General features: G+C 39.0%; 46 protein-coding genes and 1 other annotated feature. Of the genes, 32 read left to right on the top strand and 14 right to left on the bottom strand.

Annotation, left to right across the window (positions count from 1 at the left end; all coding sequences use genetic code 11):
* Positions 1 to 116: 116 nt before the first annotated feature.
* Entirely contained in the window at positions 117 to 1,358 is a 1,242-nt protein-coding gene (locus D3H64_RS06300; RefSeq protein WP_121565429.1) for a pyridoxal phosphate-dependent aminotransferase, read from the bottom strand.
* 233 nt (positions 1,359 to 1,591) lie between these two features.
* On the opposite strand from D3H64_RS06300, the gene D3H64_RS06305 reads away from it, so the two are divergent.
* The 13 genes from D3H64_RS06305 to fabZ all read left to right on the top strand — a co-directional run bounded on the left by D3H64_RS06305 (position 1,592) and on the right by fabZ (position 13,203).
* Positions 1,592 to 1,759, top strand: coding sequence for a 2-hydroxymuconate tautomerase (locus tag D3H64_RS06305; RefSeq protein ID WP_121565430.1), 168 nt, complete (start codon positions 1,592 to 1,594; stop codon positions 1,757 to 1,759).
* A gap of 518 nt (positions 1,760 to 2,277) precedes the next feature.
* Complete coding sequence (locus D3H64_RS06310) at positions 2,278 to 3,690, top strand: alanine/glycine:cation symporter family protein (RefSeq protein WP_121565431.1); 1,413 nt, start codon at positions 2,278 to 2,280, stop codon at positions 3,688 to 3,690.
* 986 nt (positions 3,691 to 4,676) lie between these two features.
* Positions 4,677 to 5,192 (top strand): DUF1836 domain-containing protein, encoded by a 516-nt coding sequence (locus D3H64_RS06315; RefSeq protein ID WP_121565432.1) that lies wholly within the window; start codon positions 4,677 to 4,679, stop codon positions 5,190 to 5,192.
* 18 nt (positions 5,193 to 5,210) lie between these two features.
* Positions 5,211 to 5,438: an acyl carrier protein gene (gene acpP, locus D3H64_RS06320; protein ID WP_121565433.1), complete on the top strand. Its 228-nt coding sequence runs from the start codon at positions 5,211 to 5,213 to the stop codon at positions 5,436 to 5,438.
* Complete coding sequence (locus D3H64_RS06325) at positions 5,428 to 5,883, top strand: biotin/lipoyl-containing protein (protein WP_121565434.1); 456 nt, start codon at positions 5,428 to 5,430, stop codon at positions 5,881 to 5,883. Before acpP ends, D3H64_RS06325 begins: the two co-directional genes overlap by 11 nt.
* Positions 5,876 to 7,249, top strand: coding sequence for an acetyl-CoA carboxylase biotin carboxylase subunit (accC, locus tag D3H64_RS06330; protein WP_121565435.1), 1,374 nt, complete (start codon positions 5,876 to 5,878; stop codon positions 7,247 to 7,249). Before D3H64_RS06325 ends, accC begins: the two co-directional genes overlap by 8 nt.
* On the top strand, positions 7,246 to 8,097 hold the full coding sequence (locus tag D3H64_RS06335; RefSeq protein ID WP_121565436.1) for an acetyl-CoA carboxylase carboxyltransferase subunit beta: 852 nt from the start codon (positions 7,246 to 7,248) through the stop codon (positions 8,095 to 8,097). The genes accC and D3H64_RS06335 overlap by 4 nt, the downstream gene beginning before the upstream one ends.
* 3 nt (positions 8,098 to 8,100) lie before the next feature.
* Entirely contained in the window at positions 8,101 to 8,946 is an 846-nt protein-coding gene (accA, locus tag D3H64_RS06340; RefSeq protein WP_121565437.1) for a carboxyltransferase subunit alpha, read from the top strand.
* A complete protein-coding gene (locus D3H64_RS06345; RefSeq protein ID WP_121565438.1) occupies positions 8,937 to 9,875 on the top strand; it encodes a nitronate monooxygenase in 939 nt (312 codons plus the stop codon). Before accA ends, D3H64_RS06345 begins: the two co-directional genes overlap by 10 nt.
* Positions 9,872 to 10,795 (top strand): ACP S-malonyltransferase, encoded by a 924-nt coding sequence (locus tag D3H64_RS06350; protein WP_121565439.1) that lies wholly within the window; start codon positions 9,872 to 9,874, stop codon positions 10,793 to 10,795. The genes D3H64_RS06345 and D3H64_RS06350 overlap by 4 nt, the downstream gene beginning before the upstream one ends.
* Positions 10,785 to 11,537, top strand: a complete 753-nt coding sequence (gene fabG / locus D3H64_RS06355) for a 3-oxoacyl-[acyl-carrier-protein] reductase (RefSeq protein WP_121565440.1) — start codon at positions 10,785 to 10,787, stop codon at positions 11,535 to 11,537. The genes D3H64_RS06350 and fabG overlap by 11 nt, the downstream gene beginning before the upstream one ends.
* Positions 11,534 to 12,769 carry a beta-ketoacyl-ACP synthase II gene (gene fabF / locus D3H64_RS06360; RefSeq protein ID WP_121565441.1) on the top strand — a complete coding sequence of 412 codons (1,236 nt, stop codon included), beginning with the start codon at positions 11,534 to 11,536 and terminating at the stop codon, positions 12,767 to 12,769. Before fabG ends, fabF begins: the two co-directional genes overlap by 4 nt.
* The gene (fabZ, locus tag D3H64_RS06365) at positions 12,769 to 13,203 is read left to right on the top strand and encodes a 3-hydroxyacyl-ACP dehydratase FabZ (RefSeq protein WP_121565442.1); all 435 of its coding nucleotides are present in this window, start codon (positions 12,769 to 12,771) and stop codon (positions 13,201 to 13,203) included. The genes fabF and fabZ overlap by 1 nt, the downstream gene beginning before the upstream one ends.
* 115 nt (positions 13,204 to 13,318) lie before the next feature.
* Here fabZ and D3H64_RS06370 read toward each other — a convergent pair whose 3' ends face one another.
* Positions 13,319 to 14,764 (bottom strand): carbon starvation protein A, encoded by a 1,446-nt coding sequence (locus D3H64_RS06370; RefSeq protein WP_121565443.1) that lies wholly within the window; start codon positions 14,762 to 14,764, stop codon positions 13,319 to 13,321.
* Between the two features lie 605 nt (positions 14,765 to 15,369).
* On the opposite strand from D3H64_RS06370, the gene D3H64_RS06375 reads away from it, so the two are divergent.
* The 3 genes from D3H64_RS06375 to D3H64_RS06385 all read left to right on the top strand — a co-directional run bounded on the left by D3H64_RS06375 (position 15,370) and on the right by D3H64_RS06385 (position 18,728).
* On the top strand, positions 15,370 to 16,689 hold the full coding sequence (locus D3H64_RS06375) for a M18 family aminopeptidase (RefSeq protein WP_121565473.1): 1,320 nt from the start codon (positions 15,370 to 15,372) through the stop codon (positions 16,687 to 16,689).
* A 299-nt stretch (positions 16,690 to 16,988) separates the two neighbouring features.
* Positions 16,989 to 17,279 (top strand): hypothetical protein, encoded by a 291-nt coding sequence (locus D3H64_RS06380; protein WP_121565444.1) that lies wholly within the window; start codon positions 16,989 to 16,991, stop codon positions 17,277 to 17,279.
* A 288-nt stretch (positions 17,280 to 17,567) separates the two neighbouring features.
* Positions 17,568 to 18,728: a hypothetical protein gene (locus D3H64_RS06385; RefSeq protein WP_121565445.1), complete on the top strand. Its 1,161-nt coding sequence runs from the start codon at positions 17,568 to 17,570 to the stop codon at positions 18,726 to 18,728.
* A 463-nt stretch (positions 18,729 to 19,191) separates the two neighbouring features.
* On the opposite strand, the gene D3H64_RS06390 is transcribed toward D3H64_RS06385, so the two are convergent.
* The 4 genes from D3H64_RS06390 to brnQ (D3H64_RS06405) form a co-directional block, all read right to left on the bottom strand.
* Positions 19,192 to 19,707: a hypothetical protein gene (locus D3H64_RS06390; protein ID WP_121565446.1), complete on the bottom strand. Its 516-nt coding sequence runs from the start codon at positions 19,705 to 19,707 to the stop codon at positions 19,192 to 19,194.
* Positions 19,708 to 19,744: 37 nt separating this feature from the next.
* Complete coding sequence (locus D3H64_RS06395) at positions 19,745 to 20,674, bottom strand: hypothetical protein (protein ID WP_121565447.1); 930 nt, start codon at positions 20,672 to 20,674, stop codon at positions 19,745 to 19,747.
* 751 nt (positions 20,675 to 21,425) lie between these two features.
* Positions 21,426 to 22,733: a branched-chain amino acid transport system II carrier protein gene (brnQ, locus tag D3H64_RS06400; RefSeq protein WP_121565448.1), complete on the bottom strand. Its 1,308-nt coding sequence runs from the start codon at positions 22,731 to 22,733 to the stop codon at positions 21,426 to 21,428.
* A gap of 113 nt (positions 22,734 to 22,846) precedes the next feature.
* Positions 22,847 to 24,193: a branched-chain amino acid transport system II carrier protein gene (brnQ, locus tag D3H64_RS06405; protein ID WP_121565449.1), complete on the bottom strand. Its 1,347-nt coding sequence runs from the start codon at positions 24,191 to 24,193 to the stop codon at positions 22,847 to 22,849.
* A 67-nt stretch (positions 24,194 to 24,260) separates the two neighbouring features.
* Positions 24,261 to 24,487 (bottom strand) — a binding site (T-box leader).
* Positions 24,488 to 24,850: 363 nt separating this feature from the next.
* Here brnQ (D3H64_RS06405) and D3H64_RS06410 point away from each other — a divergent pair.
* The 3 genes from D3H64_RS06410 to D3H64_RS06425 all read left to right on the top strand — a co-directional run bounded on the left by D3H64_RS06410 (position 24,851) and on the right by D3H64_RS06425 (position 28,052).
* Positions 24,851 to 25,408 (top strand): TetR/AcrR family transcriptional regulator, encoded by a 558-nt coding sequence (locus tag D3H64_RS06410; protein ID WP_121565450.1) that lies wholly within the window; start codon positions 24,851 to 24,853, stop codon positions 25,406 to 25,408.
* A 15-nt stretch (positions 25,409 to 25,423) separates the two neighbouring features.
* Positions 25,424 to 26,296 (top strand): DUF2871 family protein, encoded by an 873-nt coding sequence (locus D3H64_RS10245; protein WP_158589246.1) that lies wholly within the window; start codon positions 25,424 to 25,426, stop codon positions 26,294 to 26,296.
* Positions 26,297 to 26,909: 613 nt separating this feature from the next.
* Positions 26,910 to 28,052, top strand: coding sequence for an MFS transporter (locus D3H64_RS06425; protein ID WP_121565452.1), 1,143 nt, complete (start codon positions 26,910 to 26,912; stop codon positions 28,050 to 28,052).
* 158 nt (positions 28,053 to 28,210) lie between these two features.
* On the opposite strand, the gene D3H64_RS06430 is transcribed toward D3H64_RS06425, so the two are convergent.
* The 4 genes from D3H64_RS06430 to D3H64_RS06445 form a co-directional block, all read right to left on the bottom strand.
* Complete coding sequence (locus tag D3H64_RS06430) at positions 28,211 to 30,115, bottom strand: ABC transporter ATP-binding protein (RefSeq protein WP_121565453.1); 1,905 nt, start codon at positions 30,113 to 30,115, stop codon at positions 28,211 to 28,213.
* Entirely contained in the window at positions 30,096 to 30,857 is a 762-nt protein-coding gene (locus tag D3H64_RS06435; RefSeq protein WP_158589247.1) for an energy-coupling factor transporter transmembrane protein EcfT, read from the bottom strand. Before D3H64_RS06435 ends, D3H64_RS06430 begins: the two co-directional genes overlap by 20 nt.
* A 16-nt stretch (positions 30,858 to 30,873) precedes the next feature.
* Positions 30,874 to 31,509 (bottom strand): ECF transporter S component, encoded by a 636-nt coding sequence (locus D3H64_RS06440; RefSeq protein WP_121565455.1) that lies wholly within the window; start codon positions 31,507 to 31,509, stop codon positions 30,874 to 30,876.
* A gap of 930 nt (positions 31,510 to 32,439) precedes the next feature.
* Positions 32,440 to 34,179, bottom strand: coding sequence for an Mbeg1-like protein (locus D3H64_RS06445; RefSeq protein WP_121565456.1), 1,740 nt, complete (start codon positions 34,177 to 34,179; stop codon positions 32,440 to 32,442).
* Positions 34,180 to 34,442: 263 nt separating this feature from the next.
* Here D3H64_RS06445 and D3H64_RS06450 point away from each other — a divergent pair, with 263 nt between their 5' ends.
* The 8 genes from D3H64_RS06450 to D3H64_RS06485 all read left to right on the top strand — a co-directional run bounded on the left by D3H64_RS06450 (position 34,443) and on the right by D3H64_RS06485 (position 43,569).
* Positions 34,443 to 35,153, top strand: a complete 711-nt coding sequence (locus D3H64_RS06450) for a response regulator transcription factor (protein WP_121565457.1) — start codon at positions 34,443 to 34,445, stop codon at positions 35,151 to 35,153.
* On the top strand, positions 35,146 to 36,882 hold the full coding sequence (gene pnpS, locus D3H64_RS06455; RefSeq protein ID WP_121565458.1) for a two-component system histidine kinase PnpS: 1,737 nt from the start codon (positions 35,146 to 35,148) through the stop codon (positions 36,880 to 36,882). Before D3H64_RS06450 ends, pnpS begins: the two co-directional genes overlap by 8 nt.
* Positions 36,883 to 37,305: 423 nt before the next feature.
* Positions 37,306 to 38,193, top strand: coding sequence for a substrate-binding domain-containing protein (locus D3H64_RS06460; RefSeq protein WP_121565459.1), 888 nt, complete (start codon positions 37,306 to 37,308; stop codon positions 38,191 to 38,193).
* A 154-nt stretch (positions 38,194 to 38,347) separates the two neighbouring features.
* Positions 38,348 to 39,175, top strand: a complete 828-nt coding sequence (pstC, locus tag D3H64_RS06465; protein ID WP_233554909.1) for a phosphate ABC transporter permease subunit PstC — start codon at positions 38,348 to 38,350, stop codon at positions 39,173 to 39,175.
* A gap of 44 nt (positions 39,176 to 39,219) precedes the next feature.
* A complete protein-coding gene (gene pstA, locus D3H64_RS06470; protein WP_121565461.1) occupies positions 39,220 to 40,035 on the top strand; it encodes a phosphate ABC transporter permease PstA in 816 nt (271 codons plus the stop codon).
* Positions 40,036 to 40,071: 36 nt separating this feature from the next.
* The gene (pstB, locus tag D3H64_RS06475; protein WP_121565462.1) at positions 40,072 to 40,824 is read left to right on the top strand and encodes a phosphate ABC transporter ATP-binding protein PstB; all 753 of its coding nucleotides are present in this window, start codon (positions 40,072 to 40,074) and stop codon (positions 40,822 to 40,824) included.
* A 194-nt stretch (positions 40,825 to 41,018) separates the two neighbouring features.
* Positions 41,019 to 41,675, top strand: coding sequence for a phosphate signaling complex protein PhoU (gene phoU, locus D3H64_RS06480; RefSeq protein WP_121565463.1), 657 nt, complete (start codon positions 41,019 to 41,021; stop codon positions 41,673 to 41,675).
* Positions 41,676 to 42,315: 640 nt separating this feature from the next.
* Positions 42,316 to 43,569: an RNA-binding domain-containing protein gene (locus D3H64_RS06485; RefSeq protein ID WP_121565464.1), complete on the top strand. Its 1,254-nt coding sequence runs from the start codon at positions 42,316 to 42,318 to the stop codon at positions 43,567 to 43,569.
* Positions 43,570 to 44,462: 893 nt separating this feature from the next.
* Here D3H64_RS06485 and D3H64_RS06490 read toward each other — a convergent pair.
* The 3 genes from D3H64_RS06490 to pdxS form a co-directional block, all read right to left on the bottom strand.
* Positions 44,463 to 45,710 (bottom strand): dicarboxylate/amino acid:cation symporter, encoded by a 1,248-nt coding sequence (locus D3H64_RS06490; RefSeq protein ID WP_121565465.1) that lies wholly within the window; start codon positions 45,708 to 45,710, stop codon positions 44,463 to 44,465.
* 429 nt (positions 45,711 to 46,139) lie between these two features.
* Positions 46,140 to 46,715, bottom strand: a complete 576-nt coding sequence (pdxT, locus tag D3H64_RS06495) for a pyridoxal 5'-phosphate synthase glutaminase subunit PdxT (protein ID WP_121565466.1) — start codon at positions 46,713 to 46,715, stop codon at positions 46,140 to 46,142.
* 2 nt (positions 46,716 to 46,717) lie between these two features.
* Complete coding sequence (pdxS, locus tag D3H64_RS06500; protein WP_121565467.1) at positions 46,718 to 47,608, bottom strand: pyridoxal 5'-phosphate synthase lyase subunit PdxS; 891 nt, start codon at positions 47,606 to 47,608, stop codon at positions 46,718 to 46,720.
* Between the two features lie 110 nt (positions 47,609 to 47,718).
* On the opposite strand from pdxS, the gene D3H64_RS06505 reads away from it, so the two are divergent.
* Positions 47,719 to 49,230, top strand: a complete 1,512-nt coding sequence (locus D3H64_RS06505; RefSeq protein ID WP_121565468.1) for a PLP-dependent aminotransferase family protein — start codon at positions 47,719 to 47,721, stop codon at positions 49,228 to 49,230.
* Between the two features lie 347 nt (positions 49,231 to 49,577).
* Here D3H64_RS06505 and brnQ (D3H64_RS06510) read toward each other — a convergent pair whose 3' ends face one another.
* On the bottom strand, positions 49,578 to 50,993 hold the full coding sequence (gene brnQ / locus D3H64_RS06510; RefSeq protein WP_233554908.1) for a branched-chain amino acid transport system II carrier protein: 1,416 nt from the start codon (positions 50,991 to 50,993) through the stop codon (positions 49,578 to 49,580).
* A 435-nt stretch (positions 50,994 to 51,428) separates the two neighbouring features.
* Between brnQ (D3H64_RS06510) and D3H64_RS06515 the strand changes: the two genes are divergently transcribed.
* The 4 genes from D3H64_RS06515 (at position 51,429) to D3H64_RS06530 (ending at position 56,808) form a co-directional block, all read left to right on the top strand.
* Positions 51,429 to 51,728: a DUF6110 family protein gene (locus D3H64_RS06515; RefSeq protein WP_147429898.1), complete on the top strand. Its 300-nt coding sequence runs from the start codon at positions 51,429 to 51,431 to the stop codon at positions 51,726 to 51,728.
* The gene (locus D3H64_RS06520; protein ID WP_121565470.1) at positions 51,715 to 53,859 is read left to right on the top strand and encodes a heavy metal translocating P-type ATPase; all 2,145 of its coding nucleotides are present in this window, start codon (positions 51,715 to 51,717) and stop codon (positions 53,857 to 53,859) included. Before D3H64_RS06515 ends, D3H64_RS06520 begins: the two co-directional genes overlap by 14 nt.
* A 174-nt stretch (positions 53,860 to 54,033) precedes the next feature.
* Positions 54,034 to 55,323, top strand: a complete 1,290-nt coding sequence (locus D3H64_RS06525) for an O-acetylhomoserine aminocarboxypropyltransferase/cysteine synthase family protein (RefSeq protein ID WP_121565471.1) — start codon at positions 54,034 to 54,036, stop codon at positions 55,321 to 55,323.
* A 444-nt stretch (positions 55,324 to 55,767) separates the two neighbouring features.
* Complete coding sequence (locus D3H64_RS06530) at positions 55,768 to 56,808, top strand: P1 family peptidase (protein ID WP_121565472.1); 1,041 nt, start codon at positions 55,768 to 55,770, stop codon at positions 56,806 to 56,808.
* Positions 56,809 to 56,937 lie beyond the last annotated feature (129 nt).

The raw sequence follows: 56,937 nt of genomic DNA on the forward strand, positions 1-56,937 counted from the left end.
GCTTTATATGTCATAGACAGACTTCAGTCTGTCTTTTTCACCAACAACAAAAAGTATAGAGCCTTTTTCTCTTGGACTAGTTTTTTGCCTAGCTATTTTTTATAGATGAATGAGGATTATTTATGACGGTCAAGAGCTGCTTTAATGAGTTTAGGAGCTAGACGACATTTTTTTTCATTGACGGCACAAACTGCGAAACGGAGACCTTTTTTAAGGCCAACCATATAAAGGTCATCTTGCATCAAGTCTTCAACAATTTGAGCGGAATTTTCACAAGGAATACTGATGAAGAAACCGCCAAAGTAAGGTAAGATATCCAAGCCTACTTCTTCTGCACTGGCTACAAAAACTTGAGCACGTTGATGAAGAAGTTGCTTGCTAGCGTCTAGCTCTTTTTGATAAGCTTTTGATTTTTCAGGGTCATCAAATAAGTCGACTAAGACTTTCATGGCGGAATGGTTGATATTGGACCAGTTAGATCGAGCAGAATGACTAGCAGCATAGTAGAAATCTTCGATGATTTCAGGACTAGATGAAAGGCCAATCAAGGCACCTGCACGTAAACCGTATGCTGTGTAGGATTTTGACATAGAGAAAGCTACAGCGATAAAAACATTTTCTGGGAGATTTTCAAATTTGCTGAAAAATGCTTTTTGTTCATCATTGAAACCAGCAAATTCAATATAGGCCACATCTAAAAGTAGTGTGATGGCAGTATTTTCATCCTGAGCAGCTTTTTTAACGAGACTTAGTATACGATCCCAATCCTCATCGCTGATAGAGAAACCAGTTGGATTATTGCCAGGAGAGTTGAAGATGACTAAGATTCTGTCTTTTTCTTCCACACAGTTAAGGAATTTATCTTTAAAATCCTCAAAATTAAAATTATAGTTGTCATCAAAAAGTTTATAGGTGACTAGGTTGCGACCAAATTCATCACACATCGTTTGATAGGGATTCCAGAACCAGTCGTGACAGAGGACGGTATCATTAGGATTTGTAAAGTTCCAAATAGCATTTCTGACGGCACCAGTCCCACCAGGGCTAGCAACAGCTTTAATATAAGCTTTGGGTTTATAAGGACCAAAACAAAGGTCAATGACGCGATCTAGATAGTCAACTCGTCCGGAAATAGGTGCATAAGAAGCGATGAATTGTTGATCTAAAGATTTTAAACTATCGATAACAGTATCAAAAACAAGCAGCTTACCCGAGTCATCCATTAAACTCCCTAGAGTGGAGTTGATGACTTTTTCTGCTCCTTTTTCTTGTATTGCCTTTTTAGCTAGGCCAGAAATGTTAAAAATGGGGTCGTTCACATGAGGCCATCTCGCATGTTTGGGGATAATGTTCTTCATTTTATTCCACCTTTCTCTTGTTGGCTAATATTTTACCATTTCATCTTTCAAAATTAAATTATTTTTAAACTTTTTCTGAAATTACTCTCATAGGAATAGAGCAAGAAAGCTTTCCTTAAAGGGGATAAGGAAGGGAAAAGAAGAATAGGAAGAGAAGAGTGCCTATTTCGATGAAAGATAGATCTTAGAAGGAATATTCGATATAATAGAAAGAAAATAAAGGAGGGAAGATCATGCCATTTGTTCACGTTGAATTGGTGGAAGGTCGGACAAACGAAGCTAAAGAAAAAATGGCTAAGGAAATCACCGAAACTATCCACAAATATGCGAATGCGCCAAAAGAGCATATCCATGTTATTTTCCAAGATATGAAGAAGACAGATTATTTTAACGACAAGTAGATGACTAGTGCAGTGTCAAGGCAAAGCACTAGACATTTAACCGTCTATTTTGAGATAGGCTACTATCAGGAAGCTTATCTGATAGGGCTAATCAGAGGAAGTTTTTACCGCTGACTAGCCTTTTTTTGCGTTTACAAAGGATGACTTAAAGAAGCTAGGGGAGATCTTTCTTTTGTGCTGGGATTAATCCAACTGAAAGAAAGCTTGCTTTTTGAAAGAAAGTTGGATGGATGAAGAAAAGTTTGGTGGATGAAATGCCTGCTGTTTGAAATATTGTGATTAAAGCCACAAGATAAGTGTATAAAAGACTTCTTTTGGATAAATCATCTTATCTATTTATATAGAAAAAAAAGAGCGCTCAGATGTAGATTGGGACAGTATGTTAAAAGAAGTAACACGTCCAAAAAACATATAGCTTGATCCAAGCGCTGTTAAAAAGACAATAGAAAATGATTGCATAAAAAGGCGTTTTGCTTTATCCTAGTAAAGTATAATTATTAGAAAAGGGGAAAAACTTGATGGACTATCTCATTAAATTCTTAAATGAATTGAGCGATTGGATCTACTCGCCACTTCTGATTATTCTTCTTTTGGGGGTTGGCTTGTATTTTACTTTTCGAACAAAAGCGATCCAGTTAAAAAATCTGAAGGAATCTTTCCGAGTGATTGCAGAAAAGCCGGTAGATGAAGGGGATGTTTCTTCATTTCAGGCATTAATGGTGTCCACAGCATCTCGGGTTGGGACAGGGAATATTGTTGGTGTTTCAACAGCTATTTGCTTGGGAGGGCCAGGTGCCGTATTTTGGATGTGGGTTGTTGCCCTAATCGGGGGAGCTTCAGCTTTCGTGGAGTCAACTTTAGCCCAAATTTATAAAAAAAGAGGTTGGACGAATCATAGCTATGGGGGACCATCCTATTATATTGAAGCTGCTTTAAAAAATAGGAGATTAGGGGTTATTTTTTCTATCTGCCTTATTCTGACTTATGCGGTAGGCTTTAATATGTTAGCTGCTTTTAACTTAGCTGATTCTTTCAAAATGTATGACTTTTACCACCCAACATGGACACCAACTCTCGTAGGTCTAGTGCTTGCCTTTTTAACTGGCTATTGTGTACTAGGTGGAGGTGGACGGATTATCCGATTTACTTCTTTATTGGTTCCAGTGATGGGTTTTGTATACGTGGCGGTGTCTCTTGTCATGGTTTTGGTGAATTTACCATATATCCCTACTATGATGCGGATGATTTTCAAAGATGCATTTGATTTCCAAGCGATCACTTCTGGCCTTGCAGGATCTTCTTTAGTGTATGGGATTAAGAGAGGTTTGTTTTCTAATGAAGCTGGGATTGGTTCTGCACCTAATGCAGCTGCAGCGGCTAATGTCTCCCATCCAGTTAAGCAAGGCTTGGTTCAAATGGTATCTGTATTTATCGATACCATCTTGATTTGTAGTGCAACAGCCTTTATGTGTTTGAGTTCTCAAGTCATACCAAGTGAAAAAATTTCTGGTGCACCATATGTTCAAATGGCCTTGTCTAGTTTGTTGGGACACTACGGTTATTATTTTATTACTTTTGCCTTGATGCTATTTGGTTTTACAACTTTGATAGGAAATCTCTACTATGTGGATAACAATTTGACCTATATCTTTGGGAAACAACCTAGCGGACGTTTTATGATAGGTTTCCGAATTTTAGCCGCTTTGGTCATTTTTGTTGGAGCCACTCAAAAAGCTGATCTTGTATGGACTTTAGCTGATCTCATGATGGCCTTAATGGCTTTGATCAATTTGCCGTCCATTCTTGCATTAAGTCGCATTGCTCTAGCATCCTTATCGGACTATCGTGAACAAATTTCAAAAGGGAAAAATCCAGTTTTCAAGGCTAAATCGATTGGTTTAGATGACAGCTCACTGGATTATTGGAAATAAGCAAGAAGATGTTAAAACTTATGTTTCGTGTTAACCGCTAATCAAAGAATGGAGATCCTCAACCTTTAGACTTGAAAGCTATGGGTTGAGGATTTTTTGCCCATTTCAAGTATAAGGGCACTTGCTATGGTGTTCACCAACTTTCCAGTGTCTAAATGTTTGGGGGATATAGTTTTGAATCTAGCTCAGTTTGGGGGATGTAGTTTTGAATCTAGCTCAGAATGAAGCAAAGTTGTTACACCTATATAAGGAAATTGGAACACTAAAATAGTTAAGAATTTATTAAGCTAAAACGATGTTCAAGAGAAAGCTTGATCCGACGGGCAAAGGGACGATTAGAAGCCAAATAAAAAATTTGAATATAGATCTAGTAATTGATACTAGCTCTATGATATAATGGCTTCGGGTTTTGCTGATAAGGCATGAGCAGCTTAGGTATGGCGGCCGATTACCAACTGAACAAGCTTAAATCGCTCAACCTAACTGAAAATAGTTGAGTCAGCCTCATTTTCAGCCTAAATGGATGGTTGGCATAAGGCTCATCTACTAACTTTTTTGAAAGTAGATATTTTTTTCTAATATAGCTAGTCTTTAGAACTAGATCTTTTTAAAAGATAACTCAGTAGTTAAGATGAGTGCTTTTTTTAAAGATTTCATCTAGTTATCAATACTAGTAGAATAGAACTAGCTTTTAAGAGAGCTAGAACATTTTTAACTTATTGATCTAGTATTAAATACTAGATTAGGATATATTCATAACTTAGTGGCTTCAACTAAAGGGATTTATTCTAATTCTAGTGTATAAGACTGCTAAGCAAAGCTTTAGTCGACTAATTTTTTCTTAGCGACTTAAGAGACAAGAAGACGAGTTAGCCAGCAGACCATCAGCTAGTCTTGCGACTTTTATCTAGTAATGAAAACTAGATCGTGAGCAATTGAATGATGACGTCTAAAAACTAGCTCATAAAGGATTGAGAGGTGAATAAATGACGTCGCTGTTTAGAATGAAAGAACTGGAAAATTTAAAAAAAATAGTCATTCCGAAATGGGAAGAAATTCCTAATCGGGGTCTCTATAAGGTAGAACTCATCAAATTTGTCAGGGGAAACCTATCTCCCTTATTTATCAATGATGAAAATTTTATCACTTCTTCCATGATAAACAATTACGTGAAGCAAGGGCATATTAAAGAACCTGTCAATAAAAAGTACTATCGAGATTCTATAGCTCAATTGTTAGCCATTGTCATTTTTAAGCAGGCTATTCAAATCGATGAGATATCAAAAGGGATAGCGATAGAATTAAGAAGTTTTACGATTAGGGACATTTATGACAATTTTGTCGAAGTATTTCTTGACGCAAAAAACAAGGTGTTAAGAAGATTTGGGCACAAAATCACGATTGATTTTGAAGTATCTGATCATCACGACAAGGTCTTATACTATTTGGCTATTTCGCTTTTCACTAAATTATACACTACAGCAATTATAAAAAATAGGTAATAAAAAGGAGAAATTAAGATGGAAAATTACGAAAAATTAGTTGAACTTGTTGCAGAAAACCTAGGGGTAGACCAAGACAAGGTGAATGAAAATTCTGATTTATTCGAAGATTTGAATGCGGACAGCTTGGACTTAGTTGAATTGACTATGGCGATTGAAGATGAGTTTGATGTAGAAATTGAAGATGACAATTTGGATTCTATCAAAACTGTAAAAGACATCCTTAACTACATCAATGGCAAATAAATTTGATGAGATTCTAAGAGCTTTTGAACAGTCGACTGTCTCTCATCTTGTCTATAAAGATCAGGAATTCTCTCTTGAGTTATCTAAGGATGTCAAAACAAGAAAAGAGCCAGAAACTCTTACTACTGTAGAAAAAGTAGAGAATGTAGAGAAGATAGCAGAGCCTAAAGAAAAAGAAGATGTCTTAGAATCGCCGGCAAATTACAAGGAAATTAAGTCTCCAATGTTGGGTATCGCCTATACTCGTATGAATCCGGATGAAGAACCGCTTGTGAAGGTTGGGGATGAGATAAAGAAAGGTCAAGTAATGTGTGTGATCGAAGCCATGAAGATGTTTAACGAAGTGACCTCTGAAGTGGATGGTGTCTTAAAGGCGATTAACTTTAAAGATGAGGACATGGTGGAATTTGATCAAACCTTATTTGAAGTAGAAGAACATGCTTAAAAAAGTATTAATCGCTAATAGAGGCGAAATTGCTATTCGTATCATTAGGGCTTGCCGAGAAATGAATATTAGAACAGTAGCCATTTATTCCAAAGAAGATGTGGATATGTTGCATGTTTCTTTAGCAGATGAAGCTTACTGTATCGGACCATATAAGGCAAGTGAGTCCTATTTAAATAAAGAAGCTATCATTCAGTTGGCCTTAGCAAAATCGTGTGACGGGATTCATCCAGGTTACGGTTTTTTATCTGAAAATGATGAGTTTGCCAAAATGTGTGAAGACGAAGGGATTAAATTTATCGGTCCTTCCTCGGATGCCATTCGGCTTATGGGAGATAAAGTTAATGCTAGAGCTTTAATGATGGAGCATGGCGTTAACGTTGTTCCTGGCTCCAAAGAACCAGTTGATAATTTAGAAGAAATCGAAAAAATAGCTGAAGAAATTGGCTATCCTATTCTCATTAAGGCAGCTGGTGGTGGTGGAGGTAAAGGGATTCGAAAGGTGAATCGAAGCGATGAACTAAAAATGGCTTTTGAGTCTGCTCGAGCAGAAGTGAAGGCAAATTTCTCTAACCCGAAGATGTATGTCGAAAAATGTATTGAAAGACCACGTCATATAGAAGTACAAATTTTACGTGATTCCTATGGCAATTGTATTTCTTTGGGAGAAAGGAATTGCTCTATTCAACGCAATAATCAAAAGGTCATTGAAGAAGCCCCAGCCTTCAATCTAGCGGATGATGTGAAGCAGATGATGTATGAGCAAGCTAAAACTGCTGCACATGCTTGTCACTATGAAAATGCTGGAACCATTGAATTTATTGTAGATCATAACGAAAATTTCTATTTTATTGAAATGAATACCCGCTTACAAGTCGAACATACCGTTACTGAAATGGTTACCGGAATTGATTTAGTTAAGGAACAATTACGGATTGCTTCTGGTTTTAGGTTGGCTATTCAACAAGAAGATGTCAAGATCAAAGGTTATGCGCTAGAAGCGAGAATTAATGCGGAAGAACCTCTAAAGAATTTTATGCCACAAGCAGGGACGGTTAAGAATTTTTATCAAGCGGGTGGATATAATGTGCGTTTTGATTCTTATTTATATCCTACTTGTAAAATTTCCCCTTTTTACGATTCTATGTGTGGAAAATTGATTGTCTATGATAGAACCAGAATGGAAGCTATCAGGAAATTAAGACGAGCACTTGAAGAGACGATTATCTTTGGTGTTAAAACCAATATTGATTTTATTTATACGATTTTATTTAATAAGACTTTTGTAAAGGGGTCTTATACAACTGCTTTTATTTCTGAAAATATGGACGAGATTATGGAATTAATGGAAGGATTTTATCAATGAATATGTTAGTGAAAAGGAAGGCCGTTGTCCAAAAGGCTAAGGACCTTCGATATAAAGAAACTGACGTTAAATATACTACCGTAGAATACCCAGATCTTTTTGTCTGTAAGTCTTGTAAAAAGCCGATCGAAAAAGAGGAACTCAAGAGCAATCATAACTTATGTCCAGCATGTGGTGCCCATTTTTATATAAGCCCCTATGACCGTTTAGACCTGTGTTTTGATCAGTATGAACGGATAGAATTCAGTCAACACGTCGATAATCCGATCAACTTTCCAGGCTATGCTGACAAAAAACAACTAGCGAAAGAAAGATCTGGTCTTGACGAGGCTATAGTGATCGCCAAAGCTAAAATAAAAGATCTAGAGACTTATGTTTTTGTGATGGATAAAGAATTTATGATGGCTTCTATGGGGATAGAAGTGGGAGAGAGGATCTGTCGCTGCTTTGAAATGGCGCAAGAAGAAGGATTGCCAGTGGTTGGCTTTTGCGCTTCTGGAGGGGCACGGATGCAAGAAGGTATTTATTCTTTGATGCAAATGGCTAATACCTCTTTTGCGATAAAAGATTTTTCGGATGCGGGAGGATTTTTCCTAGCTGTTCTGACCAATCCAACTACAGGTGGAGTTTTGGCCTCTTTTGCTTCTTTGGCGGATATGACCATTGCTGAACCTTTTGCTACTATTGGGTTCACTGGGCGAAGGGTGATCGAGCAAACCATCAAAGAAAAATTGGCCGATGACTTTCAAACGTCAGAATTCCAACTAGCTCACGGCTTTTTAGATGAGATTGTTTCTAGGCAGGACTTACATGATTATATCGAGAAAGCTTTGGCTTATCACAGGTGATATATGGAAAATTTAGAATTAGAAAAAGTAAGACAAATCAAAGGAAAAGTGAGCTTAACGCCACAAGATCGGGTCTTCTTATCCCGATACAAGTCTAGGCCAAAACCCAGTGACTTTTTGGATTACTTGATTGAGGATCCAATCTATATGAGAGGGGATCGTGGCTTTGCTGATGATCAGGCAATCATTTGTGGTATAGGAAAATTAAACGGGCAAGTGATTAGCTTTATTGCTTCTAATAAAGGACATGATATTAAAGAAAATCAAGCTTTTAATTATGGAATGATCAAGGCTGAAGGCTATCGAAAAGCGATACGCTGTATGAAGGAAGCAGAAAAATTTCACAGGCCTCTCCTTTGTATAGTGGATACTCCAGGAGCTTACCCAGGTGTTGATGCAGAGGAACGTGGCCAGGCGCACGCAATAGCTGAATCTATTTACACGCTGACTCGACTAAAAATACCTGTCATTTCAGTGATTAGCGGTGAAGGAGCTAGTGGAGGTGCTGTGTCTCTTGCAGTATGTGACTATCTCATCATGATGGAAAATGCTATATATTCCATTTTGTCACCAGAAGGTTTTGCATCTATCCTGTATAAAGATGCCAAAAAAGCTGACTATGCTAAAGAAATAATGAAGCTTGAAGCGAAGGATCTTTTAGCTTTTGGAATAGCTGACGAAGTGATAAAAGAAAATATTGCGGAAACTATCGATGACTTTGAAGAAAACTTTAAACGCGTTAAAGAGGCCATTGAAAAGCAACTAAAGCTTCTTGACAAAAGAGAAATAAAAGACCTACTAAAGGACAGGAAGACGAAGTTTAGAAAGGTAAACAGTCTATGCATTTAGAAAAAATATTACATACGAAATACCCTATTATTCAAGGCGGAATGGCCTGGATTGCAGATGGTGCATTTGCTGCTAGCGTATCTAATAATGGCGCTATGGGGCTAATTGCTACTGGGGGAAGAACCATCGATGAAATTCGAAAAGAAATAGAAATATGCAAAAGCCTAACTGATAAACCTTTTGGCTTGAATGTGTTAATGCTTCATTGGGAAGTAGAGGCTATAAGCGATCTAGTGGTGGAATATAATATTCCTTTTGTCACGACAGGTGCTGGAAATCCTGGTAAGTATATCAAGAAATGGAAAGAAAATGGGACAGTAGTTTTCCCAGTTGTTCCGACTAAGGCATTAGCGATTCGGATGGAACGTGCAGGGGCTGATGGGGTCATTTGTGAAGGAACCGAAGCAGGAGGCCATGTTGGAGAATTAACGACTATGGTGTTAGTCAATGAAGTGGCAGAGGCTGTGAATATTCCGGTAGTGGCCGCTGGAGGGATCTGTAATGGACGCTCCATGTTAGCTGCAGAAGCGCTTGGAGCTTGTGGAGTTCAATTAGGGACTATTCTCCTTGGCAGTGAAGAATGCCCAATTCATCCGAATTATAAGGACAAATTAATCAAGTCTAAATCCACATCGGTTAAGGTGATTGGTCGTATTAATGGTTTACCAACTCGTGTGGTGAAGAATCAAATGACCAAAGATTATATCGATTTAGAGAAATCTGGAGCTAGTTTAGATGAGTTAGAAAAACTTACCCATGCCGCACTCGGGAGAGCTGTTCGAGAAGGAGATATGGAAAGAGGATCTATAATGGCTGGACAAGTTGTTGAAGCCATAACAGAGATCCGCCCATTAGCTCAAATTTTCCAAGAATTGATGGAAGAATATAATGTTGAGAAGATCAAATTGTGTCAAGGAGATCGGTCATGAAAATAGGATTTCTCTATGGAGGACAAGGTAGTCAAAGGGAAGGAATGGGGCTTGATTTTTATCAACAGATAGAAGAAGCAGGCCAGATTTACGATTCTTTTCCCTATGCAGATTTTATTAAAGAAGTTTCTTTCGAATATGAGATGAAACGCTTATCTGAAACCCAATACGCCCAACCAGCTCTAGTGGCTTACCAAGTGATGCTGACCCAGTTGTTAGAGAATCAGGGCATTCACCCTGAAGGCTACTGTGGTTTATCCATTGGTGAATATTCAGCACTTTATGGAGCAGGAGTTATTCGTCCAAAAGATGCTATTGAGATCGCAAAATTCCGTGGCGAAGTCATGGATAAGGATGCGAAAGCTGTAGATACAGCTATGCTAGCGGTTCTTCATAAAAATGAGTCGGAAGTTTTGGCTTTATTGGAAGAAGAGCGAGTGGCGGATCGTATTTTTATTTCGAATATTAACTCTAGTCAACAAATTGTTCTCGGAGGGGAAAGTGAAGACATCGAACGCTTAGCCCAATCCTTGAAAGCTAAAAAAATTCGGGCGATTAAATTGAAAACAGAAGCGGCTTTTCATACGAAATTTATGTCGGAAGCTAGTGAGAAATTAGGTGATTTTCTTCAAAGAATCGACTTTCAGATACCACAATCAGATCTTTATCTCAATCTCACTGGACGTTTATATGAGGGAGAAGACTTCCGTCAAACCTTTACGAAGCAAGTGAAAGAAACGGTTAGATTGGCAGACGATCTCAACCATATGATTCAAGATGGATATGATTGTTTCATTGAAATTGCGCCAAGTTCCGTTTTTGAAAAGTTGCTGGGGAAAATTGCCCCTCATGTGAAGGTTTACCCAGTGACCACAGTTGATGACTATAAAAAGGTAGTGGAGGAATTGAATGGGAAATAGAACATGCTTTATCACGGGGGCTAGTCGAGGTATTGGCCGAGCGATTGCCCGTAAATTTTTAGAAGAAGGCTATAACTTAGCGCTGAACTATCGTAAAGACGAAGACAAGCAATCTTTAGAAGAAGAGTTCGAGCAAGTGAAAAAAGACTGCCAGTTAAGTTCAGAAATCATCTACTTAAAAGGTGATGTCCGTCATTACGACCAATGCGAAGAAATGTATAAGGCCTGTGTGGAGGCTTTTGGTAAAGTTGATGTCCTCATTAACAATGCAGGTATTACAAGAGATAATCTAGCTGTTCGCATGAAGAATGAAGATTTTTATGATGTGATGGAAGTAAACCTATATTCTTGCTTCTATTTCATGAAATTATTCGGCAAACACATGATGAAAAATCGCTATGGTCGGATCATTTCTATCTCCTCTATTGTAGGACTTAGAGGGAATGCCGGACAAGTGAACTATGCTGCAAGTAAGGCAGGGATTATTGGGATGACCAAGTCTTTAGCAAAAGAATTATCAGCTCGGTCGGTGACGGTCAATGCAATTGCGCCAGGTTTTGTTAAGTCGGATATGACGGACAAGTTGAGCGATAAAGTGAAAGATAGCATTCTAGCCTCTATTCCAACTGGTAGTTTTGCAGAAGGGGAAGATATTGCTAATGCAGCCTTGTTCTTAGCTAGTGACTCAGCTAAACAAATTACAGGTCAAGTAATCTCTGTAGATGGAGGGATGAGTATATGAGAAGAGTAGTTGTGACTGGTATGGGGATTATCTCTCCAATTGGAAGCGAAATTGAAGAAGTCAGCAAGAATTTAAAAGAGGGCTATTGCGGAATCAGTGAAATTGATTTGTTAGAAGATCCAGATTTGAAACTGAAATACTGGGGATATTGTTACGATTTCGATCCTGAAGGACTGCTGACACGTAAAGAAATTGGCCGGATGGACCGTGTAACACAACTAGGTCTTTATGCTGCTAAAAAAGCTATTGAAGATAGTCAAATAGACTTTGATGATTATGACCGTGACCGTGTTGCTACAGTTATCGGCAGTGGGGTGGGTGGTTTTGATACCATCGAAGAAGCGGTAAAAATCCAATGTGAAAAAGGAATTTGCCGGTTAAATCCTTTGACTATTCCAATGGTGATGGCCAATAGAACAGCTAATGAAGTGGCGATTCGCTATGGACTTCATGGGGAAAGTCAAACCCCTGTTGCAGCTTGCGCTACTGGGACTAATGCTATCTTAAATGGCTACCGAGCCATCAAAGACGGTTATGCAGACTGTGTGATCTCTGGTGGGGCAGAAGCTGCAGATACCTTGCTAGGGATTGGGAGTTTCCAACAAATTAAAGCTTTATCCAAGGCTGAAAGTTTAGATCGGGCTTCTATTCCATTTGATGCCGAACGTTCCGGTTTTGTCCCTGCTGAAGGGGCAGGCATCTTGGTTCTTGAAGAGTATGAGCATGCCCTTAAACGTGGAGCGAAGATCTATGCAGAAATCGCTGGTGGGGGTATTACTTGTGATGCTTACCACATCACTGCACCAAACCCAGATGGGGTTTATGTGGCTAAAGCAATGGAAAACGCCATCAAGGAAAGAGGGCATAGTTTAGAAGATATTGATTATATTAATGCCCATGGAACCTCTACAGCCAAGAATGACCAAATGGAAACAAATGCTATCAAGTATCTCTTCAAAGATCGGGCGAAAGATGTGGCTATTTCTTCAACCAAATCCATGACTGGGCACCTTCTTGGGGCAGCTGGAGCAGTAGAAGCTATCTTTACGATCTTAGCTATAAGAGACTCATTCATTCCTCCAACGATTAATTTGAAAGTTCCGGATGAAGAGTTAGATTTGAACTATACAGCAAATAAGGCTGTTGAAAAAGAAGTTAACTATGCCTTGAGCAATTCTTGTGCTTTTGGTGGCTCCAACGTTGCTTTACTCTTTAAAAAGGTGGAAGATTAATGCTTGATTCTAATCAAATAAAGGATATTCTCCCCCACCGCCAACCAATGAGCATGATCGACCGTGTTCTTGAGATTAAAGAAGGGGAATATGCGATTGGTTTAAAAAATATTTCAGTAGCAGATCCGATCTTTAATGGACACTTTCCGGATTTCCATATTTATCCAGGCGTCTTGTTGGTGGAATCTATGGCTCAAGTGGGGGCGGTAGCTATCTTGAGTACAGAAGAATATAAGGGCAAATACGCTTATTTTGCAGGGATAGAAAAGGCAAAATTTAAAAAGCCAGTTCGTCCTGGTGATCAACTTATTATTGAAAGTAAGTTAATCAAGATGAGACATGGCTTAGGTTACGCAGAAGCAACCTGTAAAGTAGATGACAAAATTGTAGCAAGTGCCAAACTATCTTTTGTTATTGCGGATAAATTGGCTTAAAAGGCTTTCGATTTTATGGATAAGAAAAAGGATCCAATTGTCACTCGATTTAAACGAGTTAAGGCAATTGGATCCTTTAGTTTAGTCAGCTATTTGAGACGGACTGGATAAGCGATTAGGCTGGATTATTTTGACTTTCTTTGTTGCCAATGACACGATCCTTCGCTTTATTGACGACGAAAGTCATGGCAATAATGATGATACCACCGATAATAGCACCTAAGACAGTACCCTTATGAGCGCCTAAATGGAAACCTTCAGGAGCTTCCAAGATATAAGTTGTGCAGACTAAGGTCATGAAGGCGGCTGGTAGGTAGGTGAAGATAGGGTTCTTCTTGTGGTGAATGAGGAAGGCTGTAGCTGTCCACAAGACAACGGCAGCTAGAGATTGGTTAGAAAAGGCGAAGTAACGCCAAATCATACTAAAGTCCATTCCGGCTAAGATGTAAACTAGGATAAAGAGAGGAATGGCAATGACCAATCTGTTTTTCAAAGGACGTTGATCCAGTTTTAAAGCATCAGCGATAGTTAAACGTACGGCACGGAAGGCTGTATCCCCAGAAGTAATAGGGCAAGCGACAACCCCGAGTACAGCAAGGATACCACCGACAGTCCCCATCAAGCCAAAGGAAACTTGTGTGACCACTTTGGCAGGAGTAGAACTAGCTAAGATGTGGTGTAATTGTGGCACACCACCAAAATAGGCAGATGCTGCGCTGGCCCAAACCATAGCGATGATTCCTTCAGTGATCATGGCACCATAAAAGACGATATGACCATATTTTTCGTTCTTAATGCAACGAGCCATCATAGGAGATTGAGTGGAGTGGAAACCAGATATAGCCCCACAGGCGATGGTAGTAAATAGCATAGCCCAAATAGGGTTGTGGTCAGGGTTTTGGTTAGCTAGGCTAAATGTTGGAATAGTGTAACCCTTGACAATTAAGCTGATCCCAATCCCGAATGCCATGATTAAGAGGGATGCCCCAAGCACAGGATAGATTTTCCCGATAATTTTATCAATGGAAACGATAGTGGCTAAAATGTAGTAACAGAAAATGATAATTAGCCAAACGGAGAAACTCGTGATGCCAAAGAAGCCACGACTTTTCAAAATATCAGCGGGGCCTGTCATAAATACGGTACCCGTTAAGATTAAAAGGATGACCGAGAAGACCCGCATGATTTGACGAGCGGTATTGCCTAAATAGTCACCAGCTACTTCAGGAATAGAAGCACCATTAGACCGAACGCTCATCATACCAGAGAAGTAGTCATGCACGGCACCACCGAAAATACAGCCGAGTGCAATCCACACAAAGGAAGAAGAACCAAAAAGAGCCCCTTGAATCCCTCCGTAGATTGGCCCTAAACCCACAACGTTTAAAACTTGAATCATGAAAACTTTCCAAGTGGGTAGCGGGGTGTAGTCAACGTCGTCACGTAATGTGTAGGCAGGAGTGGTACGATTTTCGTCCGCACCAAATAGTTTATGAATAAAGAGTCCGTAGGTAAAGAATCCCCCTACGAGAATGAGTATTCCGAGGATAAATTGAGTCATAATCAACACCTTCTTTATTTAATAAAACTGACTTACTATGCGACTATAAAGAAATAATAACAGCAAATACTTCCTTAATATAAAAATTTTATATAAGGCATAGTTTGTTTATGCAAATCAATTATAAACGGTTGAGGTGGAGCGATATAAATGACTTTTTTTAGGAAATCACCCCCTACGGATTCTTGAAATAATAATTCCTTATTATGTCTTACCACTTTTTTTGAAAAAGTTCAACGATAGGCACGAAAATATATTCCTAAAATAGTATACATAACAAATGAAGAAATAGATATATAAGCTTGAAGAATGAGTGTTTTTTCATAAATATTTTGCTATAAAAGTTATTTAGAAGAAAATTTATAAAAAATGGTGATCAGATGTATAGGAGTGAAGGGGGCAGTTGTCTAGTAGTGGAAAGAGTAGAGTGGGATCGATGAGAGTTTGTGGATTGGCGTGACAGGATATTTGAGTTATAATGAGAACGCTGAAAAAGCGATAGAAAAGGCCTTAGCTAGAAAATAAGGAGGGACATATTTAGGGTTTACAATTTAGTCTATTGTGAGCTTTTAGGGATCATATCTTTAGTTGGAGAGGGGAAAATGATGGATTATTTAGAAATTTCACAAGAATTAGTAGATTTTATACAAAATAGCCCGAGTATGTTTCATTCCTGTGAGACGATTAGCCTGGTATTGGAAGCGGCGGGTTTTAGCTACTTGAATGAAGGGGATGCTTGGCAGTTAGAAAAGGGTGGGAAATATTACACCACTCGTAACGGTTCTTCGCTTATTGCCTTTACAGTGGGACAAAATTTGTCCGATTACCATTTTCAATTAACGGCTTCTCACAGTGATTCGCCAAGCTTCAAGATTAAAAGTGTGCCAATTTTAGAGGGGCCTGGTGAATATATTCGCTTGAACGTTGAAGCTTATGGTGGGATGATCGATGCTTCTTGGTTTGATCGTCCATTAGGGATTGCTGGACGTGTTCTTGTTCGAGAAGATGGAAAAGTTGTCTCTAAACTATTGCATATCGAAGATGATGTGCTCATTATCCCTAATGTAGCCATTCACATGAATCGAAAAATTAACGATGGCTTTTCTTTCAATCGTCAAGTCGATCTTTGCCCGCTGTTTTCTACTGGGGAATTAAAGTCAGAAGACTTTGATCGGATGATTGCCGAATACTTAGGTATTCAAGTAGAAGATATTCTCTCTAGCGATTTATTTGTGGTGAACCATCAAGCTCCTAGTATTTGGGGATTTGCCAAGGAGTTTGTGTCGACGCCTAAATTAGATGATTTACAATGTGCTTATGCTGCCTTAAAAGCCTTTGTTTCAAGTGAGAATGATGAAACTATCAATGTTTATGCTTGTTTTGACAATGAAGAAGTAGGATCGAATACCAAGCAAGGAGCTATGTCGACATTTTTATATGACAGCTTGCAAAGGATCAATAGCGCGCTGGGTTATACAAGTGAGGATTACTATCGAGCAGTTGCTAAATCCTTCTTGGTTTCATGTGATAACGGGCATGCGGTTCATCCTAACCATGGTGAAATGGCAGATGATGGCAACCGGAGCTATATGAACAAGGGGATTGTTTTGAAAGAAGCGGCTAATCAAAAATACACGACAGATGCTTTTTCTCGAGCTGTCTTTAAAGAGATATGTCACAAAGCTCAAGTCCCTTACCAATACTTTGCTAACCGATCGAATATGGCTGGAGGTTCTACTTTGGGGAATCTGTCGAATATTCAGGTGAGCCTGCATGCATTAGATATTGGTTTACCCCAATTAGCCATGCATTCTGCTTATGAAACTTGTGGGAGTAAGGATACCCTTTATGCTGTTGAAGCTCTGACTCAGTTCTACAATTCGACGATCAAAGTCAACTCTGCCTTCGATTTTTCTATTAACTAAGCCTAGTTATAGATTTGTTTGGATAAGACTCAAGGATGAGGAACAGGTCAAAACAGATTCTTGAAGCAAAAATTTGGCAGGATATGGATCTAGAAGCTAAAGTGTCCAATTTTTATGAGTACTATAAGCCAAGTGACCTATGTTACGAGTAAGATAAAAGAAGAAGGATAGCCTCAGATTAGGGGTTATCCTTTTTCATTACGCTAAGAAAGAAAGCGCATACTTTACAGCTGGGGAAAGTGTTATAATGAAACTAAGCTTTGTCGAACATCTTGCTAAGAAATTAAGGAGGAATAAAAATGACACGGCATATTTTGACGATCTGTTCATATGAAACGCGAGTGGATTTAGGGGCGTATTTCCATTTGAAAACAGACTGGTTTAAGAGTGATGAGGAAATCACTTCTATCATTATTGATCAAGATAATGTGTTTTCGAAGATCCTATCCATCTATCCTAAAAATTTTGTGATGTATCTTGAACAGGATCAAAATGGGTCGATTTATCGTAGTAATTATCCTTTGATCTTACATGAGGGACAAGATTATTACGAAGTAGATTGGGACAAGAAAAGTCTTCTAGCTCAATAGTTTAAAGTGTACAAAAAAGGTTTTTTAGCAAAAATATTCATATGAATTTACGAAAGATCCCATTTAGATAGTCTTTTTTTGCTATAATGAAGCAATGAATTTGAAAATACTGATAGAAGCAAGGGAAAAGAAGTCCAATGCTGATAGAAGCAAGGGGAAAGAAGTCCAATGCTGATAGAAGCAAGGGGAAAGAAGTCCAATGCTGATGGAAACAGGGGAAAAGAAGTCCTTTGATATAAAATATGTAGGAAAGACTATTTGGGCATTGCTCATTAGGGGAGGGACCGTATGGAAAAAGAAACAAATAGGAAATTAAAAAAGAATATTGGGCTAGAGAACTTTATGTGTCTGGTCTTATTTTTTGGCTTGTTTGGAGCTATATCTAGTAAGATGGGTGCAATCAACATGATCAAAACGATGATGAGTACAGGTTATGATCTGTTGATGAATGTCTGTTTGTATTTAATGGCTATTGCGGTCTTAGCTGGGGCAGTTTCTGGTGTATTCTCCGAATTCGGGGTGATTGCTCTAGTGAATAAGGTCTTATCTAAGGTGATGCGACCTATTTATGATTTGCCGGGAGCCTCTTCTTTGGGGATGATGAATTGCTATCTATCAGATAATCCTGCCATTTTAACCTTTACACATGATGATAATTTTAGAAGATATTTTAAAAAGTACCAAATGCCAGCCTTGACTAACTTAGGAACTTCATTTGGTATGGGTTTGATCACTACAACCACTATGATGGGAATGAATGTGAAAGGTGCGGTGACCAGTGCCTTAATTGGAAATTTGGGGGCTATTATTGGATCTGTTGTATCTGTTCGTTTAATGATCCGAGCTTGTAAAAAAATGTATGGGACAGAAGAAATGGTAGAAATTTCTTCCAAAAAATTAATTCCTGAAGATAAGCGGGTCATTAGAGAAGGTTCTGCTGGATCAAGACTGATTCAATCACTTTTAGATGGCGGACGAGTAGGGGTTGACATGGGAGTCTCCATTATTCCTGGCGTAGTGATTATTTGTACCTTGGTGGTTATTTTGACTAAGGGACCTGCTGCAGGGGGCGTTTATACAGGCGCAGCGAATGAAGGGATTGCCTTCTTGCCTTGGCTTGGTAAGCAACTCAGCTTTGTGATTAATCCCCTATTTGGTTTTAGTGTGCCAGAAGCTATTGCTGTGCCGATTACGGCTTTAGGTTCGACTGGGGCAGCTATAGGGGCTGTCGCAAAGATGGCAGAGGTTGGCCGAGTGACGTCGAATGATATTGCAGTTTACACAGCCATTTGTATGTGCTGGAGCGGGTATATTTCAACGCATTTAGCCATGATGGATGCCTTAGGGACAAAAGAAGCAACAGGGAAGGCTTTGGTCAGTCATACCATTGGAGGTTTAGTGGCGGGAATTTCGGCTCACTTGATCTGCGTCTGCCTTAATTTGATCTAATGGTCATTCATCTATCCTGAATTTCCCGACCAATAATGATGTAAGTCGTACAAATCCTAATATTATAGGTTTTGTACGATTTTTTATTGGCTTTTAAATAGTTATGTAGCAAATTCATAACGCGGCGATATAAATGGCAATAATAAAGCAATTAGATAAAAGGTATGGTATAACTTATGTATATGAAGTCAAGTCATACTGGGACAAAGAAAAGAAGCAATCCCGATCTAAACGTACTTTAATTGGAAAAATTTTCTTGAAAATCCTTTAACTCTTAAAACGCTCTCAATAGATTGAATAACAGAAACTTCTTTAAGAGGAAGCTGAAATTGCAGCAGTGACGAAGCTAGTTCATTGCGACTTACAAATGGATACAATTATACGATAGCAGTTTGCGATGCCCTTCATAATAAAAAGACAACTAGAATCAATTTACTAACTAATTCTAGTTGTCCATAATATATTAATTAAATTTAGCTCGATAAATTCTATCGAATAGCCACTGCAAATTTATCAATGGTTTTGTTTGTTTGTTAATCACTGGTTGAAAAATTTTATAAATATCTCTTTTTACCTTTTTAACATCTATGTTTTTAATATCAACCTTACCTTCACGTCTGTCTCTGCAATAAGTCAATTCGAAATTGCTGTTAAAACTATATGATTTATAGTCATTGCTACCATAGTGGTACTCCTTGCCATAATGGCTAGCAAACCAAGGTACATCTTCCGACTTATAGTTATTATTATAAATAACATTTCCACCGTCAAAATCATATTCTATTCCTTCCAGTTCAGGATTATAAATCCAATCCAAATTATCAACTAGCAACATAAGTACAGGCTCTACACCTTTCTTATGTGGTGTGTTTTTAGCATAGTATACTGAATTTGATTTTAAATTTGCGTAACTATATCCAACCAATATTGATATTACAACCACTACCATAATGCTAGCCATTACAAATTTCTTTTTCATTTTCTGCTTCCTTTATCTCCGTAATCTCTTGAAAAAACTATCTATTGTTTTTGCTATTTTTCTTAATAAACTTGGGGACTGGTTTAGTTGCATTGCGATGGATATATTTAGCAACTGCTTGTATTACTTTTTGACATATAGGTTGCACTATAGGTCTAATTACTTTGTTATAAACAGGTTTTGCTACTTTACTGTATACTGAATATATTATATTTTTATGAAGATGCTTTGCTCTAGGTTTTATCCCCTTCTTTATTACGGGCTTAACAATTATATTGCCTACAAAATTAACAGCAGGTTTGATAATCTTATTTTTAATTGGTCGTATAATTTTCTTATTAATAAATTTAACTGTTGGCTTGATTAATTTTTGAACCACGGGTTTTAATGTTTTCTTTTCTGCAAATGATAATACTGACTTAACCATATTTTTAACAAAATCTACAACAGGTTCAATAGTGTTATAATACAGTTTTTTACCCAGTGTATTTATTATTATTCCACCTAACGAAATTGAATCTGCTAATAGAGAATTAATTGGGCCAAGGACTTTTGTTCCTATGAACTGCCATGGATCTTTTACGAATAGTTTTGCTCCCGAACCGATTTCTGCAAAAATTGCACTCAGGTATTTTGACGGAGATCCCATAAATTGCTTTAATTCTTTTCTCCCCTTTTTAAATAGTGTCAATGCAATTAATCCTAAACCACCAAAAGAAGCAATCGCCCCAAAAATATTTAAAAGCTCTTGTTCTTTTTCTGCAACTCCTTTACCAGCTTGAAGTTTAAGAACCTTTTTATATAGGCGGTCTCTTTCAATATCCAGATTTTCCATATGATAATACTTGATAATAGCTTTATCCAAAGTTAAATCTTTAAAATCAGGATGATAATGGAAAATTATTGCATCTATGTCTGACTTTTTATCTTTATCATCATCAGAATTGTTATAAGCATTATTTTGCACATATTTCTGATATTATTGTAGCTCTTTTCCATTATTTCCCCCTTGTTTATAAGATGCTTTTATATATTATAAACAAGTTTTGAATGAAAAAAGTTACAATTTCTTTACTCTTGTACGCAGTTTCTTCTATATTGTATAGTTAATTGCAAAATGAAGTTGGATAATGAATAAAGAAAGCCCATACAGCCTTTCTAAGGAAAATTATTTGTACAGCACATAGCCTTAATACTTATCGCCTATATTAAGAGAGAAATGGCACTGAGTGGATTAAATAAGAGCTATACAATTGATGATGTGTTGTGCAACTTAGACCAGATTTATGGCTATTGGGATGACTCTTTTGGTTTTACTTTAGGATCAGTATTGAGTAAATATGATCAAATTTATGAAGGGTTAAAAATAATACCACCTGCTTATAGCTGATGTTTGTGGTTATGAGTCAGGGAATTTCGGCTCACTTGATCTGCGTCTGCCTTAATTTGATCTAATGGTCATTCATCTATCTTTATTCCTAGGGCTAGAAGAGAATAGAAAATTAAAAAGCATCGGGAACTATTGACCCTAAACGATCTCTAGGATCAGTTCAGGCAAGAGTTTCTGATGCTTATTTTAGTGTTTTATATGACATGTAAAGAAAGTCGTCTGTCTTTTTCACCAAACAAAAAGTATAGAGCCAAGAAAGTCGTCTGCCTCTTTTACCGAACAAAAGTATAGAGGCAAAAAATGTTGAGCTAGTCCTAGCTATAATAAGCTAGTAGACTTTCTTCAATTTTTGATAGCACATGTGTAAAAGAGTGAAAAGTAGCCCTAGCAAGATAGCTGGACATAACCATTCCAATCCATAGTTGTTGAGAGGGAATGTTTTACTAAGTGCAAGAGAGGGAAAACGAATGGCCAGGCTTTGATCGGCACTTATCAGAGCTTCTGTCAATCCAACGTAAGCCGCGCCAATGACAGCGCCTATATAAGTTGAACGGTAAGGGAGGTATCTATCGATGAAAGCCATGAGGATAAGGGTCATGACGATAGGGTAGATAGCGGTTAAAACGAAGGCGGCAATAGTGATAATACGTTCTGTCCCAATTAAAGAGATGACGAATTCAATGCTTACTGCTAGCAAAGTCAGTCGTTTGTAGGATAGTTTTCCTCCTGATAGGCTGACAAAGAAGTTGCTAAAAGCAGAGGTTAAGCCAATAGCTGTTGTCAGGCAGGCGAGAGCCACGCATATCCCCATGATAAGATTGCCTGATTGTCCGAGCAAGGCAGATACGGTGGCAGAGAATACACTGGTACGATCTGCTTGTTGACCCAAAAGTCCAGAGACGCTGGCTCCTGCATAGGCTAGTGAAAGGTAGACAAGGGCTAGAAGGACGAGTGCAACTAAACCAACTAGAGCACCTGCTTTCATTTGCAATTTCTTATCTCTATAGCCTCTGTTGCGCAGTTCATTCATGACGATGCTGGCTAATAAGGAAGTTCCTAGAGCGTCCATGGTTTGATAGCCTTCCTTGAAACCGTATGAAATCGCATGGTCGATATGACTTGTCCCCATGACTTTAGCAGGGTGTAGAATAGCCATACTCACTAAGAGAGCTAAAATGAGCAAAATAAGCGGAGTCAAATATTTACCGATTGTATGAACGATTTTAGAGGGGTTCAGTGACAAATAAGCGGTCAAGGAAAAGAAAATCAAGGAGCTGATAAAAGCTGGGACAGCAGGAAATACCGCTTGAACAAATATTTCATGGGTGGTGGCGCCGGTCCTCGGAACTGAAAATAGAGGGCCGATCAAAATGATAGATACTCCGGCAATGAGTTGACCGAAACGAGGGTGGATCCTTTGCCCGTAAACATCGGCAGCCCCACCAAGTTGAATAGCTCCCAAGACCCCAAGAATAGGGAAGAAGGGATCTGAGGTAAGGAAACCAAAAGCAGCTTTATACCATTCTTCCCCACTGATATAACCTAGATAAGGAGGGAAGATCAAATTACCTGCTCCAAAAAAGATAGCAAAGAGAGCGAAGCCGATGATTAAGATGTCACTTGTTTTTATTTTCATAATATTACCCTTTTCTTAAAGTATTATTAGAAATATAATAGCATAAAAAGGAAGTAATTTCATGAAAAAAATAAAAGCCTCCCTCAATTGAGGGAGACTGATGATGAGTGAATCTAGTTGGCTAATTCTTCTACTGGAGAAGTTTCTGTTTGCTTTAGGAACATTTTTTCAACAACTACACTCACGCTTAGTAGCAATAATGTTGGGACGAGCCAACCTAAACCTTTATCTGTTAGAGGAAGCTTTTCAGCTAGACTAGTTAAGAGAGGAAGTCTAAGGTTAAAGGTGTTCTTTAACATGTCCACAAATGGGAGGAAGACCGCTAAACTTGCTGCAGCAACATAGCTTTTACGAGTGTATTGAAGTAAGTCATGGCTGCTCCCCATAACGATGAGAACAAGAGCTACAGGATAGATCATTGTCAATACTGGAACAGAGAAGGCTAATAGTTTATTCAGGCCGAAGTTGGCAACGACGAAGGAGAAACCACTCCAGATCATGACCCATGAACGGTAGGATAATTTACCTTTAAATAGAAGATGGAAGTATTCTGCCCCAGAAGTGATCAGACCAACACATGTTGTTAAGCAGGCTAGGGTGAAGATAGCGGCTAAGAAGACAAGACCGAAGTTTCCAAGAGACAAGTGAACGGCCTTAGTCAAGATGCTTGCCCCATTTTCAGCACCTGCAAAGCGATGAGAAGTCACCATACCGATAGAAGAAAGCATAGCATAAACTGCAAAGAGGACACTACCAGCGATGAGACCGGCTTTCATAGTGTAGCGGGATACTTCTTTACTGTCGGTCACACCAAAGCGACGGATAGCCATACTGATGACGAAACCGAAGTTTAAGGCGGCAACAGCATCCATCGTATCATAACCAGATAAGAAACCTTGGATCACTGGTGTATCAGCGTAGCTCCCTACCGCACTAGCTACATGTTTAGGCATCATCATGATACGGAAGAACATGAGGGCGATCATAACAAGTAGAGCTGGAGTTAAATATTTGCCGACCCGTTTAACTAATTGGTTTGGGGTTAAAGAAATCCATAATGCCGTACTAAAGAATACCAAGGTGTAGACAAAGCGGGCTAAGGCAAGGCTCATACTAGCAGGAACATAAGGGGCAACTGCCATTTCAAAGGGTACAGCACCTGCTCTTGGAATACCTAAACCAGGACCAATGGAAAGGTAGATTGCAGTGGTGAAAAGTAAGGAAAAAGTAGGGCCAACCCGATGAGCTAGTTTGGAAAGACCTTCAGTTTTCCCAACAACAATAGTTCCAAGAACAGGGAAGATAACAGCAGTAACGGAAAAACTGAGTAAGGCTAACCAAGTACTTGAACCGGCTTGATTACCTAGTAGGGGAGGGAAAATGAGGTTCCCTGCACCAAAGAATAACCCGAACAACATGATAGCGACTTGTGTAAACTGACTTCTAGATAATTTATTCATCTAAAAACCTCCTTCTTTTTCTTTCTTTTTTTAAAAAAGCTAATAAAAAAAGCCCATTGTCATCTTGACAAAGGACGAAAGTTCCGCGGTACCACCTTTTTTCTTACCGAAGTAAGCGCTCAAGCATCAAACAATGCTGGGAGATGATAACGCATTCCACTGCGACAGACCTTACTCTATTCAGACCTGCACTAAGAAAAATGATTTTCGCACTCACTTCCGATGTAAGCTTGCACCAAACGCTTACTCTCTGAGATCTTCCATCAGGCTACTCTTTTTTTCTAATAAATTTCTTTGGCTTTTTTAATTATAGGGCTATTTTAGAGGAGGATGAATCACATGTCAATACTTTTTCAGAAAAAAATTATTTTTTTCTGAAAATAACTCTTTTAAAAGGGTGAATGAAAAATAAAGAGCATAAATAGAGAACGGTTTAGCTGGAAGAAATCGTTAGTGTTAGGACCTCGTTTTAGTTGTACGACCCCATTTTTTAAGAGGAATAGTCAATAGCTGGATGGGCTTATTTGAGAGGAGTATCTCTTCTGTAACAGACTTTTGTTAGGCGAATCTTTTGACCGATTAACTAGTTTGATCTAAAATGAACAGTGTTCACATATAGAAAGTAGCGCAAAAGAATGGAGGGAAGACGAGGGAAAGATGAGAAGTAAATTATCTAGTCAGGAAGAAGTGTTGACCGCTTGTTTAGACATTGTGGCAAAGGAAGGATTGAATGCTTTGACCATGCGACGAGTGTCCCAAGTTTCTGGCTTATCTCTAGGCACCCTGTATCATTATTTTTCAAATAAATCGGATTTGATGAATCAAACTGTTGCGACTATTTGGCGTTTGATGATGAAAAATTTACCAGTGCCAAGCGAGCAATCTTTAAAAACTTATATGGCCGGTCTTTACAAGGCAGTTCAGGATATAGAAGTGACCTATCCTGGCTTTTTGTCAGATCATGCGAGAGTTTTATCAGCTAGTGGACAGAAAGATCAAAGTGAGGGGATGGATCGATTGCATGACTGGCTAGAAGATTCGATGTTAGAATGTTTGCTTCATGACAGTCAGATAAGGCAAGGACGATTTGATTCAGTATTTTCTAAAGCAGACTTTGTCCATATGATCAGAATATTATTTTTCCAATGTTTGACGAACAATGATCCAAGCATAGAGAGTTTACTAGCTTTGATGCAACATTATTTGTATGTATAAGAGGAGGTTAATAGGATGAAAGTTAATAAAGTTAATTTACTGGCTATTGCAAGCTTTGTTTGGTTGATAGCTGGATTGAATATTTTGCTTATAGGGCTTAAATTGTTGCCGGAATATTTGAATTTTATAACAGGAATTTTGGCGCTCCTTGTCTTTGCTTTGTTTAGTTTTAAAGTCTTTGACCCTTTAGTTAGAAAGCATACGAGTCGTATTTTAAAATCAGAGGAGGAGAAGTTGGCTTTTTGGAAGTTCTTTGACCGTCCTTCTTTTCTTATTATGGCTGTCATGATGACGATGGGAATTTTAATTCGGCGTTTCCACTTGTTGCCAGAGATGCTTATTGCTTTTTTCTATACTGGGCTTGGGGCGGCACTTGCTTTTTCGGGCATTCGCTTTGGCCTAAGATTTTATCGTTACCGTGAAAAGTTGTCTGGGGCTTGTCGGTTATTGAATGCAGCGAGAAATTATTTCCTTTTAGCGATGGCTTCAGGGGTCTTTTATCGTGAGATGACCAAGTGGATGAGATTTTCTAGCCCGACAGCTTTAGGGAAAGTTCATGGGCATTTGTTCTTACTAGGGACAGGGGTATTTTTGTTTCTTTTCCTACTGAATCAACAAGTAGATTTGAGCCAGCACCACCTTTTTGATCGCACCATGATTTTTTATCAACTGAGTCTTCTTTTGCTGGCTTTGTGTATGACCTTACGAGGTTTAGCCGCTGTGATGGCGTTTCCTATGTCTCCTGCTATGGATTCTGGCTTGTCTGGACTGGCTGGTTTAAGCCATCTTGCTATCTTTATATCGAGTCTCCTTTGGTTTAAGATAGTGAAAGAAGAAAGTATACGAGCCTTTCAGGAAAAGTCTAAGGGCAATATAGCTAAGGCTTGATGAAGAGCAAAAGCTAGATAGCTAAGCAAGATGCAGACTTAGGCGGACGATTAGCTAAAGAATGGGCTAAAAGAGAGTAGCGTAGACCTAGGATTTGATAGCGGTGGGGAAAGTGTGGCATAAAATAGTTGGACGAAGAAAGTCGACTCATGCAGCCTGTAGCAACTCCCATCGCTTTTTTCTTGACCGGGAAAATTGCTATAATAAAAGGGAAATAATCTGTTCTTTCTATCTGTTCTGTAAGAGGGAGATTCAATCGATCCTCTTGAATAAAATAGTAAAAGGATATGAAAAAAACAGCGCCTAGTCTTGCGTCTGGTGAGTGAAATATGGGAATATAGGGACGTTGTGCTGCTTTTAGACACAAGGGCTTATTATGATAGGGATAAAAGCGTGCGGTTAAAGGATGAAGAGCCAAGTTAAAGGATAGACAAGACCTAGCTTCTTCATAGTAGACTGATGATGAAGAAAAAGCTAGCATTGATCTGATGCGCCCACAAAAGCAGCTTCTTCATAGTGACTAATGACGAAGAAAAATCTAGCATTGATCGGATGCGCCCACAAAAGCAACTTCTTTATAGTGGATAAATGATGAAGAAAAAGGGGATAAAGCATGTCAAAAGGAAAGATGCAACTTGGAAAATTGACTTTGATGGCTGGGGTAACTTTTTTAGCGATTATTTGCGAATTGATGCCATCTGGGATTCTCCCATTAATATCAAAACATTTTCAGCTGACGAACACAGAAGCAGGTGCCTTGGTGGGTATTTATGCGATAGCTTCAGCGTTATTTGGAATTCCTCTGATTTCACTAACAGTTGAGTGGAATCGGAAAAAATTACTGTGTAGTCTATTGCTTGGATTTGCCTTTTCCAATCTTTTAGTAGCGCTTGCTCCTTCTTATCCACTTGCTCTAATTGGGCGTGTCCTTGGTGGGATGTGTGTAGGTGCCTTGTGGCCAATGATTACAGCTTATGGGATGTCTATCGTTCCAATCGGACATCAAGGGCAAGCTGTGACCTACATTATGTCTGGTATTACAGTAGGTATGTGTTTTGGTTTACCTGTGATGACATTTGTTGGAAACAAATTCGGTTATAAAATAGCCTTCGCTCTTATGGGAGGGATTATATTACTCTTGGCGCTTCTTTCTTATCTCTTTCTGCCAGCAGTTGCTGGTGAAAAAAGAAGTGCGGCCAATTCGCCAATAACCATGCTAAAAAATCGAGGGGTTTTGCTGGTATTGATCTTTACTTTCATAGGAGTTGGAGCGAATTACGGTGCCTATACCTATTTGACTAGTTTAATTTCTGATATAGCTTATCCAAGTATAACTGAAGCGCAAATTTTCTTTGGTATTGGTTCGATAGTAGCGGTAATGATTGTCATGAACTTTATTGATCGCTATTTCCATCTCCTTTTATTTGGCTTGTTTGCTCTTGGTGTTTTGACAATGGTGATTTTTTATGGAGGGCAATCACTCTTCCTGCAACATCTGGCTTTTGTGCTTTGGGGGCTGACATTTGGGTCTCTTAGCTCAACATTTCAAACGGCAACAGCTAGACAGGTTAAAGAGGGGACGGCTGTAGCTAATGCTATTCAGTCTTGTTCCTTTAATTTAGCGGTCATGCTAGGATCTTTGACTAGTGGGCTCTTGCTTGAAAATTTTGGTTCCCATGTCATTAGTTTAGTTGCAGGGGTATTTTTAGCTATTGGGGCTATATTAGCGGTCGTTTGTAGGAAACAACTGGCCTAAGAATGAGAAAGTTGAAACTAAAAAGAAGCAAGCTTTTTCTGACTAAGAAAGAGTTTGCTTCTTTATCTATTATGGAGATATGAACACCACTGCTATTAAGTGAAAGGGTCATGGGATATCGTCCTATTTGAAAGGCTCACAGGAGAAGTGGGAAGGGGTTAATTTGTAGATAGATAAGACGCGACTTGATCAGCGAGGCCATCCATGTCTAGTGTCTTAGGAGGGATCCCTAAAGCTTGACTGATCTCTATACTAAGAGGAGGGTGTAAATGCGCCTGCTTGAGTAATGTTCTTTGGCAGAAAATCTCAAGAGGAGTAGAAGCTTGGACTATTCTACCATCCATAAGGACAAGAAGCTGATCCATGCATTCAGCGACAAATTCCATATCATGAGTAATAGTGATGACTGCTTTTCCTTTTTGACTGAGCTGGTTAATGATATCTTGAATTTGGCGCATTCCATTAAAGTCTTGTCCGGCATTTACTTCATCTAAAATAACAACTTCAGGGTCAAGGGTCAAAATAGCTGCAATAGCGACTAACTTTCTAGTGGATAAGGGGAGATCATAGGGATTGTGGCCTAAATAGTCTTCTATCCCACAAAGATTCGCGAAATAGTGAACTTTCCGATCAATGTCATCGATTTCTTTTTGATGGTGAGCCAATTTTTTGAGAGAGTAAGCGAGCTCATCATAAACGCTTGCGTTGAAAAGTTGGTCATCTGGATTTTGGAAAACATAGCCCACGTGATGAGTTAATTGAGCGGTAGTCATATCTTTTGTGTCAATCCCCCTGTAGAGGACTTGGCCACTGTCTGGCCGAATTAAGCCGTTTAATAATTTGACTGTAGTGGTTTTCCCAGCACCATTTTGACCGATAATAGCGAGACGTTGACCAGAATGGATAGTAAAAGAAATATCTTTGACGGCTTTTTGACCATTGGGATAGCTATAGGACACTTGACGAATGTCTAGTAGGGTTTCTTTTGAAGAGATGTTAGAGAAAGAATTTTCATCCCTTATAGGAGCTTCTGTTATAGGAACTTTCGTTGTAGGAGCTTTCGTTGTAGGAGCTTTCGTTGTAGGATCTTTTGTTGTAGGAGCTTTCGTTATAGGCGCTTCTGTTTTAATAGCTTCTGTTTTAGTTGCTTTGACCTGTAAGTCTTTTGAAAGGCCTTTATCCATCTTGTGAAATTGAGACGTTTTTTTGAGTTGACCATCTTTTTTGACTTGTAGCAGCTGGCTGGCAACTGATTCAGCCGAGAGTAGTTTGGGGGAGAGATAGATAGCTTTTTTTTGCAATTTTTCCTTGAATCTAACGATTTTTGGAACTGGAATTCCGTAACGAAGCAAGTGACTATCTGAAAAAACGGTCGAACTAGGGCCGTGTTCTATAACTTGTCCATCTACAAGAACCAATAGTTCATCGGCCAACTGAGATAAGAAATCTAATTCATGCTCCACTAAAAGAATAGTTTTTCCTTTTTCTTTGAGTTGGGCGATGGTTTCTAATATATGCTGACTGCTTTCAGGATCTAATTGAGAAGTGGGTTCATCGATTAAGAAAATATCTTGATCCATCACTAAAACTGAGGCCAAGGCGACTCTTTGTTGCTGACCTCCAGAAAGCTGATAAGGGTGCCTTTTAGCGAGTTCAGAAAGGCCAGTTTCTTTTAAGATCCGATCGACTCGGTTTTCAATCTCCTCTTTAGCTAGGCCTAAGTTTTCAAGCCCATAGGCGACTTCTTCATAAACTGTAGCTTTTACACCAGAAATTTGTGTGAAAGGGTTTTGAAAGACAAAACCGATCTGATGAGCGAGTTCAGAAGAGGACATATGGAAAACAGATTGATCACCGATCAAGATATCACCAGTATAGCTTCCAGGGTAATATTTTGGAATAAATCCTCTAATTGCATGCAGTAAAGTGGATTTACCAGCCCCATTTGAGCCGATGATGCCATAAACTTTGCCGGAGTCAAAAGAAAAATTAATATCTTTTAAGCTTTCTTTTTGAGCCAATTCGTAGCTAAAGGAGAAATTTTTAAGCGTGATAGAAGCCATAAAGAATCCTCCCAATAATTAAACTAATTATGGTAAAGTAAGCAAACTTGCGTAAAAGATGGTCGATTTTTTGATCTTTAATTTCTCTGAGATAAGTTTTAGGAGATTGGCTGAAAAAACCACGAACTTCTAAGGTGATAGCTTTTTCTTCCACACCTACAATAGCAGATAAAATCACTGGGGCTAGAATAGGGAAGAAGGCCTTAGCACGTGTTAATAAAGACCCTTCAGTTTCGATGCCTCGAGATTTCTGAGCCTCTGTAATCTTTCTTAAACGCCTTTTCATTTCAGGTATCCAGTCAATTGAGGCCAGTAAAATGTAGCTGAGTAAAGGAGAAACCCCCTTTTGCTCAATAGCTAAGGCTAGGTCACGAACGGGGATGAGGTGAGTTAGAAAGAGGATAGTCGTGATGAATGCCATTAGTCGTGTACTATAAGTTAAGGCACGATTTAAACCGCCTTGTGTGATGCGAAAGATCCCCACTTGGTAAAGATTTTGCCCAGATGGTAAGAAAAAGAGTTGAAAGAAAAATATAATTCCTCCTACTAAACAGACAGTTTGAATGAATTGACGGGAAAATTTTTTGAAAAAACTCGTCCAGATGGAAAGGAATAAAATGCTGACTATCTCTAAAAAAACAATAGGGTAAGGCATGATAAAAGCGACTACCAGCCCGATCGACAGAAGAGAAAGATGAGTCAGGGGGTTCAGTTCTCTACATTTAGCGGCTAAATTGTTCATGAATGCTTGGCTCCTCTTAAGGGCGAGAATGGGGGTTTTTGGCATCGATAAAAATGCGGCCATTAGGGAATTTGATGAGGTAACGATTTGACATGAGTTTAACTATAGAATGAGCTAGCCATAAAGAGGCTAATTTATCTGGAAGTTCAGCAAGGGTGGAGCCGATGAATTGAGCGGGCCAGAAAGGCAGACCCATGGCCATTAATGTTGCTTTCAATCCATCTGTCCCATCAGATCCAAAACCGCCAAAGAAAGCTACAGTTACAGCTACAGACATGACAGAAGCAATAATGGCAACAATTAGTCCGACTAGCAGTAATCTAGGCAAAGTGTTTAATAATTTTTTCCGAGTAGCAAAGCCGACAAAAAGGGCGACGGTAGCTGAAACCATAGAATAGGCGATATAGGCAGGGTTAATGGCAATATTTTTGACGATGCTGGTTAAGACAGCTGTTGCTACACCAACAAAGGGACCGGATAAGATCGATACAATGAAAGTGCCGATCATATCAAGATAGAGAGGCAATTTCAAGCTATAAGTCAGCGTGCCGGCTATATAGTTAATAGCTACGGCAATTGGAATCAGTAAAACGGATAAGACGGTAAATTCCTTTTTTAGACTAAACGATACATTTTTTTGTGTGTTAGGCATAATAATCCTCCTAATAATATAGCTTAGTGTATCTCTATATAAGAAGAAATCTTAGGAAGAAAGAGAGGAGTCCGCGGCCGAGTAAGTCAATCTTCCTAGTTAACTTGTTAATAAATACACTAACTGATGATAATAAGTCCTGCTTTAGAAAGCAGCTAGACACATTGTACCAATTATTTCACTAAAATTAACTATAAATCATGATTTTATCTTAAAAAAATATGTTAAATAGTGAGCAATACTAGGAGAGGGGATGCATTTTAGGGATGAAGGACTAACTTAAAACTTGAAAAAACATTATTAAATCGGCATTTTCTTGCTTTCTTCAAATAGATAGAGTGCTTGAATGGTTGTTTATGGATAATTTCTATAAATAAATAAAAATTAAAGATATAATCAATATATGCATTTTAAAAGTCGTTCTAATATAAAGACTAGTAGCTTTATCTCTATAAAAAAATAGGCTAATTATGTAGTGGTAAATAAGTGGTGCGAAGAAAGAAAAAGGAGTAATCATTTAGAAGTGAATATGTGTGTTAGTTCACAAAGAGAAACTGACTTTTTTTACGATAATCTACATAAGCTATATTTTAGTATCTTTTATAGTTTCTTGATGAGAAGATTTGACATAAGTATAGATGACTGTGAAAGTCTTTTCTAATTTGGTACATTTTTTGTGGGCACTTTGTCAAATTTTGTTGGTAAATTTAAAGTTCGCTAGAATGCTTGTTGAGTGAGACAAAGATCCCCTCTACTAGTCAAGTTAAGTAGAGGGGAGACTTTTTAACGATTAGATTTTATTTGATCTGGCGATTTTAACCGTATTTGAAAATTTCTATCAATTTTTTTAGCAGGAGACTTCAGAAATTTCGGCACTTTGTCAATTTTGTTAAAGTATAGAACCAAAATTTCCTTCCATTAGCTTTTGCATTAGTCTGTAGCATTCTTTCTAAGATCGTCTTTTAAATAGTTTGAAATGAATTCAAAGAGCTCCCTTTTTTGTTGATAGCGGTAATGGCTATAGAGAATGAGGGCTCCTTCTATGAGGAAAAAAGGAGAGAGGAAATAGGGGAGTGTTTGGCAGAGTGAGGGACGTATAGCGAAAAGAAGAGCAAGAATGCCTTCTGAGAGCAAGAGGCTTATACCTGTCCCAGATAAGCTGGCTTGTTCTTTGTAAAATTTCCAGAGCCTCAAGCAACGCAAGATGGCAAAAAAGAGAAGGTAGAAAACAAAAAAATGAATTTGGATATTCTGTGTAGCTTGTTGAACATGGCTTAAAAAGTGGATCAGAAAAATGACGGCTGTTAAACCGGAAAAGAGGAGCTCTTTTCTTACTAGACCCCTTTGCTTATCTCGGTAGAAAGAGATTAGATCTCTTAAACCTGATAAAAGGCTCATTATCATCATTATACTGAGGATGAGAAAACTGAAACTTAACGATTGAAAAGGGATAAATAAAGCAAGTCCGCCGAAAATTATAGCTAGAATAATGGAGTAAGGGGATTGGTTGTGGGTAGCGTGCTGGACAACCGTTCGATAGCTCAGCCATAGGGGGTCGCCTAAAGAATGAGCAAATTCTTTCTTGATGAAGTTTAATTTGACCTGATGGCTAATGAGTTTAAAATCATAAAGAAGCGTAAAGACAAATTGACGGTCTCTTGAAGGTAAATCTTTTATTTCTTCATAGAGATTAGACAAAAATTCTGAAGGGTCACTGGAAACTGTCTCCCATCTTTTAAATCCAGTCCGATACATAACAGAAAAGACGATATCAAAAAAGCGTTGGATATCATTTAAACTATGATAGGCCTGAAATATATCTATGGCTGTAGAAGTAGCCTGACTATCTAATGAAATATACGGAGCTCTTAGAAAATATGTTTCGTCAATTTGCCAGAGTAGCATGATGTGTTGAAGGTAGGAAAATCCTGCACTATAGATAATTTCAGCTTCTTGGTCATTTTCGAGTAAAGTTCCAAATCGTGAATCTTGAGGGAGATAGTTTAAAATCTTTTGTTGAATATTTTTATAACCTGGAGTCTGGTAGGACGAACTAAATACACCTGGTCCATCGAAGGAATAGATGGCTTCTATTTGTTGTTGAAGTTTGGGATGGAGTCGGCTAGCTGACTCTACGACCAAATTACCTCCCTTTGAGTGACCAATGAGAAAATAAGGATGCTGATTATGTTTTAGGACGGATGTGAGATAATCGGTCGCCATTTGTTGAGAAGGCATTTCCTGATTGGAGGCGAGATTGAAGTCCTCCTGCCAACCAACGAAAGAGCCATCAGTTCCTCTCATCAAGATAAGATGGGTATCTTTGCCTAAATCCACTGCGAAAGCGGCAAATTGGAGCTTGTTTTCCTGACTGGTTTCACCAGAAAAAGCATATAGGCGCAAATCTTTGAATCGCTTTGCGTTTACCAGATCTCTTAATAATTTTCTCCTGGCTTCTTGCAAAAAACTAGAAGATGGCGTGCAAGAAGAAGAGAAGGCTTGATAAATTTTCTGGAGGGATTGACTGTACTCAGAAGATAATTCCCTTGGGATAAAAGGATCCAAAGTGACATAGGAAATTTCGGCTAGAATGGCAAAATCAACTTCATTAACGGGACTGTCGCTAAAAGGGACGTCTTTATATTTTTCTAGGTAATCATTAATCCGCATAGGATAGCTCCTTTATGAGAAAGCGTCTGGTGATCTAAATCTATTGTAGCGAAGGGATGGCTTCCTTGCTATGATTTTTTGAAAAATGCTAGAAGGCAAAGCACAGTGTAAAAGGAACTCGTGTAAAACTAAGCTATCAGAAGGAAGGCCTTTTAAAGTATTTCTAGGGGGATGAAATTTACAAGAATTTAACATAATTTACCGATAATTCCTTGAAGAGCTAGGGACTTGTTCGATATGATTTAGAAAAGGGGGGATTTCAGGTGGATAGGGTACTCCTTATAGAAGATGAGCCTTCTATTGTCAAATTAATCCGTTTGAACTTGGAGAAGTCTGGCTATGAAGTTGAAGCCAGTTTGGATGGCTTGGAGGGATTTGATCTTGCTTTACATCAGGAATGGGATTGTATCATTTTGGATTTGATGCTACCTGGGAAAGATGGGATGGACATTTGTCGTGACCTGAGATTGGCACAAAAAACTACACCCATTATTATGTTGACGGCTCGTGATGAGGAAATTGACAAAATTCTCGGATTGGAGTTAGGGGCAGATGATTATATGACCAAGCCTTTTAGCCCTAGAGAGTTGATAGCACGTATTAAGGCTGTTAGGCGGCGTATGCGTCAAGAATTAAGTAAAGCTGATCCCTTGACCTTAGAAAATACTAAAGAAAAAGTGATTCATTTAGGAGATTTGATCATTAATGAAGAGAGTTTCGAAGTGACTTTATCAGGAGTCAGCTTAACTTTAACCCGAAAAGAATTCGAATTGCTCACTTATATGGCTAAAAGGGAAGGGCGTACCCTATCAAGGGATATTCTTTTAGAGGCTGTGTGGGACTACCCTCTTGCCTTGGATACACGGATTGTCGACGTTCATATATCTCACTTAAGGGAAAAGTTGGGAGAAGACCATCCCTATATTCAAACAGTGAGAGGCTTTGGCTACAAGTTGGTGAAGATGGATGATTAAACAACTAAAAAAAGCCTGGCAAGCTTATGCCACTTTTACGGCTCTAGCCATGCTTTCGCTTTTGTTTTTTGGGAGTTTTCTTTTTGGAAAAGCTTGGCATGAAGCGGAAAGCTATCAGGCATCTGAAGAAATAGCCAAGCAGCAAATGGCTTTTGTAGCTAAAAATAAGCCTAGTCAAGATGATTTAGTTGATTATTACAGCAGTTTAAATAAAAGTCAGTCCAAGGCTTATTGGTTACTAGCTGAGCTTCCTAGAAGAAAGAAGAAAAGTAAGCTTTTAGTTAAAGCACCATATTTGACTGATCAACAAGAGAAAAGATTACTAGAAATTAAAACTTGGGGTAGAGTGAAGACGAGGTATTTTTTTGCCTATCGTTTCAAGATAAAGAATTTAGCTGTATTCTATATTATTCCAAGTGACCCTATTCGTTTCTATACGACGAATAGGAGCCAGCCGATTTTGGCTTTTCTTTTTTTAGCTTTACTGGGTCTCCATTGGCATTTTAAACGAAAAATTCATTTAAGTATCCTGCCTTTGGAACACTTAGAAGAAGCGATAAAAAAACTTTCTCTTGAACCGGGTAAAGAAGCTTATAAAGAGATGGATTTCCGTTCTGTAGATGAAGTGGGCGGGCAATTAAATCGTTTAGCGAGGACTTTCCATGCGACAGAAGAGCGCTTGGAAAAAGCACGAAAACAAGTGGAATTACTGATGGAGCATTCCATTATGGGGGTTCTTTTGTTAGATGATCAATATCGCGTTCTTGTGGTAAACAAGGCGGCAGAACAATTATTGCATAAAAGTAGACGGCAGATGAGGAAAAAGTCTTATACCTTGGCTCTAGAATCCTATGGCCTTCAACAATTAATTCAGAAAGCTTATGAGAGTCAAGAAGTGCAAAAAGAAGAAGTTTTATTGTATTATGCATCTGAAAAAATGGTTGAAGCAACAGCTCTTCCGATTGATACGGTAGAAAGTCATGAGGAAGAAGTAGCCATGATCGTAGCCTTGTATGATATCAGTTCTGTTCGCCAGTTAGAGAAAATGCGGAGTGAATTCGTGGCCAATGCCTCTCATGAATTGCGGACCCCTTTGACGGCTATTAAGGGATTTGCGGAAACTTTGATGGATAAAGATTTAAGAGATGATGAAAGCTTAGAAGAATGTTTGTCAATTATTTATAAAGAATCCGTTAGGGTAAGTGCTATTGTGGAAGATATTTTGACTTTGTCACGTTTAGAAAGTCATGCGGAAAGCCTGTCTATTGAAAGTGTTGATTTAAAAGAACTGCTTGAAAGCGTATTTTGTCTCTTACAAGACCAAGCAGAATTGGCAGGTGTTCGTTTGATCAATCATATTAAAGCCGGTAGCAGAATGGAGACAGATCCTAATCGCTTAAAACAGATCCTCTTGAATTTGGTAACTAATGGGGTGAATTACAATAATGCTCCAGGCTATGTGGAAGTTTCGCTGGAAGAGAATCAAGAAGCTTTTCGCCTACTGATCAAAGATGATGGAATTGGTATTCCTGAAGAAGCCCAAAGCCGCATATTTGAACGTTTTTATCGGGTAGACAAGGCCCGTGGACGAAAGATGGGTGGTACTGGTTTGGGATTATCTATTGTGAAACATTTAGTGAAATCTTTAGGCGCTAGTATAGAAGTGAATTCTACCATGGGGGTAGGGACTTGTTTTACAATTACTTGGTTGAAAAAAACGAAGGATTAATCTTAGGAGTTTGAGATTCGCTTTCCTGAGATTTCTATGCATGGATAAGGTAGGGATTAATTCTAGGCCTAGTAGCGTGATTTCAGAAGCTAGGGGTATTTAAAAAAGATCAGAAAGTTAAAGAAAAACCTTTACGAAATAGCAGAAAGCAGGTCAAGGGACTTATAGAAGTACTCTTGGCCTGCTTTTTTTGAAATAGAAAATATTGAGGAAACTTTTTTGAAATAGAAAATATTGAGGAAACTTTTTTAATAGGACATATAGAGGCCGATTTTTTGAAGACATGATCATGCATTTACATAAAATTTACCAAAAATCGGCTCTTGAATTAATAGGACTTTGTTAGGCTAAAGTTGTCAGGAAAAGCTGATAATTAAAAGCCTTTTCTAAGAGGCGAAAGTTAAAGAAAGAGGAGATTAAATGATGAATTGGAATAAAATAACCAAAGTATTGACAATAGTAGGCTTGGCACTTTCTTTAGCATCTTGTGGCGGGAAAAACGCTAATGGCGAAAAGCAGGAAAAATCAGCTAATGCTAGTCATATTAATGTTATCACGCGAGAAAATGGATCGGGGACGAGAGGCGCTTTTGTAGAAATTACTGGACTTTTAGAAAAGGATGGGGATAGCGAAAAAGATACCACTTCAACAGAAGCGACCGTTCAAAATTCAACAGATGGTGTGATGAGTACAGTGGCTAATGATAAAGAAAGTATAGGCTATATCTCTCTGGGCTCTTTAAATGATAAGGTCAAAGCGTTAAAAGTAGAATCGGTTGAGCCTACAGCCAGTCGTGTCGCATCTGATGAATATAAAATAGCTCGCCCATTTAATCTGGCTTTCAAGGGAGAAATAAAAGGCTTAGCCAGAGATTTTATCGACTTTATCCATTCTAAAGAAGGACAAAAGATTGTGGAAGATAATGGCTATATTCGTATAAAAGGGGATAAGTCCTATGATGGAAAAGGAAAGAAAGGGAAACTGTCTATTGTGGGGTCAACCTCTGTTGCGCCATTGATGGAAAAACTAAAAGAAGCTTATGTGAAAATGAATCCTGATGTCCAAGTAGATATTACAGCCAATGGATCATCTGCAGGAATTCAAGCGGCTGCTGAAGGGACAGCAGATATTGGGATGGCTTCACGGGAATTAAAGGATGAAGAAAAAGAAAAGCTTCAAGCTGAAGTGATGGCTAAAGATGGCATTGCCGTAATTGTCAATAAAGAAAATAAATTGGATAATATCAGTCTTGAAAATTTGAAAAAAGTCTTTCAAGGCAAGTTAAAGGAATGGAAAGACTTGGAAAAATAGGCTGGGGTAAGCATTTATAAAATGTTCTAGGCGATAAGAGGAGCAGATGGACAAAGGGGTGAGGGGGTCTCTGTTAAGTCCCCCTCATTCTTAATGAGTTTAGGAGAATGGAGCGTTAAGGATGGAAAAGAAGCGTATATGGCTGGAGAAAGGAATGGAAGGTCTCTTTTTTTGTTGTGCAATGATCGCCGTGCTGGCTACTCTAGTGATTTGTTATTTTATTTTTGCCAATGGTCTACCTTTTATAGTTAAACAAGACCTCAATAATTTCCTCTTTGGTCGGGAGTGGGGGCCAAGTAATACACCAGCAACTTACGGTATTTTACCGATGATTTATGGGTCGGTGATGATTACCTTGGGCGCCATGGTCATTGGGGTGCCAATAGGTATCCTAACAGCGACTTATATGGCTTATTTTTGCCCCAAAGCCTGGCATAAAAGTTTGCAAGCAGCTATTCATTTAATGGCTTCTATTCCCTCTATTGTCTATGGCTTTTTCGGCTTGCAAGTACTCGTCCCTTTGATGAAAAATTTAGTGGGAGGGACTGGGATGAACAGTTTAACGGCCTCTTTCCTTTTGGGGATAATGATATTGCCAACAGTCGTTTCTTTATCTTCAGCAGCCATTCAGGCTGTACCTAAAAGCTATTATCAAGGGAGCATGGGCTTGGGGGCAAGTCATGAACAGTCCGTTTTTCATGTGATCTTACCAGCAGCTAAGTCGGGTATTATTTCTTCCGTTATTCTTGGATTAGGAAGGGCTATAGGCGAAACGATGGCAGTGATTTTAGTTGCTGGAAATCAAGCTAGAATTCCTTCGTCACTGACTCAAGGGGTTCGTACGCTAACGACGAATATAGTTATGGAAATGGCCTATGCAGCAGGTGACCATCGTCAAGCTTTGATAGCGACATCAGCGGTTTTATTTGCTTTTATTTTGCTGATTAACGCAAGCTTTGCATGGATGAAACGTAAGGCTTAGCCAGCTTTTAGAGAAGATCATTTGAATAGGAAAGAAGGAAATTTATGAAAAATAAATTGTTAAGAGGAGCAGTTTATTTAGCAGCTGGACTTACTTTTTCCATTCTGCTATATATTGTTGCCTTTGTGGTCATTAAAGGCCTACCCCATATTAAACCATCGCTGTTTGCCTTTCACTATACGACAAAAAATGTTTCTCTCATGCCTGCCATTATTTCTACCCTCATTACGGTTACTTTGGCTTTGGCGATTGCAACGCCTATTGGTGTATTTACCGGATTTTATTTGGTGGAATATGCCAAACGTGGAGCAAAATGGGTAGAAATTATTCGTATTGCTTCGGATACCTTGGCGGGGATACCTTCCATTGTCTATGGTTTATTTGGGATGCTTTTCTTTGTCATCGCGCTTAAATTGCAGTATTCCTTGCTTGCGGGGATTTTGACTGTATCTATTATGGTACTGCCACTCATTGTGAGATCAACGGAGGAGGCTCTCCTATCAGTTAACGATAGCTTACGAGCCGCTAGCTTTGGTTTAGGAGCAGGGAAATTAAGGACTATTTTTCATATTGTTTTACCAGTTGCTCTACCAGGGATTTTATCAGGGGTTATTCTAGCTATGGGACGGATTGTAGGGGAAACGGCCGCTCTTATGTATACCTTGGGAACGTCTACAGATCTACCGAAATCATTACTGTCATCTGGTCGTACCCTTGCTTTGCATATGTATGTGTTATCGAGCGAGGGTTTTCATGTGGAAGAAGCCTATGCGACTGGGGTAGTATTGATGGCTATTATTCTTGTTATCAATGGTCTTTCAATGACTTTAGCCAAGCAAGTGGGGAAAAAGATGAGATAAAGTGCCATAGTTTTTATTCAAAAAGGGGAAAAAGCGATGAATATGATCGATATAAAAAAGATGAATTTGTATTATGGAGATTTTCAAGCCTTAAAGGAGATAAATTTGTCTATACCAGAAAAGGAAGTCACAGCTTTTATTGGCCCTTCTGGATGTGGGAAATCTACTTTATTAAAAAGTCTCAATCGAATGAATGATTTGGTTAGTGATTGCCGTATTACAGGAGAAATTAAAATTGATGGACAAAATATTTATCAAGCCAATTACGATGTCAATCGTTTACGGAAAGAGGTAGGAATGGTTTTTCAACACCCGAATCCTTTTCCTAAGTCCATTTACGATAATATTGCCTATGGTCCACGCACACATGGGATAAAATCTAAGGCGCAATTGGATGAAATTGTCGAACGTTCTCTTAAGCAAGCGGCTATTTGGGAGGAAGTAAAGGACAAATTGCAACAAAATGCTCTTTCCATTTCTGGGGGACAGCAACAGCGTTTGTGTATTGCTAGAGCTTTGGCCGTAGAACCCAAAGTCCTATTAATGGATGAGCCGACCTCTGCCTTAGATCCCATATCTACCAATAAAATTGAAGAATTAGTCCGCCAATTACGAAAAGATTTAACCATTGTGATTGTGACGCATAATATGCAACAAGCTTCTCGTGTTTCGGATAAAGTGGCTTTCTTTCTTTTAGGAGAAGTATGTGAATTTGGACCAACTGAGAGAATATTCCAATTCCCGACTGATCCTCGAACAGAAGACTATATATCTGGTAAATTTGGTTAAAAACAGAAGACTATATAACTAGTAAATTTGGTTAAACAAGGGATAAAGGCGCAATGAAGGAAAAAGTTCTGGGAAATGTTTAAGGAAAATGGAGAGAAAAAGAGAGGCTAGGCTTTTTTGGGAAAGAAGCTCTTGAAACTAGGAAAAGTAAAATTAATGGGGAAATAGATAGAAAATGAAGAGGGGGAAGCAGAGTGACTAGAGAGGAATTTGATGCAGGTCTAGGAACATTAACTCGCCAAATACAGGGGATGGGGCAACAGGTTTTAGAAGCTATTCATTTAGCGGTAGAGTCGTTTATAGAAAGGGATACGGATAAGGCTTTATCGGTTATTCAATCGGATGGCTTGATTAATGCGAGTGATCTTCAGATAGAAAAAGAGGCCATTCGCCTACTAGCCCTTCAGTCGCCATATGCAACAGACTTGCGAGTGATCGTGACATCGATGAAAATTGCTTCAGACTTAGAGCGTATGGGAGATCATGCGGCAAGTATAGCTAAAACTAGCATTCGAATGAAGGGAAATCCTTTGATGGATGAGGCGAGTGATATCTTGCTAGAAATGGCGGAAGTGATTAAGGGGATGTTGAAAGAATCCCTAGATGCCTTAGAAGATGTCTCTATGACGGATGCTAAGCGAATTGCGGCAATTGATGATCGGGTGGATGAACTGTTTCAACAAGCGAATGAAATGACTCTAAAAGCGATGAAGGGAAATCCATCAATGGTTTATAATGGATCGGGATTCATTAGTGCCTGTTCAAATTTGGAGCGCATTGGCGATTATGTGACGAATATCTGTGAACGTATCGTCTATATTGATTCTGGGTCTGTGGTGGAATTTCAATAGTTAAAATCTCATTGTAAAAGAATAAATGAATGGGCAAATTGCAAGGATTAGTTTGATGTTTGATGGACTAGCTGGGAAAATTTGCCTGAAAAATCAGAGCTGATTTCCTAATATTTGACTAAAAAGTCGAACTATAGGGAGTCAGTTCTTTTTTTCTGGCGGATTGGCTTGTTGGTGGGATTGGCTTGTTGGTGGGATGGGCTCAATGGGGCGGAGTGGCTTATTGGGTGGGATTTGCTTAATGGAGGCTTGGACTCAATGGGCTGGATTTGCTAATGTCGGGTTGAAAGGCGATTGGACGAATGGATTATGTTCATAAAAAATATTAAAAAATAAATGAGTAAAATATAATAATTCATCTATTTACAAGAAGAACTAATAGGAATATAGTTAATACAAGCAGTAAAGTAAGCGCTTTATCCGCGGTTGTTAAGGGGATTGGCGTGGATAAGTAACAAAGGAAGAAAGGAGAAGGGAATATGTAAAAAGATGGTATAGCTAGATGCAAATGAGTAATTATGTGATTTTGTGAGCAATAAATTCGGTTAAGTGAGTTAAAGTTGCATAGGAATTCGTAAAAAACGATCACTTTCTCCTATCTAAGGGGAGTGATTTTGGCGCCGTTAAGGAGGTAGCTTGAATGGAGTTAACGGAATTGTTGTGCGAGGGACCATCTGAACGTGTGATCTATCGGAAGAGTTGGTATAAGAGAAGTCAACAAGACCTTTTACTTAAAGACGTTTTAAGTTGTCTCAATAGTGTTCATCACGATCCGTCCTATATTATTTTTGGTGTGGGAGATTTTGGTGAAATCATAGGGGTTGAGGGGGATCCCTATCGGAAAAGTTCAAGAGCTATTAGCTGCGAATTTCGTCGATGGCCTTTAGACAAAAATTTGAAACTAAATATTGAGGTTAAAAGTCAGCGACTTTTCGATAAAACGCTTGATGTGATGATGATTCCGAATATTCAGGAGACTCCGGTAACTTTGACTCAGGCCTATCCATATAGAAAAGAACATGTAGCCAAGCCGGATGTGATTTATTATCGCAATGGAGATCTTTTGCAATCGATTTCTATTCACGAGCCCTGTGAGTTCATACGTAATCTGTATTGGAAGAAGACATTTGCCTATTTTCATATGGGAGCAAAGAAGCAGTTTCCTTTCAATATGGGGCAGGTCAATAATTGGAGTTGCTTTGAAGTAGGAGATGAGGGACGCTTGGTCTTTTTACCCGATCCGGATTTTCAGATTTGGATTAAACCGGATAGAGACCACCCTATAGAGGAAGTAAGCTATGCCCTTTATCAGGGGGATAATTGCCTAAAAGAATGGAAAAAGGCTCTATGCTATTACAAAGGAGACTTGTGCCAAGAAATAGAGCTTTGCCGAGTTGATAATCTTAGTGCCTTGATGGTGGAACCGGACCAAGAAGCTTTAGACTTGCTGGATTATCCAATCACTATTCATTTTTATGCGATGGTGGATGGAGAATTTAAGGAAAGCTGTCAACGTTTGTTAAATCACCATTGTCCTTTTCGACCTAGTTATTGGTCGCGTAAGTCTTATAGTTTAGCTGATCATGACTTTAATCCTTATATCGTCCATTTTTGTAATATCTGGCAAAGAAATCGCCTTTTAAAAGAATGGCAAACATTGACTTTAGTTCGAGGCATTCTCTACGGAAATCCTCCTTCTGATGATGAAGGTGAGAGTTTCTATAAGGAGAGTTTGAAGGAGATTCTAAGTTCAGATGATGAAATGTTAAGGCAATTACGCTTAGCTTGCTTTTTAAATGAGTTAGCTCAATCGAGTTTTTATACATACAGACAGGTAGAAAACGTGAAGGAAGGCTGGTCGTCAAAAGATCCTTGCCAAGAGAAAGACGAGTAATTTCTGACTTATAGTTGAATACAAGGCCCAGCTTTTTGACTGGAAGGCAAAGTACTTTTTATTTTTTTTAAGCTTGTCATAGTTTTTATAACCATATAAAATGGACTTAAAAACTATATAAAGTGAAGGAAGAAAGTATGAAAAAGATGTCTTTTAGGAAAAGAGCTGGGCTCATGAAGATGCAATAGCCGGTCTAAGGATATTAGGGATCAAAAATCAAATAGCAACTATCTGTTGATCAAGTTGGAGAACTTAGAAGAGAATGATCTCTATTATCTCGAATAAGCATGTGTTGGAGCTAAAAGTATCATCTAACTGAGAATTTTTATCAATATATTGTGGACTATTTAGATAAATATGCTACAATATAGGCTGAACATCATACCGTTAAGGTAGCAATGGACATGGTCGAACGTCCGACGAATAGCTAGCAAAACAGGCGTAAGCTACAGTTTTCCTGGTGATTGGTTGGATGTGAACTATGTCTTTTTGTTTTGGGCAAGGATAGAAACTAATGCCATATATTATCCCAGAAATTTTCTAGTAGCTAGTTTTTCATAAGCTCATTTCGGGAATTGTGATAAATTTTTTGGGGGTTAGTTTGAAAAAGCCAGCGATAAATAGAAAGAACAGTTGGATATTTTTGGGCACTGGGTCAGATGGCTCCTTGTCATTTTATGCCTGTCACTTTGAGAACAAGAAAATTTGACAAAGTGACTAAAAGAGAAAAAGCAGATCATTTGTACCTTTTCTTCGTACTTTTGATCTGCTTTTTTTGTTAGAAAACAAGTGCCTTCAGATTCATCTTATCAAGATAGATGTGAGGATCAGTCTGATTTAAGGATGTGTTGTAGGGCTCAAGTTTTTTTGCTTATGGCTGGATAAAAAGGAGATTAAGCCGATTTTTTCCAGATTTTAAGAGCTTTTTTCTCCTCTTTGGCGTTTCCTTGAACTTTGATTTTGGAGTGGTAGATTTTATCCACGAATACGGCAATGGCATTATCTCCAGAAACATTTGCTGCTGTTCCGAAGCTATCTTGAGTAATGTAAAGGGAAATCATTAATTGCTGCATAGCTTGTGTGGTGATACCAATCATTGGTAAGAATGGTAGAGCAGACATAATAGCGCCACCTGGAGCTCCTGGCGCTGCCACCATGGCAATACCTAGCATCAGTATAAAGCCTAACATCATAGAGAAGTTATGTGGCATGTTATACATGAGGAGTAAAGTAGTGGAACAAGAGGTAATAGTAATCATGCTTCCTGCGAGATGAATGGTTGCGCATAAAGGAACAACGAAGTTAGCAATTTCTTCTGAAACACCATTCTTCAAGCCACATTCTACATTTACTGGAATAGTTGCGGCAGAGGATTGCGTCCCAATAGCGGTCATATAGCCTGGAATTTGATTCTTGATCAAACGAATAGGATTTTTGCGGGTAAAAGTCCCTGCTAAAATAAATAGACCACTGATATAGAGCAAGTGTAAGGCCAATACGACTAAGAAAACCTTCCAGAAGATGGACAGGATAGAGAAGACGGATCCAGAATAGCTCATACTGACGAAATTGCAAAAAATATACGCCGGCAATAGAGGGATAATGATCGTGTCCAAAACTTTAACGATAATGTCGCCAAAATCACTAAATCCTTCGTAAAGGACTTGCCCTTTCCCTTGACTTCTTAAAAACGAAATGCCAAGTCCGACCATGAAAGCGAAAATGATGGCACCAGTCACATCGAAGAAAGGCGGCATTTTTATTTCAAAAAAGGCTTGAAGAGTATTGCTAGAAGCAGATATTTTTTTAACCAAGTCACCGGTGATGAAATGTGGGAAAAGATTAATGGCGACCAAATAAGCTAAAGTACCTGCGACAACAGTCGAACAATAGGCGGTTAGTGCCGTAAGACCTAACAATTTGCCCGCTCCATTTGATAAATCAGCAATTCCTTTGACAACAAAACCAAGAATCATGAAAGGAATAATGAAGTTCAAAAAGTTACTAAAAACTCCTCCAAGGGTAACTAATACTTGTACCAAAAATTTAGAGGTGATAGGGAGTTGGCCAACTATCACCCCTAAAAGTATGGCGATAACTAAGCGAGACACTAGGCCAAGCTTATTCCATAATTTCAACATAGATATATCCTCCTATACAATGCAAACAGAAAAAATTATTGTTTTGTATAGCATAACTTTATTTGGGATAAAAATAAATATATGTGAAGCGCTTTTATGAAAAAAACAAGATAAAATCTCAGAATAGTATCATTCAAAAAGTGTCGAATTTTAATAATATTCTAAAGAGCCTGCCTGTGAGGGCTATGTCATCAGGGGAAAATGTAATGCTCTCTATTACTTTTTGCCTAATAGTTGAAAAAAGAGGAGGGAAAATAGTTGAAAAGTTCATGCTAATAGCAATGCAAGGAGAAGCTAGAGTTTGGCGAAGAAGAAAAAGCTCCTATGCTAGCTATAGAAAGCTTGTCATAGGAGCTTGTGCCTATTGCGTGCGATAGGCATAAAAATATAGAGCGAATACTAAGATTTTTTTAAAAATAGATCAATCCATTAATGGGATAAACGATTGGCTACTTTGTCTAAGAAATAGCGGTGGATACGTCTGTCCTGAGATAATTCTGGATGAAAGGCTAGACCGATTTGATTCTTATATTCCACTGCAACAGCGTGATCGTCTACTGTGGCTAAAACTTTGACATCGGGAGCCACTTTTTCTATATAAGGTCCACGAATGAAGATGGCTGGAAAATCAGTGAAATTGCCTACTGTCAGTTGACTTTGGAAAGAAGCTAGTTGCCTTCCATAGGCGTTTCTCTTCACTGTAATGGGGAGAGTCCTTAAGTGAGTCCTTGTATCATTTAAAAGTTCTTCAGCGAGTAGGATTAAGCCAGCACAGGTAGCGAGAACTGGTAGCCCATTTTGAATCAATTGCTGAAGGGGGTCGAAAATCCCCAGTTGTTTGAGGAGTTTACCTTGAACGGTAGATTCTCCGCCTGGTAGGACGATACCATCAATGCCCTCTAGATCGTCTACTTGACGGATTTCTTTGACTGTTGCCCCTAGTTCTTCTAAGGCTTTTTCATGTTCGATAAAAGCCCCTTGAACGGCTAAAACACCGATTAACATGGCTATTGTCCTCTTTCTTCCATGATCACTTTGATTTCACTTGGATTAATACCCACCATGGCTTCACCCAAGTCTTCCGATAATTTAGCGATGAGGGCAGCGTCTTGATAATTGGTGACGGCTTGGACGATAGCAGAAGCACGTTTTTTCGGATCACCAGATTTGAAAATACCAGATCCAACGAAGACTCCTTCAGCGCCTAATTGCATCATTAAGGCAGCGTCAGCAGGAGTCGCTACACCACCGGCTGAAAAGTTAACAACTGGAAGTTTGCCATTTTCATGGACGTAGAGAAGAAGATCGTAAGGGACTGCAAGTTTTTTAGCTTCTTCGTACAATTCGTCTTTAGAAAGAGAAACTGTCTTGCGAATTTGAGCGTTAATTTTTCTAAGATGGCGAACGGCTTGAACCACATCACCAGTTCCTGGTTCTCCCTTTGTCCTTATCATAGAAGCCCCTTCAGCAATCCTTCGTAAAGCTTCACCTAAATCACGAGCACCACAAACGAAAGGTACCTTAAATTGCGTTTTGTCGATATGGTAAACATCGTCTGCAGGGGAAAGAACTTCAGATTCGTCGATGTAGTCAATCTCGATGGCTTCTAAAATTTGCGCTTCAACGAAATGACCAATCCGCACTTTTGCCATAACAGGGATGGAGACAGCTTCTTGGATGCCCTTAATCATTTTAGGGTCGCTCATTCTGGAAACCCCACCAGCTGCACGAATGTCGGCAGGAATTCTTTCAAGAGCCATTACAGCGCAGGCACCTGCTTCTTCGGCAATACGAGCTTGTTCAGGCGTAGTCACGTCCATGATGACCCCACCTTTTAACATTTGGGCTAGACCTTTATTTAAATCAGCTTTTTGACCATCTACTTGTTGATAAGACATGCGATAACCTCCTTGACGAATAGTTTTTACCTTGCTATCATAAGATAAAATTGGTCTTAAAAAAATAGCCAAAATAAGAATAAAAAAAAGGCCAGATGGGAGTGGGCTTTATGTTGACTTACAGCTTTGACAAATCAAAAGGTCCCTTGTATCAACAAGTTTATCAAGCGGTCAAAGAGGACATTTTAAAGGGAAAAATAAGACCAGAAGATAAATTGCCTTCTAAACGCAATCTGGCCAAGAATTTGGGTTGTAGTACCATTACGATTGAAAATGCTTATAACCAGTTAATGATAGAAGGTTTTGTCTATTCGAAGGAAAAGCGGGGCTACTATGTGGCAGAGGGAATACCTTTAATGGAACAAGTGAGGCCATTACTCCATCCAACTTTTCACCAAGTGGAGAGCTTAGATGATTCAATAAGTCAGACTGACTCAAATAATCCATCTCTTAGACTAGGACAGGCTGTAGATGATGGATGGAGTGGAAAAGAAAATGGGCTAAATGATATCTCCGCCCCTTTGATTGACTTTGACTTTTCTTCAAGTCGGATAGAAACAAGTCACTTTCCTTTTTCAGTAATGGCCAAGATGATAAGAGAAACCATCTCTAAGCAAAAAGAAGACCTACTTGAAGTGTCGCCGAGTGGGGGAGTAAGAGCGCTAAGAGAAGCTATAGCGGAACACCTAGCGTCTTTTAGGGGGATGAATGTTTCGCCTAAGCAGATCATTGTTGGAGCAGGGACGGAATACCTTTATCGACTGATCATTCAATTATTAGGTCGAGAAAAGGTTTATTGTATTGAAAATCCTGGTTATAAAAAGTTGAAGAAAATATATGAAAGTAATAAAGTGACTTGTTGTTTGGCTGGAATGGATGAAAAAGGCATCAAGATAGGTGACCTCAGACAAAATAAGGCAGATATTGCTCATATTAATCCAGCCCATCATTTTCCAACAGGGATTTCAACACAGATAGCGAGACGCTACGAGTTGCTGGCTTTTGCGAATGAAAGGCCGGGTCGATATATCATAGAAGATGACTATGACAGTGAATTTCGCTTTACAGGGAAACCTTTACCTACTTTGCAAAGCATCGATGCTAGTGAAAAGGTTATTTATTTGAATACTTTTTCCAAATCTTTGACCTCTACCATTCGCATTTCTTATATGGTTTTGCCTACACATCTCGTCCATCGCTATGAGAGAGAATTGGGCTTTTATTCTTGTACAGTATCTACGTTTGAACAATATTGGCTCGCTAGATTTATTCAAGAAGGGTATTTTGAAAAGCATATTAACCGGATGCGACTCTACTATGGAAGAAAGAGGGAAAGCATTCTAAAAAAAATTCAGGCTTGCTTTCTAGAAAAGCAGTATGAGTTGATCGAAAATCAAGCGGGATTACATTTTATTTTAAAACTGAGAACAAGTTTAGGGGATGAAGAGGTCAAATCTCGTCTCTTAGAGCAAGGTATAGGGATCCATAGTTTATCCGATTATGACATGAAGGACAGTCAAAAAGATACCCACTGCTTTTTAATTAATTATGCGGGTATGGATTTGGACTTGTTAGAGAAAGCCTTGATCAAATTAAAAGAATTGGTTGATGCTCATCCATAAACGACTAAGGGTTAATGGCGAATAGTCCAAAGAAGAAAATGGGTAAAAAGGGAAGAATAGTTGCTATCCTTACTGCTAACAGGGAAAAAGGAAGAATGGTTGCGATCCTTATTGCCAACCTAAACTCCCTGACTCATAATATGCCATTGGTCGGGGAATTCAGCTGCTAACGGGAAAACGTGAATCCTTAGCTAAAAGAAAAGCTGGGCTTTAACAAAAGTTTGTTAATTGAGTGAGCTCCAATAAAAAAGTACGTCAAATCAAGCTTATCAAAGCTTAAGATTGACGTACTTTTTCCATTTTTATGACTTTTGTTAAAGCCCAGCTTTTTATCGAGTAGCGTTTGATCAGTTGTCGTTTTCAACTAATTTTTTTGAGACAGCTTCTTTTTTTGAAAATTGTTGGTAAAGCCCTTCTAAAATGATAGCCATAAGGGCAAAAAGAAGAGTTGGAACTAACCAAGAGAGGCCTTGTTTAGAAAGAGGTAAAGATTCTACTAAGCTATATAGAGAGCTTTTAGTAAAGGATGGCCAAATGATGGCAAGAGCTTCCATTATACCGATGAGGCTTGCACCAATGACCCCCGCTAGATAAGGGGCTCTTGTGGTGAGATAGCGACTGAAAAGAGAGATTAAGATCAAACTCATCATAATTGGGTGGATGGCTGTTAAAACAGAGACAGCTAAGGTAATGATCTTTTCTACCCCAATTAAGGAAATGCAGAATTCTACAGCAACAGCCACAAGCGTCAAGAATTGATAGGAAAGCTTGTTCTTGAAAATAATAACGAAGAAATTACTGAAAACGGAAGTGATACCGACTGCAGTGGTTAGACAAGCTAAGGCCACGCATATCCCCATCAATATCTGACCGGATTGCCCTAAAAGAAGGGAGATAGTTGCGGTAAAGACAGCTGTTCTATCGCTATGAGCAGGTAATTGCCCAGCCACTAGAGAACCAGCATAAGATAAAGTCAGATAAACAAGGGATAAAAGAAGCAGTGCCACAATGCCCATCCATATACCAACTTTTACTTGAGAATCTTTGTCTTTATAGCCTCTTTGCTTAATGTCCATCATCACGACGGAAGCCAAGAGGGGAGCCGCTAAGGTGTCCATCGTTTGGTAACCTTGTTGGAACCCATAGGCGAAAATGTGGTCTAGGCTTTTACTAGCCACTACTGGTGTGTGACGTAAGAAAGCTGAAATACCAAGAATCCCTAATAGGATTAAGATCAAAGGAGTCAAATATTTCCCGATATGATTAATTACCTGACTGGGATTTAAAGAAAGATAGGCCGTTAAGCCAAAGAAAATAAGTGAGGTCACCCAAATTGGACAGGAAGGGAATAGCATTTGGGTAAAGATTTCATGGGTAGTGGCCCCTGTTCTTGGAACGGAGAAAATAGGACCTATTAAGACAATAGAAATACCAGCTAAGACAGTCCCAAATAGAGGGTGGATTTGTTTTCCTAGGTCGTTAACTTTCCCACCCAGCATAATGGTGACGAGAACACCTAAAATAGGAAAGAGGGGGTCGGAGGCTAAGAAACCTAAAGCAGCTGTTAACCAGTCTTTCCCACCAATGAAACCGAGATAAGGAGGGAAAATCAAATTCCCAGCCCCGAAAAATATGGCGAATAAAGCGAAACCGATGATCATAATGTCTGATTTTTTGATAGTCATAAACATTCCCATTTCTTTTTGAACCAAGCGACAACGACAGGATAGGCTAAGAGCGAAAAAAGTTGCTCTCTCCTCCATAAAACTCCTATAAGCCAGCTTAACTAGAAAAGCCCCCTTACTTAGAAGTGATGATTTGTGAAACATCGCTTAGTTTTGAAGGAGCTAACAAGTGGCGTAAAGAGAATATAAAGCTATTATAGCGAAATAGAGATGAAAGTCCACTTATAAAATGAGAAAATTCAAATAAAGTCCAAAAAAAATCAATGCCAAGTCTGGTCGCTTTTGGAGTAGAAGTCAGGAAAATGTTGGCATAAAGGTAAAGAAAGCTATTACAAAACAAGAAGAAACTAAGTCAGTTTGTAGTACCACATCACCGCTCAGTTCAGATTCTCTTTTAGACATTTTTGGGGGGGACAAATTTTTAAGGAGTATATTCTTAAGGAGGCTATTCTTAATGAAAAGTTTGACCACTTGCCCTATAATGAAAGTATAAAAAGCAGAGAGGTGAAAGCTATGATCAACTTAAGACGAGCGCTAGTAGGAAGTAAAAACCTGACTCTTTTTGTGAGTGGAGCTGTTTTTGCCAATGTAGCGAAAAAAGTTTGGGCTGATCCAAAGTCAAAAACGGTTTGCGCGAAATTGGTTGCTAAGGGGATGCATCTTGCAGATGGTGTGAATACAGTCATTTCTAATGTCAAACAAGAAGTGGAAGATGTTTATGCAGAGGCAGAAGATATTTATGCAAAAGAAAAGCAAGATGAAGCTGTGGGGAAAATAGAAAGTGTAGAAGCGATAGATCATGACGAAGAATAAGGCACGGGGCTACAAGATCTTATCCAAGAGTTCAAAAAGGGTGCGGTTAGAGGTACCCTTTTTATGTACACCGGCTGTTCAGACCTATTTGAGTCATTTGAGTCGTGAATTTGAGGTCATTGATCATTTACAATTTTATCTCAATGAATATCGTTTGACTTTGCATCTAAAAGAGCCAGATGAAAAGTTATTGGATCAATGGATTGGAGCGATCAAGCTAGAAGATTTGTCACGCCTCTATCAAAATAAAGAGGAATTTTTAGCAATTAGTCCAGGGAAAATTGTGGCACGTCAATGCTTGAAACGATCAGTTTATTTAACGCTTGTTCCTAGTCCACTACGATTGTGTGTGACCTTAACAAAGCTAGGCTTGTACGCTAGACAGGCTTTTTATTCCTTAGCTTGTGGCCATTTGACGATGGAGCTGTTAGACTTTACCGCTGTTTTAGCGGCAGTCTCTATGGGAGATCCGGATGGTGCTGGAACCATCATGTTCATTTTGGAATTAGGTGAACGGATGGATGCTTGGACTTTGGATAAATCTATTCATGACCTCACGGATAGTTTAAGCCAAAAGCAAGTGCTCATTTGGGTAGAAGACGAAAAGGGCGAACGTCGGCAATTAGCCTCTGATTTCATTCAAAAAGGCGACCATATCGTCGTCCAAGAAGGTGGAGAAATATACTTCGATGGATTTGTGGTGAAGGGGCAGGGCGCCGTTCAAGAAAGCAATCTTACAGGAGAGCCTTTCCCAGTTTCTAAGACGATAGGGGATTCGGTGACCTCTAATACGACCTTGGAATATGGGGACTTAGTCGTTGAAGTAACCAATCCTAATTTCAATGCCCACTTAAAGGAATTGGTAGCTGCTATTCATGAATCTTCTAAGAGCCAATCGCAAAAAGAAGTTCGATTGACTCAAAAAGCGGATACTTTAGTCAAGTATAACTACTTAGGGATGGCTTTGACCTATCTCTTGACAGGGAGTGTGCAAAAGGCCTTATCCTTCCTCTTGGTGGATTTTTCTTGTGCCTTAAAACTCTCTACTTCTGTGGCTTATTTGACAGCGATTCGAGAAGCTATGGATAAGGGAATAGTGGTCAAAGGCTCTCGTTACATTGACCAATATCCACAAATAGATTGCTTGATTTTTGATAAGACAGGTACCTTGACAACATCTAAATTAGTGATTAGTCAAGTGGTTCCATTTGGTGGTCATACTTATGAAGAAGTGTTGAAAATTGGCGCTTGTTTAGAAGAACATCTCTACCATCCAATAGCGAATGCAGTGGTGATGAAGGCAGCAGATGAAGGGATCGTCCACGAAGAAATGCATGGCCCTCTCTTCCATATTGCTTCTCGTGGCATCCGTTCGTCTATTGGAGAGGATGAGGTGCTTATTGGGAGTTATCAGTTTATTGAAGAAGAGAAAGTTAGATTAACCGAGGAACAGCAAGAACTAATTAGAGCTTATCGAGGAAAATATAATCTTCTTTTTCTGGCTAGGGCAAAGGAATTGATTGCCATCTTCTGCGTGGATACCCCTTTGAGAGCTAATGTGGTAGAAGTGCTCAAACGTTTGAAGGATGAAGGGAAGGAAATTGCCCTTTTAACAGGTGATGTGGAAGATCGAACCCTAGATTTACGGGAGAAGGTTGCTTTTGACGAAGTGAAATGCCAAGTGACGCCAGAAGATAAACTCAACTTCATTAAGGAAAGGCAAGCCAAAGGACAAGAAGTCCTGATGATTGGAGATGGCTTAAACGATTCTGCAGCTATTGCGCAAGCTGATCTAGGGATTGTGATGGCGGATTCGTCTGACTTGGCAAGACAAACCAGTGATATGATTTTTTTAAGTGATGATTTACAGTCTCTCTTTGATTTAGAAGATATTTACCATCGCTTGCAAAAACAATTAGATTGGAATCTCTTTAGGGCTGTGGGAATCAACTCGAGCCTAATCTTAATGGGTTTGGCTGGCGTTTTACCGACTTCGTTCTTGGCGACTTTCCATAACCTCACGACCATGCTTTTAGTGGCGGATAGCTTTAAATTGAAGGAGAGCAAAAAGGAGATAAGGCAACAAGGATTACGAAAGGAAAAGAGTCTTAGCCGGCCTTCAGAAAAATAGATTAATAAAGAGTTAGCCGGCACTTAGAAAAAGAGATTAAGCAAAGAGTTAGCCAGCATTCAGGGAAATAGATCAAACAAAGATTTAACCGGTATTCAGAAAAATAGATCAATAACGAGTTAGCTGATATTTAGAAAAATAGATCAATAGAGCTAACGAATATGGGAGGAAAAAATGCAAGAAGAAAAGAAGCAAGGACTAGGAACTCTATGTGTTCAGGCAGGCTATAGTCCAAAAAATGGGGAACCACGTGTCTTACCAATTGTACAATCTACGACCTATAAATACGATTCTTCAAAACAAATGGGAGATCTGTTTGATTTGAAAGATACAGGCTATTTCTATACACGATTAGCTAACCCGACTAATGATGCGGTGGCAGCCAAAATTACCGCTTTGGAAGGGGGCGAAGCAGGCATTTTAACCTCATCTGGTCAAGCAGCAACTTTCTATGCCTTGCTCAATATATTGAAAGCAGGGGATCATATTGTGGCCTCCTCTGCTATTTATGGCGGATCCTACAACTTGATTGCCCATACAATGGCTGATTTGGGGATTGAATCTACCTTTGTGGAACCAGATGTCACTTTAGAGGAATTAAACTTGGCTTTTAAGGAAAATACTAAAGTGGTATTTGGAGAAAGTTTAGCCAACCCTTCCTTGAAAATTTTAGATATCGAGACATTTGCTAAAGCAGCACATGAGCATGGCGTGCCATTGGTAGTGGATAATACCTTCCCAACCCCTATTTTCTTGCGCCCATTCGAGTTTGGAGCAGATATCGTTACACATTCGACAACCAAATACATGAACGGGTTTGCTAATTCTGTTGGAGGTGCTGTGATTGATTCTGGAAACTTTGATTGGAGCTTATATGGAGACAAATTCAAAGGATTAACACAGCCTGATGAAACTTACCATGGAGTTGTTTTTACAGAAACTTTTGGTAGAAAGGCCTATATCACCAAGTTGACCACGACTTTAATGAGAGATTTAGGCTCGATCCCTTCTCCGCAAAATTCCTTCTATTTAGGAGTAGGCTTGGAAACTTTACATTTACGGATGCCTCGTCATTTTGAAAATGCTAAAGCAGTTGCTGAATATTTAAAGGGACACGATAAAATTTCTTGGGTTAATTTTTCCGCTTTGCCGGATGATTCGCAACATGACTTGGCTCAAAAATACTTACCAAATGGGTCTTGTGGGGTTATTTCCTTTGGGGTAAAGGGAGGAAGAGAAGCTGCAACACGCTTTATGGATGCCTTACAACTGGCAGCAGTCGTCACCCATGTAGCGGATTCTAGAACTTGTGTGTTACATCCAGCTAGCACCACTCACCGTCAAATGAACGATGAGGAATTAGAGAAAGCGGGTGTTAGTCCCGATTTAATTCGAATGAGTGTCGGGATTGAAGACAAGGAAGATATCCTTCTAGATATCGCCCAAGCCTTGGAGCAAGTATAAAACTAGCCTTTTATTTCCTTAATATGCGCCTATCTTATGACTTTAGGGATATTTTATTCAGTCTACACTCTATAAAAGAATCACGATACTTTAGTCGTGAGAGCTTTAAGGGAAGGTCGATCAAATGAAGAATGAACAGGATAGCTGTCAGCTAATTCGGGAGATTCTTGAGTGGAAGGCAAAGAGGATTTGCTATAGGATGCTCTATCATAAGGAATATCAGACAGATTATTGCCAGTTGCATTAAAATACAATCAGGCCATTTTTGCTTCCAGTATGAGCTGCTATTTCCTAGCAGTAGTTCAGCGCTTGAAGTTTAATGGCCTATTTTTATTCAGTGAATGAGGAAATGATCGAACAGAATAAATCATTGCTAAGTGTCACGCAGACTATTTTTATTCAGTGAATGAGGAAATGATCGAACAAGAGAAGGAGGAAGAAAAGATGGGATTAAGTAATGGAATCAAAATTGGTCGGATGAAAAGAGGACGGCTGAACAGCATTTCAGATGTTAAAGGGGTTACGGTAGGCCATTTCACTTTGGCAGAAGGTCCTATTCAAACTGGGGTCACAGCGATTAAACCGCATCAAGGGAATCTTTTCCGAGAAAAACTTTTGGCGGCCTGCCAAGTCCTCAATGGCTTTGGAAAATCAGTTGGTCTAGTTCAAGTAGAGGAATTGGGGACACTTGAAACCCCCATACTCTTGACCAATACCCTAAGTGTTGGAAGGGCTTCAACTGCCTTAGTAAAAGAAATGTTAGATGAAAATCCTGAGATTGGGGATACGACAGGGACAGTTAATCCCCTTGTATTTGAATGCAATGACGGTTATTTGAATGACATTAGAGCGCTTGCTGTGGAAGAGGGACATGTTAGAGAGGCTCTAAGTCAATGTGCGACGAATTTTAAAGAAGGGGCAGTAGGTGCAGGAAGAGGAATGAAGTGCTTTGGCTTAAAAGGAGGGATTGGAACGGCTTCTAGGCAGTGGGACTTGGATGGTGGGACTTATCATTTAGGCGTACTCGTTTTGACGAACCATGGATGCTTTCAAGACTTGCTAATAGCAGGGAAAGCCATTGGTCAGGAATTTCCTTCTCCCCGACCAAGAGAAGCTGATAAGGGGTCTGTCATCACGATAATAGCAACGGATTTACCCTTGTCTTCAAGGCAATTAAAACGACTGTGCAGAAGAGCTGTTGTGGGCTTAAGCAAAACAGGATCTCTGATGACGAATGGATCTGGTGAAATTGTGCTAGCTTTTTCAACGGCCAATCGAATAGCCCACAACAAGATAGATGCATTTATACCTTTAAAAATACTCTATGACGAAGATTTGGATCTTGCCTTTCAAGCCTTGGCAGAAAGTGTTGAAGAAGCCGTGCTTTCGTCACTATTTCATGCGGAAACAGTGACCGGACGAAAGGAAAGAAAATTGTGGAGTTTAAAAGATTGGCTAGAGCAATGCAAAAGCTTTGAAAAATAAAAGTTAAGAGAATAGAGATTAAAACTTTTTTGGAAATAAATGATCTTTATAGATATATCAAAAAAAAGAGGTGGATTTTAGAATGAACTTAGCCACTCAATTGTGAAAAAAAAAGACGCCATGTAAATT

It is taken from the genome of Atopobacter sp. AH10, from assembly GCF_003664595.1.
Lineage (GTDB): Bacteria > Bacillota > Bacilli > Lactobacillales > Aerococcaceae > Atopobacter.

What these genes read in the sequence shown, in the direction of transcription:
- D3H64_RS06345 (WP_121565438.1), top strand. Translation starts at nt 8,937, where the DNA reads ATGCATTTAGAAAAAATATTACATACGAAATACCCTATTATTCAAGGC.
- D3H64_RS06530 (WP_121565472.1), top strand. Translation starts at nt 55,768, where the DNA reads ATGGGATTAAGTAATGGAATCAAAATTGGTCGGATGAAAAGAGGACGG.
- pstC (WP_233554909.1), top strand. Translation starts at nt 38,348, where the DNA reads ATGGAAGGTCTCTTTTTTTGTTGTGCAATGATCGCCGTGCTGGCTACT.
- fabG (WP_121565440.1), top strand. Translation starts at nt 10,785, where the DNA reads ATGGGAAATAGAACATGCTTTATCACGGGGGCTAGTCGAGGTATTGGC.
- D3H64_RS06390 (WP_121565446.1), bottom strand. Translation starts at nt 19,707, where the DNA reads ATGAAAAAGAAATTTGTAATGGCTAGCATTATGGTAGTGGTTGTAATA.
- brnQ (WP_233554908.1), bottom strand. Translation starts at nt 50,993, where the DNA reads ATGGAGGAGAGAGCAACTTTTTTCGCTCTTAGCCTATCCTGTCGTTGT.
- D3H64_RS06300 (WP_121565429.1), bottom strand. Translation starts at nt 1,358, where the DNA reads ATGAAGAACATTATCCCCAAACATGCGAGATGGCCTCATGTGAACGAC.
- D3H64_RS06485 (WP_121565464.1), top strand. Translation starts at nt 42,316, where the DNA reads ATGGAGTTAACGGAATTGTTGTGCGAGGGACCATCTGAACGTGTGATC.
- pdxS (WP_121565467.1), bottom strand. Translation starts at nt 47,608, where the DNA reads ATGTCTTATCAACAAGTAGATGGTCAAAAAGCTGATTTAAATAAAGGT.
- fabZ (WP_121565442.1), top strand. Translation starts at nt 12,769, where the DNA reads ATGCTTGATTCTAATCAAATAAAGGATATTCTCCCCCACCGCCAACCA.
- fabF (WP_121565441.1), top strand. Translation starts at nt 11,534, where the DNA reads ATGAGAAGAGTAGTTGTGACTGGTATGGGGATTATCTCTCCAATTGGA.
- pstB (WP_121565462.1), top strand. Translation starts at nt 40,072, where the DNA reads ATGAATATGATCGATATAAAAAAGATGAATTTGTATTATGGAGATTTT.
- D3H64_RS06460 (WP_121565459.1), top strand. Translation starts at nt 37,306, where the DNA reads ATGAATTGGAATAAAATAACCAAAGTATTGACAATAGTAGGCTTGGCA.
- D3H64_RS06380 (WP_121565444.1), top strand. Translation starts at nt 16,989, where the DNA reads ATGACACGGCATATTTTGACGATCTGTTCATATGAAACGCGAGTGGAT.
- D3H64_RS06325 (WP_121565434.1), top strand. Translation starts at nt 5,428, where the DNA reads ATGGCAAATAAATTTGATGAGATTCTAAGAGCTTTTGAACAGTCGACT.
- D3H64_RS06375 (WP_121565473.1), top strand. Translation starts at nt 15,370, where the DNA reads ATGGATTATTTAGAAATTTCACAAGAATTAGTAGATTTTATACAAAAT.
- D3H64_RS06385 (WP_121565445.1), top strand. Translation starts at nt 17,568, where the DNA reads ATGGAAAAAGAAACAAATAGGAAATTAAAAAAGAATATTGGGCTAGAG.
- pstA (WP_121565461.1), top strand. Translation starts at nt 39,220, where the DNA reads ATGAAAAATAAATTGTTAAGAGGAGCAGTTTATTTAGCAGCTGGACTT.
- D3H64_RS06430 (WP_121565453.1), bottom strand. Translation starts at nt 30,115, where the DNA reads ATGGCTTCTATCACGCTTAAAAATTTCTCCTTTAGCTACGAATTGGCT.
- accA (WP_121565437.1), top strand. Translation starts at nt 8,101, where the DNA reads ATGGAAAATTTAGAATTAGAAAAAGTAAGACAAATCAAAGGAAAAGTG.
- D3H64_RS06350 (WP_121565439.1), top strand. Translation starts at nt 9,872, where the DNA reads ATGAAAATAGGATTTCTCTATGGAGGACAAGGTAGTCAAAGGGAAGGA.
- D3H64_RS06490 (WP_121565465.1), bottom strand. Translation starts at nt 45,710, where the DNA reads ATGTTGAAATTATGGAATAAGCTTGGCCTAGTGTCTCGCTTAGTTATC.
- pnpS (WP_121565458.1), top strand. Translation starts at nt 35,146, where the DNA reads ATGATTAAACAACTAAAAAAAGCCTGGCAAGCTTATGCCACTTTTACG.
- D3H64_RS06335 (WP_121565436.1), top strand. Translation starts at nt 7,246, where the DNA reads ATGAATATGTTAGTGAAAAGGAAGGCCGTTGTCCAAAAGGCTAAGGAC.
- D3H64_RS06410 (WP_121565450.1), top strand. Translation starts at nt 24,851, where the DNA reads ATGAGAAGTAAATTATCTAGTCAGGAAGAAGTGTTGACCGCTTGTTTA.
- D3H64_RS06435 (WP_158589247.1), bottom strand. Translation starts at nt 30,857, where the DNA reads ATGAACAATTTAGCCGCTAAATGTAGAGAACTGAACCCCCTGACTCAT.
- D3H64_RS06305 (WP_121565430.1), top strand. Translation starts at nt 1,592, where the DNA reads ATGCCATTTGTTCACGTTGAATTGGTGGAAGGTCGGACAAACGAAGCT.
- pdxT (WP_121565466.1), bottom strand. Translation starts at nt 46,715, where the DNA reads ATGTTAATCGGTGTTTTAGCCGTTCAAGGGGCTTTTATCGAACATGAA.
- D3H64_RS06520 (WP_121565470.1), top strand. Translation starts at nt 51,715, where the DNA reads ATGACGAAGAATAAGGCACGGGGCTACAAGATCTTATCCAAGAGTTCA.
- D3H64_RS06425 (WP_121565452.1), top strand. Translation starts at nt 26,910, where the DNA reads ATGTCAAAAGGAAAGATGCAACTTGGAAAATTGACTTTGATGGCTGGG.
- D3H64_RS06440 (WP_121565455.1), bottom strand. Translation starts at nt 31,509, where the DNA reads ATGCCTAACACACAAAAAAATGTATCGTTTAGTCTAAAAAAGGAATTT.
- D3H64_RS06505 (WP_121565468.1), top strand. Translation starts at nt 47,719, where the DNA reads ATGTTGACTTACAGCTTTGACAAATCAAAAGGTCCCTTGTATCAACAA.
- D3H64_RS06445 (WP_121565456.1), bottom strand. Translation starts at nt 34,179, where the DNA reads ATGCGGATTAATGATTACCTAGAAAAATATAAAGACGTCCCTTTTAGC.
- D3H64_RS06310 (WP_121565431.1), top strand. Translation starts at nt 2,278, where the DNA reads ATGGACTATCTCATTAAATTCTTAAATGAATTGAGCGATTGGATCTAC.
- D3H64_RS06515 (WP_147429898.1), top strand. Translation starts at nt 51,429, where the DNA reads ATGATCAACTTAAGACGAGCGCTAGTAGGAAGTAAAAACCTGACTCTT.
- accC (WP_121565435.1), top strand. Translation starts at nt 5,876, where the DNA reads ATGCTTAAAAAAGTATTAATCGCTAATAGAGGCGAAATTGCTATTCGT.
- acpP (WP_121565433.1), top strand. Translation starts at nt 5,211, where the DNA reads ATGGAAAATTACGAAAAATTAGTTGAACTTGTTGCAGAAAACCTAGGG.
- D3H64_RS06370 (WP_121565443.1), bottom strand. Translation starts at nt 14,764, where the DNA reads ATGACTCAATTTATCCTCGGAATACTCATTCTCGTAGGGGGATTCTTT.
- brnQ (WP_121565449.1), bottom strand. Translation starts at nt 24,193, where the DNA reads ATGAATAAATTATCTAGAAGTCAGTTTACACAAGTCGCTATCATGTTG.
- brnQ (WP_121565448.1), bottom strand. Translation starts at nt 22,733, where the DNA reads ATGAAAATAAAAACAAGTGACATCTTAATCATCGGCTTCGCTCTCTTT.
- D3H64_RS10245 (WP_158589246.1), top strand. Translation starts at nt 25,424, where the DNA reads ATGAAAGTTAATAAAGTTAATTTACTGGCTATTGCAAGCTTTGTTTGG.
- D3H64_RS06315 (WP_121565432.1), top strand. Translation starts at nt 4,677, where the DNA reads ATGACGTCGCTGTTTAGAATGAAAGAACTGGAAAATTTAAAAAAAATA.
- D3H64_RS06525 (WP_121565471.1), top strand. Translation starts at nt 54,034, where the DNA reads ATGCAAGAAGAAAAGAAGCAAGGACTAGGAACTCTATGTGTTCAGGCA.